Here is a 56,522-nt window from a genome sequence, read left to right as displayed (position 1 = left end):
GTACGTGCGGATCTCGTCGGGTTCGACGGGGACGTCCTCGGGTATCTGGCGTCGGCGGTCCCAGCCGATGACGCGGTACCAGCCGTCGCCGAAGTCGGCGATGAGCGCGATGGTGTCGCCGGTGGCGTTGGCGATCAGCGGGACGTCGGGCCGCTCGTCGAGCCGTACGTCGGCCAGGGCGATGGAGCTGACCACGGACCGGCCGGGGAAGGGCAGGCCGATGGCCTCGCGGACGGCGCTGCGCACCCCGTCCGCGCCGACCAGGTACGCCGCGCGGTACGTCGCGGTGGCCCCGTCCTCCTCCCGTACGCGGGCCCGGACCTCGTGGGTGTCCTGGTCCAGCCCGGTCACCCGGGCCCCGTACCGGAAGGTGACGCCGGCCTTCTGCGCGCGCCGCTCCAGCAGCCGCTCGACCTCGTACTGCGGGGTGATCAGCGTGAACGGGAAGCGGGAGGGCAGCCGGGACGGCTTCAGTACGGCGCCGCCGAAGAGCTGGAGGCGCTGTAGTGCGTGGCCGCCGGCCACGAGTTCGTCGGCGAGTCCGCGGGCGTCGAGCTGTTCGAGGCTGCGGGTGTGCACGGTCAGCGCGCGGGTGAGGTTGCTGAGGCCGGGGGCGCGTCGCTCCAGCAGGGTGACGTTGAGTCCGGCGACCGCGAGGTCTCCGGCGAGCAGCAGTCCGGTGGGGCCGGCGCCGACGACGATGACGTCGGCGGTCGCGCCGGTGCGGTCGGCGGGGGTGGGGTTCTGGTCGCTGATGGTGCCGGGCTTGCGGTGCATGGCCGCCTCCAATGCCAACCCTTGTTGGCCAACGGTTGTTGGTCAACGCTTGTTGGCAACAGTAGGCCTGTCATGGTGGCCGGTCAACGCTTGTTGGCCTACAGTCGTTGGTATGGCCGATACTGCCCCCTCCACCCCAGATGCCGCCCCGGATTCCGCCCCGGATGGCGCCCCGGATTCCGCATCGGACGCCACCCCGGGCCGCCCCCGCCGCTCCGACGCCACCCGTGCCGCGATCCTCGACGCCGCCCGCGACCGCTTCGCCGCCGAAGGCTACGAACGCGCCACCATCCGGGCCGTCGCCCGGGACGCGGGCATCGACCCGTCGATGGTCATGCGCTATTACGGCAACAAGGCGGGCCTGTTCGCGGCGGCCTCGAAGATCGATCTGCGGCTGCCCGACCTGTCGGCCGTACCGCGCGAACAGCTCGGCGCCCTGCTCGTGGGGCACTTCCTCGACCGCTGGGAGCGCGACGAGACGCTGACCGGGATGGTGCGCGTCGCCGTCACCAACGAAGCGGGCGCCGAGCGCCTGCGCGGCGTCTTCGAGGAACAGATCAGACCGGCCCTCGCCGCGATCTGCCCGTTCCCCGCGGAGGAGGTCGCGTCCCGCGCGGCACTGATCGGCTCCCAGGTGGTGGGCATGGGCCTGCTGCGCTACATCCTGTTCCTGCCGCCCGCCGTCGGCCTCACCCGCGAGGAGGTCGTGACCTGGCTGGCGCCCACCGTCCAGCGCTATCTGACCGCCGAGCACCCGTAGCGTCCGGCCCATCGGCGGGCCACCTGGGCGATCTCCCGGACGCGGCACCCGCACCCTGCCTACGGTGAGGGCCGTACCCGCGATGGAACGGGAAGGAGACGCATGCCCCGGCACACTTCCGCGAAGCCCTCTCCCCAGGAACTCGTCGAGCTGTACGGACTGGAACCGCTGCCCAGGGAAGGCGGCCGCTACCGGCAGACCTGGGCGGGGCCCGCGCGCCCCGACGGGCGCCCGGAGGGCACCGCGATCGTCGCGCTCCTCACCTCGGGCCCCGGCGATTTCAGCGCCCTGCACCGCCTGCCCGCCGACGAGGTCTGGCACTTCTACCTCGGCGACCCGCTCTCGCTGCTCCTGCTGGACCCGTCCGGCGGCAGCCGTACGGTCGTCCTCGGCCCGGACGTTCTGGGCGGCCAGCACATCCAGTTCACGGTGCCCGCCGGCACCTGGATGGCCGCCGAGGTCGCCGACGGCGGCGCCTGGTCGCTGTTCGGCTGCACCATGGCGCCGGGATTCACCTTCGACGGATACGAGCACGGGGACGCCGCCGAACTGGCCGCGCGCCACCCCCGGGAGGCGGCGCGGATCACCGCGCTGTCCCGCCCGTGAACGCCGCCGCCGGCAGCGCGGAGCTGCCGTCCCTCGCGGGCCGGGTGGCCCTGGTGACCGGCGCGGGCGGCGGCCTCGGCACCGGCATCGCGCTCCGCTTCGCCGCGGCGGGCGCCGCGGTCGTCGCCCACTACCGTACGAACGCCACCGCCGCCCACGCGCTCGTCGCCCGTATCGAGGAGCAGGGCGGCAGCGCGCTGGCCGTACGGGCCGACCTGACCGCCGAGGAGGAGTGCCACCGTCTGGTGCGCACGGCGGCGGAGTGGCGCGGCGGGCTCACCGCCCTGGTGAACAACGCGGGCGTGCAGCCCCTCCAGGACCTGGCGTCCATGACCGTCGCCGACTGGCGCGCGGTCATGGACACCAACGTCCTGAGCACCTTCGCCTGCACCCGGGCCGCGGCCGCGGTGATGCGGGACGGCGGCGGCGGTTCGATCACGCACATCGCCTCCATCGAGGCGCACCGGCCCGCCGCGGACCACGCCCACTACTGCGCCTCCAAGGCGGCCGTCGTGATGCACGCCCGCTCGGCCGCGCTGGAGTACGGGCCCGACGGCATCCGCGTCAACAGCGTCTCGCCGGGCCTGGTCGACCGCGAGGGCCTGGCAGCGGCCTGGCCGGACGGCGTGACCCGCTACCGGCGGGCGGCCCCGGCCGGGCGGCTCGGCCGTCCCGAGGACATCGGCGACGCGTGCGTCTTCCTCGCCTCGCCGATGGCCGCGTGGGTGACCGGACACGACCTGGTGGTGGACGGCGGCGTGTCGGCCGGGCCCGCCTGGTGACCGCCCGCCGGGGCGGCCCGGCTACTTGCCCTTCGCCGCGCTGCCCCGCTCCGCGCGGTACCGCCGGTCGTAGCGGTCCTGGCGGATGCGGCGCTCCCGGTAGGCGCGGTACTCCGCGTCGTAACTCAGGTAGCCCTGGCGGTAGCGCACGGCGAGGTAGAGCAGGACGGCGGAGGCCAGCCACCACATCGGATTCGCGAATCCGGCGGCGACCGTGGCCAGGAACAAGACGAGCAGAAGCGGGAACACTGCGCACCTCCCACAGAGTGTGCGGTGATCGGAGGCGCCCCGCCCTGACGCTCCCTAGGCCACGGCCCCGGCCTGTGGGCCGGGCGGGCCGACGGCGGTGGTCCCGGTCGCGGTGTCCAGGCCGGGGAAGACCGGCAGCAGCCGGTTCAGCCCGCTGGCCTGCAAGGCCGTGAGGACGGCGGGACTTGGCTGGACCAGGCGCAGGTCACCGCCGTGCGAGCGGGCCCGCCTGGCCGCCGCGACGAGCGGTCCGAGGGCGAGCGCGCAGCAGGCGGTGACCTCGGAGAGGTCGACGATCAGCAGGCTGCCGGAGTCGCGGGGCAGCCGCCGCAGGCGTTCACGCAGGGCCGGCAGGGTCGCCAGATCCACCCTGCCGCGCACGATGAGGACCGCGAAGTCGGTGTCGGTCACGGGAGCTGACGGTGCCTCGTCCGCCGCGGGCTCCGGCCGTCCGGCCGGGGCGGGGGGCCGCGCCGGCGCGTACCGGGCGCGGTGACGGGTCGGGGGCACCCGCGAGCCCACCGCGCCGACGCGTGGTAAGTCGAGGGAGGTTCCGGGGTCTGCCATCAGCACGCGCCTCCTCCGGGCGGACGGTATTCCGCGCTGCCGGGGACTCGGGCTGCACTTCTCAGAATAGTGCGGGGCACGTGGCGCGAACAGCGTGCGTGACCGACCGGTCGGATATGGGGGCGCTATGACGGCGCATCACCCGCGTGGTGTGCGCCGCGAGGGTGCGCTGTTGCGTCACCCTCCGGCCGTCGCGCCTTCGCCCACCAGGAGCCGTACGCCGGTCCGGTCGGCCTCGTCCAGGCCGCCGTCGAGGCAGTGCACGACCACCCATTCGCCGCTCTCCCGGTGCAGTCCGGTGAAGACCGCGGCGTCCCGGGTGCCGCCGTTGTGCCAGGTCACCGGGCCGTTCTGACGCCAGGTCAGCGCCGGGGTCCCCAGTACCCGGTCGACGAGCAGGCCGCGGACCAGGGCGGCGACGGCGGGCGGCGTGGCCCAGTAGCCCCCGGCCGGCAGTACGGCGCCGGTCATGGTCCACGGGCTGCGCGGCCGGCCCCACCGTCCGGTTCCGGCCATCCGCCGGCCGTCGGGCGGCCGGGTGGTCATCTCCTCGATGCCCAGCGGGTCGAGTACGCGGCTCTGTACGACGCGTTCGTACGGCTCCCCGGCGGCAGCGGCCAGTGCGGCCCCCAGGACGGCGTAACCGAAGTTGGAGTACTCCTCGGTCTCCCCGGGAGCCGCGGTGGTGATCCGGTCGAGCCGGCCCACGAGAGAGTGCAGCGCCGCCGCGTCGAAGAGGCGGTACGGGTCCCGGCGGGGCAGGCGCAGCGGAGGCAGCCTGGGCAGGCCGGAGGTGTGTTCCGCCAGGTGGCGCAGGGTGATGCCGGTGCCGCGGGGCGCGTCGAGCCAGCGGTCCACGGGGTCGTCCGGCGTCAGTACGCCCTCGGCCGCCAGCCGGTCCAGTGCGGTGCCGGTGAGCACCTTGGTCACCGAGCCGATCTCGACGTACGCGTCCGTGCGGTGCCCGCCCGTCGTCAGGGGCGGGGCGGACGGGCGCAGGACCACGGTCCGGGTGCGCCGGGGGTGCCACAGTCGTAAAGCCACGGGATCACACGCTACAAGAGCCCCCGCGAGGCGCCGGGGCCGTGGGCCCGCCGGGCGCCTGGCTCCGGCGGGCGTGCGGCTCAGTCGCAGGTCACGGCCACACCAGGCAGTACGCCTGGTGCCCGGCCTCGTGCAGCCGGTGGGAGAAGTCCTGCCACTCGTGGAGCAGTTGGTAGACGGTGAAGGCGTCGCGGGGGCCGCCGCGGTCGGGGACCGTGGACCAGATGAAGGCCGCGGCGCCCACCGACTCCTCGCCGACGCCGCGCAGCGGGTCGACGACCGTCATGGGCAGCTTGACGACGGCGTAGTCGGGGTGGAGGACGACCAGTTCGAGCGGGGGGACCTTGTGCAGCGGTATGCCTTCTATACCGGTGAGGACCATCGCGGCCATCGTCTCCGGTTTGATCTTCGTGAACATGCCGCCCATGCCGAGCTCGTCGCCGCCGAGCTCTTCGGGCCGCATCGAGATCGGCACGCGCGCCGCCGTGGCTCCGTTCGGCGCGCCGAAGTACTTGTACGTCACCCCCATGCGGCCGCCTCTGTTTCCCCCGCCCTTGGTCTCCTCGCGCCGGTGGCGGCCCCGCTGGTCGCGCTCGGGTCCCCGGTCATCGGTGCCCTCGCCCAGTCCACCACCGCGATGCATATCTCCACCCGACCACTCGCAGCCCCAGCCGCGCAACCCGATCATCGTCTCAGAGACCTCCCCCGTCACCGGCGCGCGAAACTCCCGGCCGCGCGCCCCCGTGCGCCTCTGAGACCATTGCTTGCGTGACTTACTCGTACGTTGCCCCAGTTTTGCAGACCCGCGGGGTCTGACACCTGGTCGGTAGCGAGGGGATTTCTGCTCCGCGCTCCGCCCGGGTGTCGCCGCCGGCCGCCGCCCCTTCCTACATATGCGCAGGTCAGGATCACAGTGCCTTTTCCCTATGAAGCCCCAGTTTCGCAGACGCTCTTCGACCGTGCGGCCGTTGTGACGCCGGGCGGGGTGAACTCTCCCGTGCGCGCGTTCGGCGCCGTGGGTGGTTCGCCCCGGTTCATGGTGTCCGGTACCGGTCCGTACCTCACCGACGCCGACGGACGCGAGTACGTCGACCTCGTGTGCTCGTGGGGTCCGATGATCCTCGGTCACTCCCACCCCGAGGTGATCGCCGCCGTCCAGGAGGCCGTCGCCCGCGGCACCTCCTTCGGCACGCCCGGCGAGGGCGAGGTGGAGCTGGCCGAGCAGATCGTGGACCGGATCGACCCCGTCGAGCAGGTGCGCCTGGTCTCCTCCGGCACGGAGGCGACCATGTCCGCCATCCGGCTGGCGCGCGGTTTCACCGGCCGGACCAAGGTCGTGAAGTTCGCCGGCTGCTACCACGGGCACGTGGACGCGCTGCTGGCCGCGGCCGGCTCCGGCGTCGCGACCTTCGGGCTGCCGGACACGCCCGGCGTCACGGGCGCCCAGGCCGGCGACACCATCGTGCTGCCGTACAACGACATCGAGGCCGTACGGGCCGCCTTCGCCGCGCACCCCGGCGAGATCGCCTGCGTGATCACCGAGGCGTCGGCGGGCAACATGGGCGTCGTCCCGCCGCTGCCCGGCTTCAACCAGGGCCTGAAGGACGTCTGCGCCGAGAACGGCGCGCTCTACATCTCCGACGAGGTCATGACCGGCTTCCGGGTCAGCCGCACCGGCTGGTACGGCATCGACGGCGTCCGGCCCGACCTGATGACCTTCGGCAAGGTCATGGGCGGCGGCTTCCCGGCCGCGGCCTTCGGCGGGCGCGCCGACGTGATGGCCCACCTCGCGCCGGTCGGTCCGGTCTACCAGGCGGGCACCCTGTCCGGTAACCCGGTCGCCACGGCCGCCGGTGTCGCGCAGCTCAAGCTGCTGGACGAGGCGGCGTACGAGAAGGTCGACGCGGTCTCGGCGGAGGTGCGCTCGCTGGTCACCGACGCCCTCACGAAGGCGGGCGTCGCGCACCGCCTCCAGGTCGCGGGCAACATGTTCTCGTTCGCCTTCACCGACCAGGACGTGACCGACTACGCCTCGGCGAAGGCGCAGGAGACGTTCCGCTTCACCGCGTTCTTCCACTCGATGCTGTCCCAGGGCGTGTACCTGCCGCCGTCCGCCTTCGAGTCGTGGTTCGTCTCGACCGCGCACGACGAGCGGGCGGTCGAGCGGATCGCCGCGGCCCTGCCGTCGGCCGCGCGGGCCGCCGCGGAGGCTGCCGCGTGAGCCGGACGGGCGGATCGGACCGGAAGATGGGTGACATGAGCAGCGAAGACATCACTGTCGTACACCTGATGCGGCACGGCGAGGTGCACAACCCCGAGGGGGTCCTGTACGGGCGGCGGCCCGGCTACCACCTCTCCGAGCTGGGCCGGAGCATGGCCGACCGGGTCGCCGAGCACCTGGCGGACCGGGACGTCACGCATGTCGTGGCGTCCCCGCTGGAGCGGGCGCAGGAGACCGCGACGCCGATCGCCAAGGCGCACGGCCTCGGTCTGTCGACCGACGAGCGGCTGATAGAGGCGGGCAACGTCTTCGAGGGCAAGTCCTTCGGTGTCGGTGACGGCGCGCTGAAGCACCCCCGCAACTGGAAGTACCTGACCAACCCGTTCCGCCCGTCGTGGGGTGAGCCGTACCTGGAGCAGGTCGTCCGGATGATGGCGGCGCTCGGCACGGCCCGGGACGCGGCCCGCGGGCACGAGGCGGTGGCGGTCAGCCATCAGCTGCCGATCTGGATCGTGCGCAGCTTCGCCGAGCGGCGGCGGCTGTGGCACGACCCGCGCAAGCGGCAGTGCACGCTCGCCTCGCTGACCTCTTTCACTTTCCGCGGCGACAAGATCATTTCAGTGGGTTACAGCGAGCCGGCGCGTGATCTGGTGCCGGTGCACCTGCGGGCGGGCGCCCGGCCCGTGAAGGGAAAATCCAAGGCGTTCGGGGCGTGACGTCCGGCCGGCTTTTCGCGTCTTGTGGTGCGAGAGACGCGAGAGGCCGGTGTGACGTGAGGTCACTAACGAGCAAAATAATAAGTTCGCGGCAATAGCCCGGAACCTCCGTGTTCGACAAACCCTCTCACTCAATGTTCCGTTTATACGGATATTGAGTGTGACGAGTACGGATGGGGACGACGGTATGCGCGCGATCAGTCGGCGGAACGTGCTGGGCATGGGAGCGGGGGCGGCCGCGGCGCTCGGCGTCGCGAGCTGCTCCTCCGGCTCCGGGTCCGGCACCGACCAGGGCAAGAACGACGTGCAGGCCAAGGCCAAGCCGATCGGCGACGGCTCGACGGCCGACGCGGGACCGCAGCCCCACCAGCCGGAGAAGCCGCGCCGGCTGGAGCCCGGTGAGACCCCGCCGCAGTTCGTGATCTTCTCGTGGGACGGCGCGGGCGAGGTCGGCAACGGCCTCTTCCCGCGCTTCCGCAAGCTGGCCAAGGACCACAACGCGGCCATGACCTTCTTCCTCTCCGGGCTCTACTGCCTCCCGGAGTCGAAGAAGCACCTCTACCGCCCGCCGAACAACAAGGTCGGCGCCTCGGACATCGGCTACCTCACCGACGAGCACATCAAGGCGACCCTGAAGAACGTGCGGGAGGCGTGGCTGGAGGGCCACGAGATCGGCACCCACTTCAACGGGCACTTCTGCGGCGAGTCCCGTACCTCGGTCAAGCACTGGACCCCGGCCCAGTGGCAGTCCGAAATCGACCAGGCCATGGATTTCGTCACGAAGTGGCGTACGCATACCGGTTTCACCGACCTGGAGCCGCTGCCCTTCGACTACAAGAAGGAACTGATCGGCGGCCGTACGCCGTGCCTGCTCGGCCAGGACAACCTGCTGCCGACCGCCAGGAAGCTGGGCTGGCGCTACGACGCCAGCTCGCCGGGCGGCCTGCAGATGTGGCCCAAGAAGAAGATGGGTCTGTGGGACTTCCCGCTCCAGCAGATACCTTTCCCCGGACACCGGTTCGAGGTCCTCTCCATGGACTACAACATCCTCGCCAACCAGTCGAAGAACTCCACCAAGGGCCCGCCCGCCAACTACCCGCACTGGCGCAAGGAAGCCACCGGCGCCTACATCAAGGGCTTCGAGCGCGCCTACGAGACCAACCGCGCCCCCCTGTTCGTCGGCAACCACTTCGAGCAGTGGAACGGCGGCCTCTACATGGACGCCGTCGAGGAAGCGCTCAAGCACATCGCCGACGAGAAGCGCAAGGACGTGCGCCTGGTCTCGTTCCGGCAGTTCACCGACTGGCTCGACGCGCAGGACCCGAAGGTCGTGGCCAAGCTCCAGGGCCTGCCGGTCGGCCGGAAGCCCACCGGCGGCTGGAAGACGTTCCTCGCGGGCGCCTGAGACGCGGGGGCCGGGGCCGCGCGCCCCGGCCCGCAGGCCGCCTGACCTGCCCCGGGATGACCGGTACGACACCGGCGAGGGGGGTGCGGAAGATCCGTGACAGCCCCATGCGAAACTTTTCACATGAGTGCCTGCCGCGTCCCCCGACGACTCGCCAGTCATCGCCGCACCGCGCTGTTCGCCGCGGGAGCCGCGCTCGCCGCGCTGACGCTGAGCGCCTGCGGCGAGGGCACCTCCGGCGGTTCCGAACAGACCCAGTTCGTCGAGGGCAAGGACGGAGTCGAGCGGGTCGCCAAGAAGGACCGCAGGCCCGCCCCCGAACTCTCCGGCAAGACCACCCGCGGTGAGCAGCTGAACGTCGCGGACTACAAGGGCAAGGTCGTGGTCCTCAACGTCTGGGGATCGTGGTGCGCCCCCTGCATCGCCGAGGCCCCCAACTTCGCCAAGGTCGCGAACGAGACCAAGGCCAAGGGCGTCCAGTTCATCGGCATCAACACCCGCGACTCGCGGGAGTCGCAGGCCGTCAGCTTCGAGGAGCAGCACAAGGCGCCGTATCCGAGCCTGTTCGACCCGACCGGCAAGCTGATGCTGCGCTTCCCCAAGGGCAGCCTCAACCCGCAGGCCATCCCCTCCACCATCGCCGTCGACCGGGACGGCAAGATCGCGGCGCGGTCCATCGGCCCGCTCGGCGAGGACGAGCTGCGCAAGATGGTGCAGCCGCTGATCGACGAGAAGTGATCACGTGATCACGCTCGCCGCCGCCACCGGACCCGCCTCCACCATCACCTCGGGCGCGCTGCTGCTCGCCGTGCCCGTCGCCCTCCTCGGCGGCCTGGTCTCCTTCTTCTCGCCCTGCGTGCTGCCGCTGGTACCCGGCTACATGTCCTACGTCACCGGCGTGACCGGTACGGACCTCGCCGACGCCAAGCGCGGCCGGATGCTCGCGGGCGCCTCCCTCTTCGTCCTCGGCTTCACCGCCGTCTTCGTCTCCACCGGCGCGCTCTTCGGCTACTTCGGCAGCAAGCTCCAGGAACAGCAGGACCTGATCAACAAGGTCCTCGGCGTCCTGCTGATCCTGCTCGGCCTGGCCTTCGCCGGCATCCTGAAGAACTTCGGCCAGCGCGAGCTGCGCTTCCACAAGAAGCCCGCCATGGGCCTGGCCGGCGCCCCGGTGCTCGGCGTGCTCTTCGGCGTCGGCTGGACGCCGTGCCTGGGCCCGACGCTCACCGCGGTCAGCTCGCTCGCCATCGACCAGGCCAGTGCCGGACGCGGCGCCCTGCTCACCGTGGCCTACTGTCTGGGACTGGGCCTGCCCTTCATCGCCGTCGCGCTGGCCTTCCGCAAGGTGCTGGGCGCCTTCGGCTGGGTCAAGCGCCACTACGTGTGGGTGATGCGGCTCGGCGGCGGCATGATGGTCGTGCTCGGCGTCCTGCTCCTCACCGGAGCGTGGGCCGACCTGATGTCCGGCCTGCAGCGCTGGTCCAGCAGCTTCACCCCAGGGATCTGATTGATGTCCACCAAGACCGACGCCTCCCGCGACGCCGACGACGCCGATGTCGGCGCCGCGGGCTCGCAGCTGTCCACCGCGCCCGTGGAGGAGGTCTCCCTCCCGTCCCTCGGGCCGATCGGCTGGGCCCGGTGGTTCTGGCGGCAGCTGACCTCGATGCGGGTCGCGCTGATCCTGCTGTTCCTGCTGTCGCTGGGGGCCATCCCCGGCTCGCTGGTCCCGCAGACCAGCATCGACCCGACCAAGGTCGAGCAGTTCCGGGCCGACCACACGACGCTGGCGCCGGTCTACGACAAGCTGGGCCTGTTCCACGTCTACAGCTCGGTGTGGTTCTCCGCGATCTACCTGCTGCTGTTCATCTCCCTGATCGGCTGCATCGTGCCGCGCACGTGGCAGTTCGTCGGCCAGCTGCGCAGCCGCCCGCCGGGCGCCCCGCGGCGGCTGACCCGGCTGCCCGCGTACACGACGTGGCGTACGGAGCGCTCGCCCGACGAGGTGCTCGGCGCCGCGCAGCGCCTGCTGAAGAAGCGGCGCTTTCGCGCCCACACGGTCGGTGACGCGGTCGCCGCCGAGAAGGGCTACCTGCGCGAGGCCGGCAACCTGGTCTTCCACATCTCGCTGATCGTGATCCTGGTGGCGGTCGCCGTCGGCAGCCTGTGGAAGGCCGAGGGCGGCAAGCTGGTCGTCGAGGGCGACGGCTTCGCCAACAGCCTCACCCAGTACGACAACTTCAAGTCCGGTGCCTTCTACGACAAGGACGACCTGGCGCCGTTCGGCTTCTCGCTCAAGAGTTTCGACGCGTCCTACGAGCGCACCGGGCCCCAGAAGGGCACCCCGCGCGAGTTCCGCGCCAACATCTCGCACTTCCAGGGCGCGGACGGCACGGAACACCAGGGCAAGATCGAGGTCAACCACCCGCTGGAGATCGCGGACTCCAAGGTCTTCCTGCTCTCCCACGGGTACGCGCCGGTCGTCGAGGTCACCGACGGCCGCGGCCGGCCGGTCTACAGCGGCGCGGTGCCGTTCCTGCCGCAGGACATGCAGAACTACACCTCCACCGGTGTGGTCAAGGTGCCGAACGCGCAGAACGCGGACGGCAAGCGCAACCAGCTCGGCTTCTCCGGCTTCTTCGTGCCGACGTACGGCGGCAAGGGCTCGGGCTCGATGTTCTCCACGTTCCCCGCGCTGGACAACCCGCGGCTGACGCTGACCGCCTACCACGGCGACCTCGGCGTGGACTCCGGGCTGCCGCAGAGCGTGTACCAGCTGGAGAAGAAGAACCTCAAGCAGTACAAGCAGGACGGCCGCGCCGTCGCCCAGATGATGCAGCCCGGCGAGACGATGAAGCTGCCCGGCGGCGACGGCAGCATCAGGTTCGTCGGCGTCAAGCAGTGGGCCACCTTCCAGGTCTCCCACCAGCCCGGCAACGGCCTCGCGCTGATCGGCGCCGTCGCCGTGCTGCTGGGCCTGGCCGGCTCGCTGTTCATCCAGCGCCGCCGGGTGTGGGTACGGGCCGTCGAGGGCGCCGACGGGGTGACCGTCGTCGAGCTCGCGGGCCTGGGCCGCAGCGAGTCCGCCCGGCTGCCGGAGGAACTGGCGGGCCTCGCGGAGGCCCTGGGGCCCGACGCGCCGCAGGCCGCCGCCCCGCCCCCCACCCCCGACCCCACCGAGCACGAAGACGCGGCGAAGCCCTCCGACTCCGCCGATCCTGCTGATCCCTCCGAAGGAGCGCGCGCGTGAACGTCGCTGCCGCAGCCACCAACGAGAACCTGGCCAGTATCAGCAACGTGCTGATCTACTCGGCCATGGCCGTCTACACCCTCGCCTTCCTCGCGCACCTCGCCGAGTGGGCCTTCGGCAGCCGCAGCAAGGTCGGCCGTACGGCCGCGGCCCTGACCGCCACGGTGCCCGCCCCCGCCAAGGCGGCGGACCGGAAGGCGGAGCAGGGCGGCGGTACGGCCGTACTGGAGCGCCCCAAGGTCGTCACGCGCGCGGCCAACGGCAGCCGGGACGTCCCGGACGGGCCGGGCGCCGCGGGCGGCACCGAGAAGGGCGACCTCTACGGCCGGATCGCCATCTCGCTGACCACCCTCGCCTTCCTGATCCACATCGGCGGCGTCCTGACCCGCGGCCTGTCCGTGCAGCGCGCCCCCTGGGGCAACATGTACGAGTTCTCGACGACCTTCGGCATGGTCGCCGTGGCCGCGTACCTCGTGCTGCTGGCCCTGAAGAAGAACGTCCGCTGGATCGGCCTGCTGCTGACCGCCACCGTCCTGCTGGACCTGGGCGTGGCCGTCACCTGGCTCTACACCGACAGCTCCCAGCTGGTCCCGGCCCTGCACTCGTACTGGCTGTGGATCCACGTCAGCTGCGCGATCATCTCCGGCGCCTTCCTCTACCTCGGCGCCGTCTCGACGCTGCTCTACCTCTTCCGCGACCGCTACGAGACCAAGCTGGCCGACCCGTCCGGAAAGCAGCCCGGCGCCTTCGCCACCTCCGTCATGGAGCGCCTGCCCGCCGCGGCCAGCCTGGACAAGTTCTCCTACCGGGTGAACGCCACGATCTTCCCGCTGTGGACCTTCACGATCATCGCGGGCGCGGTCTGGGCGGGCGAGGCCTGGGGCCGCTACTGGGGCTGGGACTCCAAGGAGATCTGGTCCTTCGTCACCTGGGTCGCCTACGCCGCCTACCTGCACGCCCGCGCCACCGCGGGCTGGAAGGGCCGCAAGGCCGCCTACCTGGGCCTGTTCGCCTTCGTGACGTACATCTTCAACTACTACGTCGTGAACTACTTCTTCTCCGGTCTGCACTCCTACTCCGGAGTCTGACCCGGTCGGCGCAGTACGCGCCTGCGGGAACCGGTGCCGTACGCGACGGTGGCCTCATGGATCGCCTTGAGAGCCCCGTCCCGTACGGCACCGCCGTTTCCGCCGACGCCACCCACACCCTCCGCTACGAGCTGCGCCTGCCCCATGACGGGGAGAAGGTCTGGGACGCGGTGGCCACGCGGGAGGGCCTGCCGGAATGGCTCGCGGTCGCCGACCCGTTCGAACGGCACGAGGGCGGCGCGATCACGCTCCGCTGGCAGAACACCGACGAACACGGCACCGCGACGGTGGCGCCCGGCCAGGTCACCGGCTGGGGCCCGACCCGGCTGGCCGAATACACCGTCGACGTCCACGGCCGCATCCGCTTCGAACTCCAGCCCGATGCCGGTCCCGGCGGGCACGGCACCCGCCTGCGCTTCACCAACGAGTTCACCGGCTCCGCCGCCTCCCTCCTGGACTGCCTCGCCGGCTGGCACCACCACTTCGAATTCCTCACCGAAGCCCTCACCGGGCACCCCGAGGACTGGTCCACCTGGAACCTGGACCGGTGGCGGGAACTGCGCGCGGACTACGCGGCGGCCGGGCAGTAGGGCAGCAGGCCGGGCGGTGCCCTGTGTCAGGCACCGTCCCGCGTCAGGCACCGTCCTGCGTCAGGCGCCGCCCTGGGCGTTGATGGCGGTCAGCTGGCCGCGCAGATACGTGTGGGAGTCCGCCAGCGAGCCGATGCGGGTGCCCGGGTCGCACTCGTAGAAGTAGACGAGGGACATCAGCTCTTCGGAGGGGGCGTCCGGCGGGGGCGGCAGGACGCGGTGGCGGCCGGAGCGCCAGCGGCCGTCGGTCCAGCGGGCCATCAGGTCTCCGGCGTTGACGGTGAGGGAACCCGGCACGTACGGGGCGTCCTGCCAGCCCGCGCCGCCCCGCGCGGGGTCGGACCAGACCTGGAGGCCGCCCTTGCCGTGCTGCCGGTCCAGGACCGTGACCGTGCCGAAGTCGGTGTGCGGCCCGATGCGGAACTGGCCGGGCAGGGCCTCGCCCACCGTCTCCGTGCCCGGATACCAGTTGATGTTGAAACCCCAGGTGGGGTGGGCGGTGTGCCGGGTGAAGCGGTCCGGCGCGGCGCCGAGCGCTCCGGCGAGCAGCTCCAGGAGCAGGTCGGACAGGGCGCGCATGGCGGCCAGCAGGTCCTGTACGTCGGTGCGCAGGGCGGGGACCTGGTGGGGCCAGACGTTGGGCAGGAACCACTCGGCGTCGACGGCCGGGACACCGGTCGGCTCCTCGGAGGCGAAGGACAGGGACTCCTTCATGTCCGGCGGCGTCGCGGTGCCTTCGGCGGCTCCGTTGGCCTCCGCGCCGGGGCCCAGCCAGCCCCGGCCGCCCACCTCGGTGGCGTACGGCTGCTTCTCCGCGGCGGGCAGCGCGAAGAAGGCGCGGGCGGTGGCGCGGACGCGGTCGCGCAGCTCCTGGCCGATGCCGTGGCCGGTGACGACGAGGAACCCGGCGGCGCGCAGCCCGGCGTCGACGGCCTCGGCGATGCCGCGGCGCGTGGCCGCGTCTCCGGTCCGCCAGCGCACGAGGTCGACGGTGGGGACGGGGCAGGCGGGCCCGGCGTCCGGGTGGTCATTCATGGCCGATGTCCTCGTTCCACACCGCGGGCCGGGCCGCGATGAACTCCCGCATCAGGGTCCGGCACTCCGCGTCGTCCAGCAGCACGATCCGTATGCCGCTCTGCGCCAGCCAGTCGTGTCCGCCGTGGAAGGTGCGGGTCTCGCCGATCAGGACGCGCGGGATGCCGAACTGGCGGATCAGGCCGCTGCAGAACCAGCACGGGGAGAGGGTGGTGACCATCGTCGTGCCGCGGTAGCGGCGCTGCCGGCCCGCGGCGCGGAAGGCGGTGGTCTCCGCGTGCGCGGACGGGTCGCCGTCCTGGACACGCCGGTTGCGGCCCCGTCCGAGAACGGTGCCGTCGGGGCCGTACAGCGCGGCGCCGATGGGGATGCCGCCCTCCGCCAGCCCGGCCCGTGCCTCGGCGAGCGCGGTCGCCAGCATCTCCCGCTCCCGGTCCCTCACGACGGCCACTCTCCTCGTTCCCGGGCGGCCGGGCAACGCGCGGGACGTGATCGGACCGGCGTGTCAGGGGTGTGGGGGAGCGCGGGGCGGCGGTGAGCGCCGTCCGGCGGAGCGTCAGCCCTTCTTCGGCGGCGGGGTGTCGCCCTCGCCGCCGTCCGGCGAACCGTTCTCCTTGCGCCGCAGCTCTTCCTCGCGGCGCCGCAGGTCGTCCTCCCAGTCCTTCAGGTGCGCCTCGTCCTTCTTGCCCTCGTCCTTCCCGCCCTCGTCCTTGAGCGAGCGCAGGAAGTCGGGGTTGTCGTCCGGCGCGACCCACTTCGGGGCCGGGCCGCGCCCGGCCCGGGGCCACGGCGACGGCGCGCCGCCGCCCGCGTGCTCCCGCCGGGGGCGGCCGGCGACGAGCCAGGCGACCGGCCCGATCAGCACCTCGCCGAACAGCAGGATGATGAAGACCCAGGCGATCTTCGGCAGGCCGCGTACCTGGTTCTCCGGCGTGTTCAGGCAGTCGATGAACGCGTAGATCCACAGCGCCAGGATCAAGAGGAACGGCAGATACCTGAGCATTGCGGAAGCAGCCCCCCAGAGCTGACGGGCGGGCCTCGGCGGGGCCCGGTGACCCGTCCAGGGTAGTCCGTACCGGATACTGGAACGCATGGCTTATGACGATCTTCGCTCGTTCCTGCGCGCGCTCGACCGGGAGGGCGACCTCAAGCGCATCAAGGCCGAGGTCGACCCCCACCTGGAAGTCGGCGAGATCGTCGACCGGGTGCAGAAGTCCGGCGGCCCGGCGCTGCTCTTCGAGAACGTCAAGGGCTCGTCGATGCCGCTGGCGATGAACGTGTACGGCACGGACCGCCGGCTGCTCAAGGCGCTCGGCCTGACGTCGTACGACGACATCAGCGACAAGATCGGCGGCCTGCTCAAGCCCGAGCTGCCGCACGGCTTCGTCGGTGTGCGCGAGGCGTTCGGCAAGCTGGCGGACATGGCGCACGTACCGCCGAAGAAGGTCAAGGGCGACAGCGCCCAGGTCCAGGAGGTCGTGCTCCAGGGCGACGAGGTGGACCTGGAGCGGCTGCCCGCGCTGTTCACCTGGCCGCAGGACGGCGGGTCGTTCTTCAACCTGGGCCTGACCCACACCAAGCACCCGGAGACCGGCGTGCGGAACCTGGGCCTGTACCGCCTCCAGCGCCACGACAAGCGCACCATCGGCATGCACTGGCAGATCCACAAGGACAGCCGCAACCACTACCAGGTGGCCGCCCGGCGCGGCGAGAAGCTGCCGGTCGCCATCGCCTTCGGCTGCCCGCCGGCCGTCACCTACGCCTCCACCGCGCCGCTGCCCGGCGACATCGACGAGTACCTGTTCGCGGGGCTCGTCCAGGGCAAGCGCATCGAGATGGTGGACTGCAAGACCGTCCCGCTCCAGGTCCCGGCCAACGCCGAGGTCGTGCTGGAGGGCTGGCTGGAGCCGGGCGAGATGCTGCCGGAGGGGCCCTTCGGCGACCACACCGGCTTCTACACGCCGCAGGAGCCGTTCCCCGCGCTGACCATCGACTGTGTGACGATGCGCAAGCGGCCGCTGCTCCAGTCGATCGTGGTCGGACGGCCGCCGACGGAGGATGGGCCGCTGGGCCGGGCCACCGAGCGGTTCTTCCTGCCGCTGCTGAAGATCATCGTGCCGGACATCGTCGACTACCACCTGCCCGAGTCCGGCGGCTTCCACAACTGCGCGATCGTCTCGATCGACAAGAAGTACCCCAAGCACGCGCAGAAGGTCATGCACGCCATCTGGGGCGCGCACATGATGTCGCTGACCAAGCTGATCATCGTGGTCGACGCCGACTGTGACGTGCACAACCTGCACGAGGTGTCCTGGCGGGCCCTCGGCAACACGGACTACGCGCGCGACCTGACCGTCGTCGAGGGGCCGGTCGACCACCTCGACCACGCCTCGTACCAGCAGTTCTGGGGCGGCAAGGCGGGCATCGACGCGACGAAGAAGCTGCCCGAGGAGGGGTACACGAGGGACGGCGGCTGGCCGGAGATGGTCGAGTCGGACAGCGTGACGGCGGCGAAGGTCGACCGCCGCTGGAAGGAGTACGGGTTCTAGACATGAGCGCCGATTCAGCGACACCGGATCTCTTCGCCCCGGAACCCGCACCGCCCGGCCGGGTGAAGGCCTTCCTGCGGCTGGTGATGATCGAGCACTCGGTCTTCGCGCTGCCCTTCGCCTACATCGCCTCGCTGACCGCGATGCACCAGTGGGACAGGACCATCCACTGGACCAAGCTGCTGCTGGTCACGGTCGCGATGGTGGGCCTGCGGACGTTCGCGATGGCCGCCAACCGCATCATCGACCGGGAGATCGACGCCCGTAACCCGCGCACCGCGGGCCGTGAGCTGGTCACCGGCGCGGTGAGCGTACGGTCCGCGTGGACCGGCGCGCTGATCGCCGTGGTGTTCTTCCTCGGCGCCGCGGCGCTGCTCAACCCGCTGTGCCTGGCGCTGGCGCCGATCGCGGTGATCCCGATGGTCGTCTACCCGTACGGGAAGCGGTTCACGAACTTCCCGCACGCGATCCTGGGCCTGGCCCAGGCGATGGGCCCGGTCGGCGCCTGGGTGGCGATCAGCGGGACCTGGTCCTGGGACGCGGTGATCCTGGGGCTGGCGGTCGGCGTCTGGATCGGCGGCTTCGACCTGATCTTCGCCTGTCAGGACGTGCAGGCCGACCGGGCACACGGCGTGAAGTCCGTACCGGCCCGCTTCGGCATCCCGGCGGCCCTGCACGGCGCCCGCGCCAGCCACGCCGTCACCACGGCGCTGCTGGTCTGGTACGCGCTCGCCACCCACGCCGGGGCGTTCTTCTGGCTCGGTCTGGTGATCGTCGTCGGCGCCTTCCTCTACGAGCACACCATCGTGCGCCCGCACGACCTGTCCCGGCTCAACCGGGCCTTCTTCCAGGTCAACGGGTTCATCGGGATAGCGCTGTTCGTCTGCGCGCTGCTCGACCTGTTCGTACGCGGCCTGACGCTCTGAGCCAGGGCGCTCTGAGCCGCGGCGCTCCGGGGGCGGCCGCCTTCGGAGCGCCGTACGCCGGAGGGCCGTACGCCGGAGCGCCCCCGCGCGGGCCGGGCCCCCGGCCCGCCTACGGGATCGGCCGGGCGTCCGCGCCGGGTATCCGCCCGGCCGGGCGCTGCCGGAAGACGAACGCCGCCAGCACGCCGCCCACCAGGCCGAACAGATGGCCCTGCCAGCTGACGCCGCCGGCGGTCGGCAGCGCGCCCCACAGGATCGAGCCGTACACCGCGGCGACCAGCACGCCGAGGCCGATGTCCAGCGGCTTGCGGTCGATGAAGCCGCGTATCAGGAGATAGCCGAAGAGGCCGAAGACGACGCCCGAGGCGCCGGCCGTGTTGCTCCCGGCGGGGGCGGTCAGCCAGACGCCCAGGCCGCTGGTGAGCGCGATGAGCAGGGCCACCCCGGCGAAGCGGCGCAGGCCGCTGCGGAGCGCGGCGAGGAAGCCGAGGAGCAGCAGCGGCAGGGTGTTGGCCGTCAGGTGGTCGAAGCCGAAGTGCACGAAGGCGGCGGGCAGCACGTCGGCCAGCTCGCCCATCTCGCGCGGGCGCACGCCGAAGGTGTCCAGCGCGTTGCCGGAAGCGGCGTCGGCGATCTCCAGGACCCACAGCAGCGCGACCCAGCCCAGCATCACCGCGGCGGCGGGCCCGGCGCGCTCCCTCGCTCGTGTCGTCATCGGCGGCACCTTCCTTTCCCCGTTCACTGGGACAAACGGCTGTGACGGGTCCGCTGGTTCCGCCGGATAGGCTCGATCCCGTGGAACCGCAGGACAACAACCCCAGTCAGACCGGTGTCACAAGGCCCGGCGGGCACTCCGCCCGGCCGGCCGCCGGGTCCGCCGACGTGCCCCGCCGCCCTTGGGTGGTGGGTGTCTCCGGCGCGTCCGGCACGCCGTACGCGGCGTCCGTGGTGCGCGGCCTGCTCGCGGCCGGGGAGGCGGTGGACCTGATCGTCAGCCGGGCCTCGCGGCTGACGCTGCTGGACGAGACCGGAATCTCCTTCCGGGACGCGCACTGGCGCGCGGACCTGCGGGAGTGGCTGGCGCGCGGCGCGGACGGCAAGCCGGGGACGTTCGATGTCACGGAGGCGGACCTGGACCGGGTGCGGTACTGGCCGGCCGGTGATCTCGCCGCGGGGCCGTCGTCGGGCTCGTACCCGGTCAAGGGCATGCTGATCGTGCCGGCGAGCACGGCGTGTGTGGCGGGGGTGGCGCTCGGGCTGTCGAAGGACCTGCTCCAGCGGGTGGCGAGCGTGACGCTCAAGGAGCGCAGGAGACTGGTGGCCGCGGTGCGGGAGACCCCGCTGAACGGGCAGACCCTCAGGCATCTGGTGACGCTGGACGAGGCGGGCGCTGTCGTGCTGCCCGCCTCGCCGGCGTTCTATGCGGGAGCGACGCACATCCAGGATCTGGTGGACTTCGTCGCGGGCCGGGTGCTGGATGCGGCGGGCGTGCCGCACCGGCTCTACCGGCGGTGGGTCGGGGAGCTCGGATCGGGCTCCAAGGAGGAGAACTAGCGCTTCTTGGCGGTGGAGCCGTTGCGGCCGAAGAGGCGCTTGCCCTGAGCCGGGGCGGCAGGACGGTGGGCACGTGAACGATTGGCCAGGTCCTGCAGCTCGCGCATACGGGCGTAGGCCATCTCGATCGAGTACACGGTGACATCTCCTGTGAAAGATCGTCTTTGATCAACTGAAATTGACGGTTCTACAGGGTCGAAGCCCCTGTATGCCTTAGATTCTACACGTACAAGCCGGGTTTGCAGAGTGAATGGAAGGTCAAGGGCGTATGGATGCCGTAGATAGGCAGCTCATCCAGGCACTGCGGGAGAACGGCAGGGCCTCGTACGCGGAGCTGGGCCGGCTCGTGGGCCTGTCCGGGCCCAGCGTCACCGACCGGATCAACCGCCTGGAGGCGGCCGGCGTGATCACCGGCTACCGCGCGACCGTCGACGCGGCCTCCCTGGGCCTGGGCGTCACCGCCCTCGTCGGCATCTCCCTGTCGGACGCGGCCGACCACGAGGACGTGGCCATGCGGCTGCGCGACCTCGCGGAGATCGAGGACGCCTGGTTCATCGCGGGCGACGACTCGTACATGCTCAAGGTCCGGGTCGGCGACGTGGACGGGCTGGAGCGCACCATCCGCAGGCTCTCCGGCACCAAGGGCGTCTCCCGTACGCGCACCACCATCGTGCTCTCCACCAAGTGGGAGAACCGCGTCGGCGAGCTCCCCGAGGACGCGTAGGGCGGCGCCCCGGGGGCCGCGGCGCCCGGAGAACGACACGCAGGACCCCGCTTCCGCGCCTGTACGGCGGGCTCCCGGCCGTACAGGCATGGGGGCCCGGCCGGGCCGGAATACGGGGGAGTACGCTCGGTGAAGCCCGATTTTGGCAGAGATATGGGAGGCGGCCGGATGACTGCATCCATGGATGTGGGTCTCAAGCGCGAGCTGGAGGACAAGGTCCGGTCCGGGGAGCGGCTGACCCGCGAGGACGGCATCGCCCTCTACGAGAGCGACGACCTGGCGTGGCTGGGCGGACTCGCCCACGAGGTGCGCACGCGCAAGAACGGCGACGTCGTGCACTTCAACGTCAACCGTCACCTCAACATGACCAACGTGTGCACCGCCTCGTGCGCGTACTGCTCCTTCCAGCGCAAGCCCGGCGAGAAGGACGCGTACACGATGCGCATCGAGGAGGCCGTCCGCCTCGCCAAGGCGATGGAGGGCGACAACCTCACCGAGCTGCACATCGTCAACGGCCTGCACCCGACCCTGCCGTGGCGCTACTACCCGCGCTCGCTCAGCGCCCTCAAGGAGGCGCTGCCCGACACGGTCTCCCTCAAGGCGTTCACCGCCACCGAGATCCACCACTTCGAGAAGATCTCCGGGCTGCCCGCCTCCGAGATCCTCGACGAGCTGATCGACTCCGGTCTGGAGTCGCTGACCGGCGGCGGCGCGGAGATCTTCGACTGGGAGGTGCGCCAGCACATCGTCGACCACGACACCCACTGGGAGGACTGGTCGCGCATCCACCGCCTGGCGCACGAGAAGGGTCTGAAGACCCCGGCGACGATGCTGTACGGGCACATCGAGGAGCCCCGGCACCGCGTCGACCACGTGCTGCGCCTGCGCGAGCTGCAGGACGAGACGGGCGGCTTCCAGGTCTTCATCCCGCTGCGCTACCAGCACGACTTCGTGGACATGAAGGACGGCAAGGTCCGCAACAAGCTCCAGGCGCGCACCACGATGGCGACCGGGGCCGAGGCGCTGAAGACCTTCGCCGTCTCCCGGCTGCTGTTCGACAACGTGCCGCACGTGAAGGTCTTCTGGGTCATGCACGGCGTGCAGACCGCGCAGCTCGCGCTCCAGCACGGCGCCGACGACATGGACGGCTCGGTCGTCGAGTACAAGATCACGCACGACGCGGACAACTACGGCACGCCGAACAAGCTCACCCGCGACGACCTGCTGGACCTGATCCGCGACGCGGGCTTCCGGCCGGTCGAGCGCAACACCCGCTACGAGACCATCCGGGAGTACCCGGGCCCGGACGCGGAGCGCCGCGAGGCACCGCAGCCGATGCGGGTGTGACACCCGAGGCGGGTGTTACCCGGGGCGCATAGGGTCCGCACCATGGATCTGCGCTTCGACCTGGACCCCGCCGTCACCCCCGAACTCACCGACGGCATCCGGACGCTGTGGGCCGAAGTGTCCAACGCGGGGGGTGCCGTCGGTTGTGTGCCGCCGGTGACGGCCGAGGACGTACGCCCCGACCTGCTCGCCCACCTGGTGGCGATGTCGGAGGGGCGCGCCCGGCTGATCGTGGGCCGCGACGGACGCGACCGGGTGCTGGCGACCGCGTTCCTCCACCTCAACCAGCACCGCCTGATGAAGCACTGGCTGTGGGTCTACACCGTGATGGTGCACCCCTGCCTCCAGGGGCAGGGCGCGGGCCGCGCGCTGATGGCGGCCGTCGACGAGGCCGCCCGCGCGACCGACGGCATCGAGAGCATCCGGCTCACCTGCCGCGGCGGCATCGGCGTCGAGCACTTCTACGGCTCCTGCGGCTACCGGGAGGTCGGCCGGGTGCCGTCGGCGATCAAGCTGGCCGACGACGACCACCGGGACGACATCACGATGTGGCGGGTGCTGTAGCGGGACGGGCGGGAGCTGTGGCCGCCGGATGTGGCGGGAGCCGTGGCCGGGCGAGGCGGGAGCCGTGGCCGGACGCGTGCCGGTGGCCGGACGGGGGCCGGTGCCCGGACGGGGGGTTCCGGCGCGGTGTGTTCCGTTCATGGCAGGGGCCCGAAAAGATCACGAATCGGGCTGTGCTTGACTGGACGCAGACCCTTTCGGTAGTCGTCGTGAAGAAGGTCCGCCCGTGAGTAGCCAGAAGTTCGCCACGCTCCGCTACACCGCCCTGCGCCTGGGGATCTTCGTCGTGTGCTTCGCGCTGGTCTGGGTGCTGGCGTACTTCCACATCATTCCCCTCGGCGTGGGCAGCGCCAACGCCGTATGGCTGCTGCTGCTCTCCGTCGTGATCTCCGCGCCGCTGAGCTTCGTGCTGCTGCGCAAGCAGCGGGACGCGATGTCCGAGCAGATCGTGGCGAAGGTGGACCGGCAGAAGGCCCGTATCTCGGCCAGCGCCCGCCAGGAGGACGGCCTCCTGTAGCCCGGTCACGGCGGCCGCCACCCGACGGCCCCGCGCCCGCGCCCCGCGGCCCTGCGCCCCGCGGCGCTGTAAGCCGCCTCACAGCCGACGGATGCCCCGTAGCGGAGAACCCCTCCGCGACGGGGCATCACGCGTTCCACCAGGCATCACAGCCGCCTCCCGCCCCTCCTGCCCAAAGAATTTCTTTGGGTTCCCCAAAGTTCAAGTGTTAACGTGTTCGACATGAAGACAGCAGCAGCGCACCACATGTCCACGGGCGTCCCGCTCGTGGCGCGCCTGCACGTCGATCTTTGCCGCTGCATGTCCGCGGCCTGTTGCCGCCGCTGACCTTCCTGTCACCGCAGCGGCCGGAGATCCCGTACGGATCGATACGGACCTCCTTTCTCCTGGCGCTGTCCGCCGTTTCCTTCCCGACGCCTGTCTGTCCACGGAGTGTGTCCGTTGTCCACCACGTCTTCCGAGACCTCGCGGTCCACCGAGACCGCCAGATCCTCCCGCCGCATACCCAAGGTCCCGTTCTGGGCCCAGATCCTGCTCGGCCTCGTCCTCGGTGTGCTGCTCGGCTGGATCGCCAAGAGCGGTGACGTCTCCTGGCTGAAGACCACCCTCGACACCATCGGCGACCTCTTCGTCCAGCTCCTCAAGCTGGCCGTGGCACCGCTGGTCTTCTTCGCCATCCTGGTCTCGATCACCAACCTGCGGCAGGTCAACAACGCCGCCCGGCTGGCCACCCGCACCCTGCTGTGGTTCATGGTCACCTCGCTGATCGCGGTCGCCATCGGCATGGCGATCGGCCTGATCAGCAACCCCGGCGCGGGCACCGGGCTGACGCCCAAGGACGGCAAGCTCCCCGAGCACGCCGGCTCCTGGATCGACTTCCTGACCGGCATCGTCCCCAAGGACGTCATCACGCCGTTCACCGAGCTGAAGGTCATGCAGATCGTCTTCATGGCGACGGTGGCCGGCATCGCCGCCCTGAAGCTGGGCGACCGCGCCGAGCCGGTGCTGCGCCTGAGCCGCTCCGCGCTGGAGCTGCTCCAGAAGGCCCTGTGGTGGGTCATCCGCCTCGCCCCGATCGGCTCGCTCGGCCTGATCGGCTACGCCATCGCGGACTACGGCTGGGACCTGATCAGCAAGTACGCGACCTTCACCGTCGACATCTACGTCGGCTGCGCGATCGTCCTGTTCGGCGTCTACCCGCTGCTGCTGTCGGTCTTCGCCAAGGTCAACCCGCTGCAGTTCTTCAAGGGCGCCTGGCCCGCCATCCAGCTGGCGTTCGTCTCCCGCTCCTCGGTCGGCACCATGCCGCTGACCCAGAAGGTCACCGAGCGCCTGGGCGTCCCGAAGGAGTACGCGTCCTTCGCGGTGCCCTTCGGGTCGACGACCAAGATGGACGGCTGCGCCTCGATCTACCCGGCGCTCGCCGCGATCTTCATCGCGCAGATCTTCGACGTCGACCTGGGCATCGGCGACTACGTCCTGATCGCCTTCGTCTCGGTCATCGGCTCGGCGGCCACCGCGGGCCTGACGGGCGCCACCGTCATGCTGACCCTGACCCTGTCCACGCTCGGCCTCCCGCTGGAGGGCGTCGGCCTGCTGATGGCCATCGACCCGATCCTGGACATGATGCGGACGGCCACGAACGTCGCCGGCCAGGTCGTCGTGCCGATCCTGGTCTCGGCCAAGGAGAAGATCCTGGACCGCGACGCGTACGCCCGTGCCGCCGGTGTGGAGCTGGAGGACGGTGCGGCGGGCGAGCCCGAGCAGCCCGAGCAGAAGGTGTCGGTCCCGGCGCCCGCCGGGGCGTAGCACCGGCTCCGGCCCGCGCCGCCCGACCGCGGTGACCTGAACGCCGGACGGACTGGGATGTCCCAGCCCGTCCGGCGTTTCGCGTGCGCCTGCGTCTGTACGCGCCCTCCGCTCAGCCCGCCTCCCCCGTATGCGCGAGAATCGCCGCCGCCAGCGGCCCCTGCACTTCGGGCGGCAGGGCGTGGCCCATGCCCGGGATCTCCACCAGGCGGGCGCCCCCGATGACCTGGGCGAGGTGGTGCGGATGCGGTGGCGGGAAGACCGGTTCGGCGGGGGCGCTGATGACGAGGACGGGGACCCGGACGGCGGCCAGGGCTTCGGTGCGCAGCATGCCCGAGTCGTCGGCGCGGCCGTGCGCGGTGGAGACGTCGTACCGGCCGGTGTGCTCGATGATCCGGCGTTCCAGGCGGCGGAAGTGACCGGCGTCGAAGGGGAGCCGGGTGCCGCTCAGTGCCCGCCAGTGCTCCACGCGGCGGTCGAGTTCGGCCTCCAGGCCGTGGTCCTCGACGGGGCGGGCCCACAGCTCCAGCAGCTCCGGCGCGATGCCGGGCAGCCCGGTGGCGGGGACCCGCGTGCCGTCCGGGCGGGTGTACGGGGTGGCGCTCAGCGCCGAGGTGCCCAGCAGGCTGGCGCTCAGTACCCGGCCGGGGTGGTCGGCGAGGGCGAGCTGCGTCAGCATCCCGCCGAGCGACATCCCCACCAGGTGCGCCCGCTCGACCCCGAGGCCGTCGAGGACGCGGACGGCATCCTGCGCCAGGTCCGTGACGCGGTACGGCCGCTGGTCGAAGGACCAGGTGGAGCGGCCGGTGTCGCGGTGGTCGTAACGGATGACCCGGTGGTGGACGGCGAGCGCGTTCACGAACGGCTCCGGCCAGCCCAGGCCGGACGCCTGCGCACCCATGAGGAGCAGCAGCGGGGGCGCGTCGGCCGCGCCGCGCTGCTCGGTCCACAGGCGCACGCCGGTGCCCGCTTCGACGAACTGCTGATGCGTCAGCTGCATGGGGGAGGGCCTTCCGCCGGACCGAGTCGAGACGAGTCGTATCGTCTCGTTATGAGGGCGATCACGTCAAGGGGCGTCGGACAAGGCGGGAAAACGTAAACTTACTTGGCGGTAAAGGGGTGGGACGGAAGGGCAATTGGCGTGGGAGCTGTGAAGAGCAAGCGAATGCCGCGGGCCGTACGGGAGCAGCAGATGCTGGACGCGGCCGTGCTGACCTTCGCGCGGCGCGGTTACCGGGCGGCCTCGATGGACGAGATCGCCGAGGTGGCCGGCGTGTCGAAGCCGCTGGTCTATCTGTACCTGAACTCCAAGGAGGAGCTGTTCAGCGCCGTGATCCGGCGGGAGTCGGCGGCGCTCGCCGAGGCGGTACGGGCCGCGGTGGAGCCGGACGCGTCCGCCGACCGGCAGCTGTGGAGCGGGCTGAAAGGATTCTTCGCTCATACGGCCGAACACCCGGACGGCTGGGCGGTGCTGCACCAGCAGGCCCGTACCCAGGGAGAACCGTTCGCGGTCGAAGTCGCCGCGATGCGGGCGGAGATCGTCGAGTTCGTCACGGCGATGATCGGCGCGGCGGCCCAGGAGGCGGGCTGCGACCGGGAACCCGCCGCCCGCGAGGTGTCCGGCCTGGCGCACGCCCTGGTGGGCGCCGCCGAATCGCTGGCCGACTGGGCCAACGCGCGCGACGGCGGGATGCCCTCCGGGGAGCGCCCGTCGGCCAAGGACACGGCGGCGACGCTGATGAACTTCGCATGGGCGGGGCTGGGGCGGCTGATGGGCGGAGAGCGGTGGTCGCCGGGCGGGTGAGGGGCACAACCGCCGGGCGGCGGGCGGGGACGGGGGTGCACCGCCGGGCGGCGGGCGGGTGCAGGGGTGTGCCGCCGGGAGGCGGGTGAGGGCCCCCGCCGGGCGGCAGGTGAGGGGTGCACCGTCGGCCCGGAGGCGGCCGCGTCGCCCCGGGCCGAACCGTGTGCGTCACACGTCCGTCTCCACCCTCCCCTCCAGGTGGATACGGGACCGGCCCTCGGGGCCGCCGCGCAGCTGGAACGCGCCGCCGTTGCGCGTGGTCTCGTACGCGTACGAGACGGTGGCGGGCAGCAGCACCGGGGCGCGGAACTCCGCCGATATCCGCAGCGTCGGCGTACCCGGCAGCACCGCCTCGGCCGCGCAGCGCGCGAAGGTCCACATGCCGTGCGCGATGGCGCGCGGGAAGCCGAGCGGGCGGGCCGTGAGGGCGTGGAGGTGGATCGGGTTGTAGTCGCCGGACACGGCGGCGTGGCGGCGGCCGAGGTCGGCGGGCAGGCGCCACCGGGCGCGTACGGGCAGCTCGCGGGGGCCGGGTGATAGGGCGTCGGAGCGCCGGGGCTCCCCGCTGCCCGCCGTCCGGTGCCGGGCCAGGTAGGTGCTCCGGTCGTGCCACACCAGCGCGTCCGCGCGGCGCGCCTCGGTGGTCATGACGACCTCGGTGCCGCGCCGGTGCGGGCGCAACGCACCGGCGAACACGGTCAGTTCGAGCAGGTCGGTGGGGTGCAGCGGCGTGTACTGGGTGATCTCGATGCCGGTGTGCACCAGGCCGAGCATCGGCAGCGGGAACTCCCGCGCGCTCATCAGCCGTGCGGCCAGCGGGAATCCGAGGATGTGCGGATAGGTGACGGGCAGCGGGGCGGCGGCCTCGTACCCGCAGACCCGGGCGTAGGCGGCGGCCCGGCCCAGTCCGATCCGGGCGGCGGGCAGGACGAGGCGGGTGGGCGGCAGTTCGGCATCCGGCCGCGGGTGCTTGCCGAACCCGGTCAGGACGCCCTTGGCCAGTACGGGCATGAGCCGTGGCGGGCGGGACAGGCCGGTGCTCGCGCCGCCCGGCGCGTCGCCCGGCATCAGGCGCCCCGCCGGTGCGGTGCGCGCGGCGGATGGTCCGTGCGGGAGACCAGGAGGGGGGCCGGAGCCGAATCGGTGGGAGGAAGACGGTGTTCGGGCATTGGCCAACTCCTGGTCCTCGCGTAAATTTACTTGGAAGTAAGGTTACTGTCGGGTCAGGTGCTGGTCGAGGGCGCGAACCTGCGGGCCGCGCGCCCTCCACGGCCGCCGAACGGGCCTGCTCCACCGGCTCGTTGAGGCAGCTCGTCGAGGCAGCTCGTCGAGGCAGACAGGCCGCTGCGCCGTCGGCCGGCCGCCACGCCCACCGTGAGACGAGGAGCCGCTCGTGTCCAGTCAGCAACTGCAAGGCGGGCCACCGGCGCCCGCTCTCGTGGAGCCGCGCACGCGGGTGCGGGGCGGGGTCGTGCGGGAGGTGTCCGTACCGCCGCTGGTGCCGCCGGTGCGGACCGGTGCGCTGGGAGACATTCCCTTCGACAACGCCGCGCAAGCGCCCGGTGAGGTGGTGCTTGCGCGCAAGACGGCGGGCAGGGAGGCCGGGGGCGCGTGGCGGGACGTGAGCGCCGCCGAGTTCGCCGCCGAAGTGCTCGCCGTGGCCAAGGGGCTGATCGCCCACGGACTGCGGGCGGGCGACCGGCTGGCGATCATGGCCCGGACGACGTACGAGTGGACGCTGGTCGACTTCGCCGCATGGGCGGCCGGGCTGGTCACCGTGCCCGTGTATCCGACCTCCTCGGCCCACCAGGCGCACTGGATCCTGCGGGACTCGGGTGCGGTGGCCTGTTTCGTGGAGAGTGTCGAACAGGCCCGGCTGGTGAGCGGCGTACGGTCCGGGCTCCCCGGGCTGCGCCACCTGTGGCAGTTCGACACCGGCGCCGTGCAGCAGATCGTGTCGGCCGGGCGGCAGGTGCCGGACGCGCTGGTGACCGAGCGGCGGGCGGTCACCGGCCCCGGCAGCATCGCCACCCTCGTCTACACCTCCGGTACCACCGGCCGTCCGAAAGGCTGCGTCCTGACCCACGGCAACTTCTTCGCCGAGGTGGACAACGCCGTCGAACTGCTGCACCCGGTCTTCAGGTCGGTCAGCAGCGAGCCCGCCTCGACGCTGCTCTTCCTGCCCCTGTCGCACGTCTTCGGCCGGATGGTCGCGGTCGGCTGTCTGCGCGCCCGGGTACGGCTCGGCCACGCGCCCAGCATCCGCACCGAGGACCTCCTCGCCGACCTGGCCGCCTTCCGTCCGACGTTCCTGCTCGCGGTCCCCTACGTCCTGGAGAAGGTCTACAACACCGGCCGGGCCACCGCCGAGAAGATGGGCCGGGCCGCCTCCTTCGACCGCGCCGCCACGATCGCCCGGCGCTACGGGGAAGCCGTCGAGGCGAAGGAGCACGGCAAGGGCAGCGGTCCCGGCGTGGCGCTGAAGGCCGCCCGCCGGCTGTACGACCCGCTGGTCTACCGCCGTATCCGCGCCGCACTCGGCGGCCGGGTCCGCTACGCGATCTGCGGCGGCTCCCCGCTCGGGCACCGCCTCGCGGCCTTCTACGCGGGCGCGGGCGTCGAGATCTTCGAGGGGTACGGGCTCACCGAGACCACCGCGGCGGCCACCCTCACCCCGCCGCTCAGGCCCCGGATCGGCACGGTGGGCTGGCCGCTGCCCGGCACCGCCGTACGGATCGCGGAGGACGGGGAGGTGCTGCTGCGCGGCGGGCAGGTCTTCACCGGCTACTGGGACGCCGCGTCCGAGGGGCCGCTGCCGTCCGGGGAGATGCGTGAGGTGGGAGAGTTGAGGGAGGCGGGGGAGTTCCACGAGGCCGGAGACACGTACGAGGCCGGAGATGCTTACGCGGCGGGGGAGTTGGACGAGACGGGAGGTGGGGCCGGGGCCGGTCGCGGTGGGTGGCTGGCGACCGGTGACATCGGTGCTCTGGACGGGGACGGCTACCTGACCATCACCGGCCGCAAGAAGGAGCTGATCGTCACCTCCGGCGGCAAGAACGTCGCCCCGGCCCCACTGGAGGACCGGCTGCGGGCACATCCGCTCGTCGGCCAGTGCATGGTCGTCGGCGATGACCGCCCGTACATCACCGCGCTGGTCACGCTGGAGCCGGACGGGCTGGCGCACTGGCGGCAGATGCGGAAGAAGCAGCAGGTGCCGCTGGCCGAACTGGTCCACGACGAGGCGCTGCTGGCCGATCTCCAGGGCGCCGTGGACGACGCCAACCAGCTGGTCTCGCGCGCCGAGTCGATACGCCGGTTCACCGTGCTGCCGGTCGACTTCACGGAGGAGTCCGGTCATCTCACCCCGTCCCTGAAGCTGAAGCGGGCCGCCATCGCCCGCGACTTCGCCAAGGAGACGGAGGAGTTGTACGGAACGGGTGCGTCGTCCTGATGTCCCGTTGCGCGCTGTACTGATGTTCCGTTAACTGACCCCCGGGTAACATCGGGTGCGCCCGGCCCGGCAGACCGGAACCCCGTGTCACCTCTGTGGGGGAAGTGGCACGGGGTTCCTTGCCGTGAGCCCCGGTCTTGGCCTTGGCCGCAACCTCAGCCGCAGTTGCCGTTCGCCGGTTTCCCGGCGAAGCGGTCCGCCAGCCAGTTGGCGGCCGGTACGGCGCCCGCGACCGCGCCGATGACGTGCTCGGCCAGCGGGAGCGGGGCCCACCGCACGTCGGTGCCCCTGGCGCACCAGTCGGCGCGCAGCCGCTTGCCGACGCCGTACGGGATCAGCTCGTCGAGCGTGCCGTGGTACAGGAAGACCGGTGCGTCCGGCTTGCGCGTACCGAGGTCCGACTCCCGCAGCCGCCGCTGCCAGTCGGCCTCGTCCAGGGGGTTCTTGACCGTGACGTCGGAGATCCTCTTGAAGGCGCCCGCCACGGCGTCGATCGCCACGCAGTTCTTCTTCATGAAGCCGACGTAGTGCCGTCCTTTGCCGTTGAGGTACTTCGCCAGGTCCAGTTCGGGGAAGGCGGCGTCCTGGCCGACGGCCGCCATCAGGATCAGGCCCGCGCCCACGTTGCCGTTGTTGAAGTCGGCGACGCCGAGCAGGTCCGCCGGGACGCCGCCGGCCGCGGTGCCCCTGACCTTCAGCTCGGGCGCGTACGTGCCGTGCAGCTCGGCCGCCCAGCCCGACGCCTGGCCGCCCTGCGAATAGCCCATGATCCCGACCGGGGAGTCCTCGGTGACGCCCGCCTGCACGGCACCGGGCAGGCGCTGGGCGGCGCGCGCCGCGTCCAGGACGGCCTGCCCCTCGGCGCGGCCGACGGTGTAGGTGTGCTCGCCGGGCGTGCCCAGGCCCTCGTAGTCGGTCACGGCGACCGCCCAGCCGCGGGCCGTGAGCTGCTGGATGAGGTTGGCCTCGACGGTGGTGCCTTTGGGGAAGCCGGCCGAGGGCGCGCACATGTCGGCGAGGCCGACCGTACCGACGGCGTACGTGACCAGCGGGCGCGGCCCGGTGCGGCCGTCGTCCGGGACGATGACGGTGCCGGACACCACGTTCGGGGTGCCCTTGGCGGTCGTCGAGCGGTATTCCATGTGCCAGGCGCGGGTGCGGGTCGGCTGGCCCGGCAGCGGGTGGAAGGACGTGGGCGAGGACTTCACGATGTCGCCCGGCCGCGCGGGGGCCGCCTGGTGTGCCTGGGCCGCCTGGTCTGCCTGGTGTGCCTGGTGTGCCTGGGTCGGCTGCGGGGACGGCGCGGGTTGTGCGGTGGTGGCCGCGGCGTTCGTCAGGCCGAGCGAGAGGGCGAGTGCCGTGGCGGCGGTGAGGGCGGTGGTGCGCAGCGCGCGGGGCGCGCGCCGGGCATGGGGGGTGGTGTGCACCATGCGGCTCTCCCAACGGTCCGGAGGACGGGTCAGTTGGGGTGACCGTAGTGACCGACGGGTAAGTACGGCGCTGACCGGGACGCTCAGCTTTGCTGACCCGGGGGAGCGCCCGGCAGCGCGCCCCGGGCGGGCGGGTGCAGCCGGTACGCGCCCGGCGTGGTCCCCGTCCACCTCCGGAACGCACGGTGGAAGGCGGTGTCCTCGGAGAAGCCGAGCCGCGCCGCCAGCTCGGCGATCGGCTCCCGGCCCGCCACCAGCGAGCTGATCGCCGCGTCCCGCCGCACCGTGTCCTTCAGGCGCTGGTACGAGGTCCCCTCCTCCTGAAGCCGACGGCGCAGCGTGGCGGGGCTGACCGCAAGCCGCGCCGCGACCTCGGTCACTTCCGGCAGCCGGGCCGGACCCGTGGCGCGCAGGGCCGCCGCGAGCGTGCGCCGCACCCGTTCGGCGACGGTCGTGCCGTACTCCCGGCGGCTCAGCAGGTCGGCGGGGGCCCGCCGCAGCATCGCGGTCAGCGCCGCCTCGTCCCGGACGACCGGTGCCCCCAGCCAGCGGGCGTCGAAGGCCGCCGAGGTGTGCGGCGCCCCGAAGCGCACCTCGCAGCCGAACAGCAGCGCGTACTCGCGGGCGTGCGCGGGGGCCGGGTGGGCGAAGCGGGCCTGCCGCAGCGGGATGTGGCGGCCGACGAACCAGCTGGAGAGCCGGTGCCAGATGATCATCACGGACTCGGCGAGGAAGGCGCCCTCGGGGGAGCGGCGCAGGTCGCTGCGGAGGGAGAACTCGGCGGAGGCGAGGGTGGAGGCGGAGGCGGAGGCGGGGGTGGGAGTGGGAGTGGAGGCGCGGGCGGCCGTGTGGCCGGGGCCGCAGGTGGGACCGGTCGCGGGGCCGGTCGTGGGACCCGTCGCAGGGCCGGTGGCCGTCCCGCCCTCCACCGTCACCGCCATGTCGGGCCCGCCGGGGAACAGCCCGTAGAAGCGCACGGCCCGCTCCAGAGCCGTACCGAGGTCGGGGCAGCCCAGGCAGGCGAGGCTCATCATCGCGAACGTGCCCCGGCGGCTGGGCAGCGGCCCGAGCCCCAGGAATTCGTCGTCCGTCGCCCGCTGCACCTCCTTGACCAGCCGCGCGAACCGGTCCGCGCCGACCCGCGCCCGCTCGTCCCCGAGCAGCAACGGCGAGATCCGCGCGGCCTGCAACAAGGGCACGGTGTCCACACCCGCCCGCCGCGCACCGCTGAGCACGGCCCGCACATGGTGCACCGCGATGGTCGGCCCGGTCATGACCCTTCACGGTAGCCGTGGGGGGCGGGAAGGTCAGGAGGGGCGACCGGGCCGAAAAAAGAAGCGCCCCGCGGCTTTCACCGGCGGCGCGCGCAAAGGCAGCGCGCAATGGCGGGGCGCAAAGTCGGCGGGCAAAGGCGGGAGGCAAAGGCGGGACGCCAAAGGCAGGAGCCCCGTCCCCTTCCCCGGAGGGAAGGAGCGGGGCTCCTTGGGTACTGCTAAGTCGACCGCGATCGGTCGGACCGGGCAACTCAGACCGGCGTGACGTTCTCCGCCTGCGGACCCTTCGGGCCCTGCGTGACGTCGAAGTTCACCTGCTGGTTCTCTTCCAGGGAGCGGAAGCCAGAGGCGTTGATCGCAGAGTAGTGAACGAAGACATCCGGGCCGCCGCCGTCCTGGGCGATGAAGCCGAAGCCCTTTTCAGCGTTGAACCACTTCACGGTTCCGGTAGCCATAAGCCCTCCTTGGGCCAAAGGGTTGCCCTGCTCCAGAACCTGCAAGAAGTCTGAAAACTACAAAAGCCTGCGGCGTCACATGCTCCGCAGGCTCTGTACTGCAAGGGAAACCAAACTGCAACTTGCGCTGAGCCTAGCACGGGGCGCTTGCGGGGCGGAAGAGCCAAAGATCACGTTTACCCGCGGTGCGGCGGGGCCACGGGCGGCCCCGCCGCATCGCTCGGCACACACCAGGTCTAGCCTCCGCATGTGGACAATTCAACCGTTGGAGACGCATCCGCAGGAGCCGCAGCCGACCATCGTCGGAGCCGGCCGCGGGTGGGCCACATCCAGTTCCTGAACTGCATGCCCCTGTACTGGGGCCTCGCGCGTACGGGCACGCTGCTCGACCTGGAGCTCACGAAGGACACCCCGGAAAAGCTCAGCGAACAGCTGGTGCGCGGCGATCTCGACATCGCGCCGGTCACCCTCGTGGAGTTCCTGCGGGCCGCCGACGACCTGGTCGCCTTCCCCGACCTGGCGGTCGGCTGCGACGGCCCGGTCATGTCGTGCGTGATCGTGTCGCAGAAGCCCCTGGAGGAGCTGGACGGAGCCCGGGTCGCACTCGGCTCGACCTCCCGTACGTCCGTACGACTGGCCCAACTGCTGCTGGCCGAGAAGATCGGCGTCACTCCCGACTACTACACGTGCCCGCCCGACCTCGGCCTGATGATGCAGGAGGCGGACGCCGCGGTGCTGATCGGGGACGCCGCACTGCGCGCGAACCTGCACGACGCGCCGCTGCTCGGTCTCCAGGTGCACGATCTGGGACAGATGTGGAAGGACTGGACGGGGCTGCCGTTCGTCTTCGCGGTCTGGGCGACCCGGCGGGACTACCTGGAGCGCGAGCCGTCCGTCGTACGCCAGGTGCACGAGGCGTTCCTGGCCTCCCGTGACCTGTCGCTGGAGGAGGTCGGCAAGGTGGCCGAGCAGGCCGCGCGCTGGGAGACCTTCGACGAGAAGGTACTGGAACGCTACTTCACGACTCTGGACTTCCGATTCGGCCCGGATCAGTTGCGCGGTGTGACGGAATTCGCCCGCCGGACGGGAGATTCGACCGGCTATCCGGCGGATGTGCGGGTGGATCTCCTGGAGAACCCGCGCTCCTAGTCCCCGATTCCGGCGGCGAATTCCGCAGGGGTGGAACACGGGCGGAACATGGGCGAAAGGTATGCGAAAAGCATACGAAAGGCGCGTGCGGCCCAGGCGGAGATGTGCGGAAGTCGTACGGGAGCGTCAGGAAGTCGTTCGGAAGTCATCGGGAAATGCCGGGAAGGCGTACGGAAGGTGTACGCGCGACGCACGGAAGACGTACCTGAAGCGTGCGTGAGGCGTACGTGAGGCGTACGCGGAAGACGCACGCCCGCGCGCGGAAGATGTACGGACGGTGTGCGGAATGCCCGGCCGGGGCGCGCGTCAGGGTGCGGGTGTCGGGCCCGGCATCACCTTGCTGATCCATTCCATGGATCCGTCATTCATGCCGCGGATGTACCCCCGGGCGTTGTGCCCACCGCCTTCGATCACTTGAAGGCGGGTCTTGATCGGCCCCTTGCCGTATTTCTTCATGAAAGATTCCAGCTTGGCCCGCCCGCCCTCCTTGGTGCCGATCTGGAAGGCGATGTGCACGTCCGGGGCCCCGGGCCGGGCGAGCAGGTCCTTGGCCAGCTGCTCCGGATCGTTGGCCCGCTGCTCCTTCGTGTGGCCGCGCCACAGCGGTGAGTCCGGCCGGGTGTCGGGGCCGCTCGCGATCACGGCCTTGAACCGGTCGGGGTGCTGGAGCACCTGCTTGAGGCCCACGTAGGCGCCCGAGGAGGAGCCCATGAAGGCCCAGCCGTCCCGCGACGCGAAGGTCCGGAAATTGGCCTTGACCAGGTCGGGGACGTCGTCGGACATCCAGGTGCCCATCTTCGGCTGCCCCGGGATGTCGCTGCCGTCGTAGTAGTGCTTGTCGTCCGCGTTCAGGACCGGCATGACGACGATGAAGGGCTTGCTCTTGCCCGACTGCGACCACTCGCTGATGCTGCTCTGCAGCTTCAGGTCGGTACCCATCCAGTAGTTGACCGGGTAGCCGGGGCCGCCGGGCAGGGCGATGAGCACCGGGAACGCGCTTTTGGCGTACTTGTCCTCGTAGTACTCCTTGGGCGCCCAGACCCAGACCTTGCCCGTGAAGCCGGACTTCTTCCCGTGCAGCGTGGTCACGCCGATCTTGGTGCCGTCGTCCAGCGTGTTCGCCGTCGTGAACTGCGCCTGCGGGCCGGTGGGCATCCGGACCTTCGGATCGGCGGTGCCGGACGCCCCGCCCGCACCGCCGGACCCGCCCGTGCCGCCGCCGTCCGGACCGGGCCGGCCGAAGGTCATCGGCTCGCCGTTGTCGGAGAAGACGTCGAAGGCGTTCAGTACGGGTACGGCGGCCAGCCCGAGTACGGCGACGGCCGCGCCGAGCAGCCAGAGCCGCTTACGCCGCCCCGCACGGCGGCGCGGGGCGCGGTGCTCACGGGCAGGGCCGTACGCGGGTCCGCCGTCGGGTCCGTACGCGGGTCCGTATGCGGGTCCGCCGTCGGGCCCGTAGGAAGACCGGCCCCCGGGGCCGTGCGGGGGCTGCTCCCCGGAATGGTGCTGCACGAAGGCCTCCGGATGGTGCGCTGCCCCGCAGGACAAGTCGGACGGTTGCTTGCGTTCCATCTCTTTGATGGCGAAAGCCGCTGTACGGGTTCACCGGACCGGGCATGACCTGGGTCATAGGCTGGGCAGTGATCGGGCCGGCAGGGGGAGGCGAAGCCATGGAGCCGCTGGGGGCGGGCGGCCCCGCGCCTCCATGAAGAAGGCCGGCGGCTGACCGGCCGGGCCGCTCACCAGGAGGCCGGGGCAGGCCCGGCGGCGCCCGCCATCCCGGCCGCCACCCCGGCCGCCGCCAGGGCTGTCGTACCGCTGGCGTACGCTGGTTCGGTCGATATGCCCGCCTCCGAAGGGACGCCCGGTGACCGAGAACGCCGACCTCCAGTCCGTACTCGACCGCGCCGCGGCGGGCGGGCGGATCACGCCCGAAGAAGCGCTCGACCTGTACCGTTCCGCGCCGCTGCACGCGCTGGGTGCCGCCGCCGACGCCGTGCGCCGCCGCCGTTACGCGGGTACGGAGCACATCGCCACGTACATCATCGAGCGCAACATCAACTACACCAACGTGTGCGTGACGGCCTGCAAGTTCTGCGCCTTCTACGCCGCGCCCAAGGACACCGCCAAGGGCTGGTCCCGCGACCTCGACGACATCCTGCGCCGCTGCGCCGAGACCGTCGAGCTGGGCGGCACCCAGATCATGTTCCAGGGCGGCCACCACCCGGACTACGGCGTCGAGTACTACGAAGAGCACTTCTCCGCCATCAAGAAGGCGTTCCCGCAGCTGGTCATCCACTCCCTCGGCGCCTCCGAGGTCGAGCACATGGCCCGGATCTCCAAGACCTCCGTCGAGGACGCCATCCGCCGTATCCACGCCGCGGGCCTGGACTCCTTCGCCGGTGCCGGTGCCGAGCTGCTGCCGGAGCGCCCGCGCAAGGCCATCGCCCCGCTGAAGGAGTCCGGCGAGCGCTGGCTGGAGATCATGGAGACCGCCCACGGCCTGGGCGTCGAGTCCACCTCCACGATGCTCATGGGCACCGGCGAGACCAACGCCGAGCGCATCGAGCACCTGAGCATGATCCGTGACGTCCAGGACCGTACGGGCGGCTTCCGCGCCTTCATCCCGTACACCTACCAGCCCGAGAACAACCACCTCAAGGGCCGTACCCAGGCGACGATCTTCGAGTACCTGCGCATGATCGCCATCGCCCGGATCTTCCTCGACAACGTCGCCCACATCCAGGGCTCCTGGCTGACCACCGGCAAGGAGATCGGCCAGCTCTCCCTGCACTACGGCGCCGACGACCTCGGTTCGATCATGCTGGAGGAGAACGTGGTCTCCTCCGCCGGTGCCAAGCACCGCTCCAACCGCCAGGAGATCATCGACCTGATCCGCAAGTCGGGCCGCGTCCCGGCGCAGCGCGCGACGACGTACGAGCACCTGGTCGTGCACGACGACCCGGCCAACGACCCGGTCGACGAGCGCGTCGCCTCGCACATCTCCTCCACCGCCATCGAGGGCGGCACGGCGCACCCCGAGCTGAAGCTCGTCGACGCCAACTGAGTGCCGGCCGGGACCCGCGGGTGACCCCCTCGTGCTGACGATCCACCGGGTGCACGGTGTCCGCCGTGCCCCGGACGCCGCCCCGGACGCCACCCCGATCGCCGCGTCGGACGACGCCTCGGACACCGCCCCGGAGGCCGGGCACGCGGTCGTCGTCTCAGGCGACCGCATCGAGGCCATCGGCCCGTACGAGGAGCTGTACGGGCGGTACGGCGAGCGCGCCCGCGTACGGGAGTGGGACGGCGTCCTGACCCCCGGCCGCCACGAACCCGACGGCGCGGCGCTGCTCGAATCCGCCTACCACCCCGACCCGCGCGAGGCCGACGACCTGGGCACCGACCCGCTCACCGGCGACGCGCTCACCGCCCTCGGCATGACCGACACCCGCTGGGGCGCGAGCGCCCGCCGCGGCATCCAGCGCCTGCTGGCCACCGGCACGACGTCGCTCTCCGGCCCCTTCACCCGCCCCGCCGTCCGCACCGCCGTCGCCCGCTCCGGCCTGCCCGACCGCCCCGCCCCGCACCCCCTGGCCCCCGGCGCCCCCGCCGACTTCGCGGTCTTCGCGGAGGACGGCGGGTGCCTGGTGACGGTGCTGGGCGGGCGGCTGGTGTACCGGGGACGCTGAGGCGTCAACGCCGAGAAGCGCCCCCGTCACTTCGTGTGACGGTACTGTCGTATTCAGGACCGCGATCCGCACTCGCGTCCACACTCGCGTCCATGGGAGCAGTGATGAGCGCTGACCGGCCGGCGGCGAAAGCCACTCCTGAGACCTGGATGTTCCCGCCCGCCGACGGCTGGACGCATGAACAGGTCAAGGACCTGGACCTTCCCTTCGACTGGGAACTTGTGGACGGATTGATCGTGGCGCGGGGACAGACCGTTCCGTCGCACAACCGGGTGCGGGATCGTCTCCTGCGGTCCCTCGAAGACGCGCAGCGCGATCCATACGAGGTCTTGTCCGAACAGAGCGTCCGGATCGACGGACGCAACACCCCCAAGTCAGACGTCATCGTCTTCGACGGCCAGGGGCAGGACCTCTGGGATCTGGAGAGCGTGCCCGTCCAGTGGGTCGTCCTCGTCGTCGAAGTGGTGTCCGCCGGGTCGCAGCAGGACGACCGGGTGCGCAAACCGGCGATGTTCGCGGCCGCGGGGGTCCCGTACTTCTGGCGGGTCGAGCACGGTCCGGACAACGTCCCCGAGGTGCACGAGTTCTGGCTCCACCGGGAGATGGGCGTCTACATCCCGGCACCGGAGCACCCCCTGCATCGCGAGAAGCTGGAGACGGAGCACCCGTTCCCGGTGAGCTTCGATCTGACGGGGTTCGTCCGGCGCTGAGCGCGTACGAGACCCGTCAAGAGGCCATGCCCCCTCGTCAGGACCCCGTCAACGCAACCGGAATCCATCCCACCGCCCGGCAAGATCTTTCTCGCGGGGACGGCCGATTCGGCCGCTCACGATGCTTCGCACGAGACGCAGCACCGCGGGACCGCCCGGATGTTCTGAGGGGGGCATCGGGCCGTCCCCGTCCAACACCTTCCGGAGCCGTAAGGGACAATGGCCCGGTGACCCGAGCCTCTCTGGACAAGCAGCCGCGGGACGTCGCCGCGATGTTCGACGACGTGGCGGCGCGCTACGACCTGACCAACGACGTGCTGTCCCTCGGACAGGCGCGGCTGTGGCGCAAGGAGGTGGAGCGGGCCGTCGCGGCGCGCCCCGCCGAGCGCGTGCTCGACCTCGCCGCCGGTACGGGCACCTCGTCGCTGCCCTTCACCCGCACCGGCGCGTACGTCGTCCCCTGCGACTTCTCCGTCGGCATGCTGGGCGAGGGCAAGAAGCGCCGCCCGTGGATGCCGTTCGTGGCCGGTGACGGGATGCGACTCCCCTTCGCCGACGACGTGTTCGACGCCGTCACCATCTCCTTCGGGCTGCGCAACGTACAGGACACGGATGCCGCCCTGAGTGAGCTGTACCGGGTCACCAAGCCCGGCGGCCGGGTCGTCATCTGCGAGTTCAGCGAGCCGACGTGGGGCCCGTTCCGTACGGTCTACACCGAGTACCTGATGCGGGCGCTGCCGCCCGTGGCGCGCGCGGTGAGCAGCAACCCGGACGCGTACGTGTACCTCGCCGAGTCCATCCGCTCCTGGCCCAACCAGCCGGAACTGGCGGCCCGCCTCCAGGGCGCAGGCTGGTCGAAGGTGGCCTGGCGCAACCTCACCGGCGGCGTGGTCGCCCTGCACCGGGGCACGAAGCCGGGTGCGTGACGGCATGAGGCCGGGCGCGTGAGACGAAGCCGGGTGCGTGACGGGAGCATGCCGGGTGCGTGACGGGGAGGGGGCCGCGGCGGTTCCGTGCCGTGCCCGGCCCCTCGCCTGCTGCCGCCCCCTGCCCCTGCCCCGCCCCCTATCCCTCCCTCACAGCTCCAGCCGGAAGCAGTACCCCTCCCGCCCGGACACCGGGCCGCGGAACGTCTCCGCGTGCCGCATGCCGAGCCGCCGCGTCACCGCGATGGACCGCTCGTTCCCGGCCGCCACCATCGCGACCACGCTCCGTACCCCCGCGGCCCGCACCGCTTCCAGCGCGGCCTGTGCGGCCTGCGTCGCGTACCCCTTGCCCCAGTGGGCCCGGCCGAGGCGCCAGCCGATCTCGATCTCGCCCACCGGCCCCCAGTCGTCGTGCGGCCAGGGCTGTGCGCCCGTGAATCCCAGGACGGCACCGGCCTCCTCCGCTTCCGTGCCGACCATCGAGTACATGCAGAACCCGTGCTCGGCGTGGTGTCTGCGCTGCCGGGCGGTCAGTTCCTGGTAGACGGACAGTTCGGAGGAAGCGCCACCGTGGAACTCCATCACCTCCGGGTGGTCGAACACCCGGTGCCAGTGCCAGGCGTCCTCCTCGACCGGAACCCGGAGCGTGAAACCCGGCGCGGACGGCGGCTGCGAGGGCCGTTCCGGCGACGGTGGGGAGAACCGTTCCGGCGACGACGAGGAGAACCGTTCCTGCGACGGCTGTGAGAGCCGTCCGGGCGACGACTGCGGCGGCTGCAGTGGCTCGTGCATGGACCAACCAACCCTTCAGATCCTGATCACCTACGCCCCCATAGACTGCAGGGGCCCAGTGCCGGTCGGCACCCAGATATCGACTTCCGGGAGATCCCGCCGTGACCGAGTCCGCGACCGAGTCCGTGAGCGAGTCCGCGACCACCCCCCGCTCCGAGCACTGTGCGGACGTCATCGTCGTCGGGGCCGGTCCCGCCGGCTCGGCGACCGCGTACCACCTCGCCAAGTCCGGCCTGGAGGTCCTCCTCCTGGAGAAGACCGCCTTCCCGCGCGAGAAGGTTTGCGGCGACGGGCTCACGCCCCGCGCCACCAAGCAGCTGATCTCCATGGGGATCGACATCTCCGAAGAGGCGGGCTGGCTGCGCAACAAGGGTCTGCGCATCATCGGCGGCGGCAACCGCCTCCAGCTCGACTGGCCGGACCTCGCCTCGTACCCGGACTACGGCCTGGTCCGCAAGCGCGACGACTTCGACGAGCAACTGGCGCGCCAGGCGCAGAAGGCCGGCGCGCGCCTGTACGAGCGCTGCAATGTCGGCGCCCCGGTGATAAACGAGCTGACCGGCCGTATCGAGGGCGTCCAGGCCAAGCTGGGCGAGGAGAAGACGCCGGTCACCTTCTCCGCCCCGATCGTGGTCGCCGCGGACGGCAACTCCACCCGGCTCTCCCTGGCGATGGGCCTGCACCGCCGCGAAGACCGCCCGATGGGCGTCGCGGTCCGTACGTACTTCACCTCGCCGCGCCACGACGACGACTACCTCGAATCCTGGCTGGAGCTGTGGGACCGCCGCGGCGCCCAGGACCGCCTGCTGCCCGGCTACGGCTGGATCTTCGGCATGGGCGACGGGACGAGCAACGTCGGCCTCGGCGTCCTCAACACCTCCGCCTCCTTCAAGGAACTGGACTGGCGCGAGATCCTCAAGGCGTGGTGCGCGTCCATGCCCGCCGACTGGGGCTACACCCCGGAGAACATGACCGGCCCGATCCGCGGCGCCGCGCTCCCCATGGCCTTCAACCGCCAGCCGCACTACACGAAGGGCCTGCTGCTCGTCGGTGACGCGGGCGGCCTGGTCAACCCCTTCAACGGCGAGGGCATCGCGTACGCCATGGAGTCCGGCTCCATCGCCGCCGAGGTCATCCTCCAGGCCCAGGCCCGTGCCACGTACGCCCAGCGCGAGCTGGCCCTCCAGCGCTACCCGAAGATCCTCAAGGACACCTACGGCGGCTACTACTCGCTCGGCCGCGCCTTCGTGAAGCTCATCGGCAACCCGAAGGTCATGCAGATCGCCGCCCAGCGCGGCCTCACCCACCCCCTGCTGATGCGCTTCACCCTCAAGATGCTCGCCAACCTCACCGACCCCACGGGCGGCGACGCGATGGACCGCATCATCAACGGACTGAGCAAGGTGGCGCCGAAGGCGTAGGGCCCACCGCGCCCGGCTTCCGGCTTCCGGCTTCCGCTGCATCGAACGATGTAGTGGCTTCTCGTCGCCGCGGACGAAGAATCGGAAGCCGGCCGCCCCGACGATGGTGGGAAAGCGAGCATCGGGGGGCGGCGGAGTGGGCGAGACGGTGGGGACCGCGGCGGGTTCGGCAGGTTCGGCGGGTTCGGCGGGGGTGGCTGGAGCGGCGAGCCCGGCGCGTCCGGCGAGTTCTACGCATGCGGCGGGTGCGGCGAGTTCAACGCATCCGGCGGGTGCGGCGAGTTCGGCGCGTCCGGTCGGTGTGGCGGGTGCGGGGCGGCTGCCGTTGCTGGATGTGCTGCGCGGGGTGGCGATCCTGGGCACGCTGACGACCAACGTCTGGATCTTCGCGGCGCCGGGCGCGGAGTGGGGCGTGCTGAGCGGGGGCGCCGCCGCGTCGTCGTTCGGCTCGTCGTGGGCCGGGTCCGCGGAGGCGGTCTTCCGGTTCCTCGCGGACGGCAAGTTCCTCTCGATGCTGACGATTCTCTTCGGTGTCGGACTGGCCATCCAGTTCCGGTCCGCCGCGAAGCACGGCCGCCGGTGGCCCGGCCGGTACAAGTGGCGCGCCTTGTTCCTCTTCGCCGAGGGCACCCTGCACTTTGTCCTCGTCTTCGCGTGGGACGTGCTGATGGGGTACGCGGTCGTCGCCCTCCTGGTGGCCTGGCAGCTGACGCGTTCCGTGCGCACGCAGCGGGTGCTGATGTGGGTGGCGGCCGGGGTACACGTGGTGGTGCTGGGGCTGCTGACGGCGGTCGCGACCGGGGTCGGCTCCGGTTCCGGCACCGGGGCCGGCGGCGGGGAGGGAAACGGCGGGGCTGCGAGGCGAGTTGTCGTTCTGTACGCCGACGGGAGCTACCTGGACCAGATCTCCTTCCGCCTGCAGAACGCGATTGCGCTGCGTCTGGAACCCGTCATCTCCTTCGCGTTGCTCGTCTTCCTCTTCCATCTCGGCGTACGGCTCTTCCGTGCGGGCGCCTTCCGCCCCGACGCGAACGGGCAGCGCCTGCGCCGACGCATGTGCGGCTGGGGCCTGGGCGTCGGCGTGCCGCTCAACATCGCTGCCGTGGCGCTGAGTTCGGACCTGGCCCTGGTGGCCCGGTACGGAGCGGCCCCGGTGGTCGCCGTCGGCTACATCGGCCTCATCGGCCTGATCGTCGACCGCGTACGCCGTCCCGGCCCGCTGACCGCCGGTCTCACCGCCATCGGCCGTACGGCACTGTCCTGCTACGTCCTCCAGAACGCGCTGTGCGTACTGGCCTGTTACGGCATCGGCCTCGGCCTGGCCGCTCGGTGGGCGGACCAGGGCCCGTGGTGGGTGATGGGCCTGTGGGCGGTGGTGTGCGCGGTGCTGTTCACCGGGGCACAGCTGTGGCTGCGGCGCTTCGAGCACGGGCCGCTGGAGTCCGTCCAGAAGCGGCTGCTCCGGTCCTGAGGTGGGTGGGAGCGTGGAGGTTGCGCAGCGAGGCCGGCCGGGGCGCCGCCTCGGTCCACGCCTCGGCCGTACGGCATCGGGGGCAACGGGCCGGGGCCGGGGGTGAGGGCGTCGCCGAGGACGGTGACGAGGTCGGCGGCGACGAGGTCGGCGGCGGGGCCTGGGATTCGAAGGGGTCGCCGCAGAACCGGCACTCCTGGGTGGTGTCGCGCACGCGCCTCGGCTCCTCGGCGGGCCGGAGGGGCAGCGGCGGCGGCAGCCACTCGGTGAGGCGGTACTCCAGGATCGCGGCCGGGCGGAAGATCGTGCCGGCGGGGAGCATCGAGGTGAGCGTACGGACGATGTGCGCCGGGGGCACGCCCCGGTCGAGCCAGACCGATACGGCCGGGGTCAGGCGGATCACATCGCGTACGGAGAGCGTCAGGCGCGCGTCGGTGAGCCGCAGCCCGGAGAGGAGGTCGGTGACCGGGGTGGGGATGAAGGTGGAGGGCGGGGGAGGAGCCGATGCTGCCGCTGGGGCTGCCGTTGCCGCTGCCGTTGCCGCTGTCGCTGTCGCTGTCGCTGTCGTTGCCGTTGTCGCTGCCGCCGGGATCGGGGCCGCCGCCGGGGCAGAGGGCGGCGGCGGGGGCTCGTCGGGCTCGGGGGGATCCGAGGGAGCGACCGGCAGGACGTATACGGCAGCTACGGCAGGTGCGACAGATACGGCAGGTGCGGCAGACACCGCAGGTGCATCGGGCGCATCGGGCGCACCAGGTGCATCGGGTGCATCGGGCGGTGCGGGTGCATCGGGCGCGTCGGGCGCTGCGGGCGCCTGCTCCCGTTCCGCCGTCTGTGGGGGCTCGGGGGTGTCCGCAGGCGGCGGTGGGGAGGCGGGCGGCGGCGACGGCGGTTCGGGAGGCGTCGGGAGCAGCCGGTCGTCCGGGTGCTCGTAGTACGTGGTGCGGGTGACGATCCGCTGCTCCGGAGTGCGTTCCCGCTGCCGTACCAGGTAGCCCGCCGCCTCCAGCTCGTTCAGCGCCTGCGCGATCCGGTACTCCGTCTCCACGAACCGGTCGGCGAGCGTCCGGATGCTGACGGAGGCGCCGTCGGGCATGGCCTGGATCCGTACGGCGTAGCCGAGGGCGGCGGCGGAGATCCCCGGGTGGAGGGCGAGGTGATTGCCGACGACCGTGAACTCGGTGTCGTGGCGGTGCCGTACGTGGAACACACCGGAGGGTGATGCGGCAGCGGCGGCACAGGCCCGCGCGTTAGACTCGCGACGGTTCATGGGGAAGCACGCTTCTTCCTCTTGATCAGGCCCTCGGCATATGGGATGGCAGTCCCGTCGGGGGCCGTTCATTTTTGGTTTGTGGCGTGAACGTACAGCCTCCCGGCCCCGAATTGCGAGCCCGTCACCTGATCAGGTGACGGACGAAATCGGGGGGCAGGGGGGGAGGTTGGTTAGTTCTTTCCCCAGTTCTTTAAGGGGTCTCGGGGCACACCGTGACGTCGCTCGCCGGGTCGTGGAAACCCGCGATCCGGCGAACGACGTCCCCCGGTCCGGCCACCGTCCTTTACGTCCCCGATGAACCCCGCCCAGGCATCATCGGCAAACACCGAGGCCGGCCCTGCGGGGTTCTCCTTTCCGCCAGAGTTTCAGCTCACGTCGGCCGTTCTACGGAGCGGCGGCGTGGGCCGTTAAGGAGCTGGGAGCCCGCGGGGCAGGGGACGGTGTTGTAGATCCGGTTCATCTGGCCCTGTAGCTGGGCCCGGCGCGCGGAGCCCGTACGGGGGCTGTGGGCCTCCTCGTACAGCTTCCGGCTGCGGTTCTGGGCGGCCCGGCTCTTAGGAGTGTGGAACTGGAGCTCGTAGGGGTGACCGGAATTGTTGGCCCGCCAGGCGGTGTTGATGCCCTTGTAGCCGCGAGCGCGTGCCCAGGTGTTGGACCAGCGCAGGTTCGCGTTCTTCCACTGGCCCAGCAGCTTGGTCGTGTCGTTGACGCCCTTGACGTATGACGCGTCCGGCCATTGGAGGATGTAGCGGACGGAGTCGTTGATCTTTTCCAGCGCTTCGTCCGCCGTCTCGGTGGGGTTGTCCTGCATATCGCGGGCGATCGAACGTTTGACCGCCTCCGGGGTCCTCAGCCGGTCGTTGAAACCGACCACCGTGGCGTTGGTCCGGCGGGCGATGCTGCGCACCTGGGGGCTGATGGTGCGCTCCGCCTTTCTGGCACGGGCGAGGAAGACATTGACCTTCCGCAAGTCCGCGGCGTCGATGTAAAGCCCTTCCCAGCTCCAGCCGTGGTCCTTCTTCAATTGCCTCTTCTTGGCCGGAGGCTTCTTCGTCGGCGGCCGCTTCGCCGGGGGCCGCTGGCCCGTCGGCTTCTTGGCGGCGGGCTTCTTGGCAGCAGGCTGCTTCGCCGCGGGCTTTTTGGCAGCGGGATGCTTCGCAGCGGGTTTTTTGGGCGCGGACTGGCAGGTGGCCGCCGGCTTGGGCCTGGGCGGGCGGCAGGCCGCGGACGGTGCCTGCGGCGACTGCTTCCTGGCGGCCTGCTTCTTCGCGGCCTGCTTCCTGGCAGCCAGCTTTTTCGCCGCCTGCTTCCTGGCCGCCTGCTTCCTGGCAGCTTGTTTCCTGGCGGCCTGCTTTCGCGCCGCCTGCTTCTTCGCGGCCTGCTGCTGCGTCGCCTGCTGCTTCGGAGTCTTCTTCTTGGCAGCGGTCTTCTTGGCCGGGGTCTTCTTCGCGGCCTGCTTCTTGGCGGCCTGTTTCTTGGCCGGGGTCTTCTTCGCAGCCTGCTTCTTGGCGGACGGCGCGGGACAGGTATGGGCAGGCTTCTGCTTGGGTTCGGCCGGCGGGCAGGCGGGCTCAACGGCTTGGACCGGACCCAGGCTGAGAGTGGAGGCAAGTGCGGTCGCTGTCACCGTCCAGGCGACAGCCCGAAATGTATGGGCACGATGGTGTCTCATGTAAGAAAGTGCTTCCTCTCGTCGGCCGCCGTCCGATGCCACGGGAAAGGGTGCGGGCAATCCGGCACGGAAGGGATGAGTACGGCGAGAGGTACAACTGGGACAGAGTCGTTACGGTAGTTGTGCCGAACGGGCGTTGCTTGATCGAATGCGCGCTGCGGTCTTATCCGATGATTAGTCACAAGATAGGACACACCGGCACTTTGCCCGTGCAACGCACGAGGGCCGCCGTTCCCGAGCGGTGGGAACGGCGGCCCTCGGCCGTGCGTGGGGGGGCGTCCTACAGGACGCGGACCGCGCCGGTCGGCTGGCTGTAGCTCAGCGGCTTCTCCACGATGCCGGTGCTGGAGTTCTGCGCACCGATGAAGTTGCCGTTACCGACGTAGACCCCGACGTGGTACGCGCTGCCCGCGCTGCCCCAGTACAGGATGTCGCCGACCTGGAGGTTGTCCAGGCCCACCTGGGAACCGGCGGTCGACTGCGGCTGCGAGGTGCGCGGCAGGTCGATGCCGATGGTGCGGTAGGCCGCCTGGACCAGGCTGGAGCAGTCGTACGCGGACGGGCCGGAGGCGCCGAGCACGTAGGACTTGCCGAGCTGGGCGCGGAGGAAGCCGATCAGGGAGGAGGAGCTGCCGGTCGCGCCGCTGCTGACGGGGGAGTCGGCGGACGTGGCGGACAAGGAGCGCAGCGAGGTGCGCTCGGAGGAGCGGGAGGCGCGCTGCTGGTCGGCCTTCTCCTTCTCCTGCTCCTTGGCCTTGCGGGCCTCTTCGGCCTTCTTCTCGGCGGCGGCCTTCTTGTCGGCCTCGTCCTTCGCCTTGGTGGCGGCCTCGGCGGCCTCGGCGGTGGCGGAGTCCTGCGCGGCCTGGCGCTCGTAGTCCAGGGCCATCTGCTGCGCGGTGTCCGCGCTCTTGGCCAGGCTGGTGGCCAGTGCCGAGGTGATGGTCGGCATTTCCTGGGTCTCGGAGACGGGCTTCTCCGCGGCGCCGGCCGGCATGCTCGCGCCGGTCACCGCCAGGGTGATGATGCCACCGGTGACCCCTGCGCGCAGTGCCCGCGAGGACGCGGAACGGCGGGGCTTCCGGTGGCTGGGTATGACTGCGTTCGGGGACATGGCACCACGGCTATCAGGAGCCACAGGTTGCTGCCAACAAAGGTGGCGTGCACCACACTTGACGCGTACGCGATGAATAAAAGGGACTTTTCGCCGGTCATCGGCCGCGCGGTGGACGGTCCGCATTTCGTGATCATGTTCTTACGCATGGCGTTTACGGGCCGAAGCGCGACCCGGGGGCGCTTATCACCTACTGATCCGCCACGCCAAGGCTTCCCGAAGGTCAAGCATTCAAGACAGCAAGCCGCGTGGGATAGGTCACTCGTGAGTGCCCGTTATGTTCCCGTGATGTCGCCGTGACGGATGGGCTCGTGAACGCGAGCACGTACCGATGATCACGGGACGGTCACGACGGTCTCGGGATGGTCACGACGACCTCGGGACGGTCGCGGCAAGGTGACCCCGGCCGGCCCTTGCCAGAGGCCCGCCGTGCGCTAGCAGTTGGATCGGCTCAGCACCAATTTGCTTGCATCCTCCATCTCTTGATAGTGGCAACCCCACGCTGACCAGGCGTAACGCCGTCCGATGTCACCTCCAGTGATCATCCGCGCGCTTGCCGTACGAAGATCGACGCTCATCGGACCAGATGACCGGCCGTCAGGTGGTGGAGATCACAAAGGCGTTGTCGTACCCCGTGTCGCAGATCACAGACCGGCGGGCATAAGATGCAGGCGGCTCGGGCTTGTGAACTGCCTCACATAGGCGCGATCTTCGTGGGGCCGGTGAGCGGGACCGGGCGGACCGCCAACCAGTCATCGTCGACTGAAGGGAGCGAGGACGGTGAACGCTTACGCGCCCATCCTCGTACTGGGAGCCCTCGGGGCAGGCTTTGCGATCTTCTCTGTCGTGATGGCCACGCTCGTCGGACCCAAGCGCTACAACCGGGCGAAGCTAGAGGCGTACGAATGCGGAATCGAGCCCACGCCGCAGCCGGCCGGCGGCGGTCGATTTCCGATCAAGTACTACCTCACGGCGATGCTCTTCATCATTTTCGATATCGAGATCGTCTTCCTCTACCCCTGGGCCGTCACCTTCGACGCGCTCGGGCTTTTCGGGCTCGTGGAGATGCTCCTCTTCGCGCTCACCGTCTTCGTCGCCTACGCCTATGTATGGCGTCGTGGCGGCCTGGAATGGGACTAGGGGCCATCAATGGGACTTGAAGAGAAACTGCCGAGCGGCTTTCTGCTTTCCACCGTCGAACAGGCCGCGGGCTGGGTGCGCAAGTCATCGGTCTTCCCCGCCACCTTCGGCCTCGCCTGCTGCGCCATCGAGATGATGACGACCGGCGCCGGGCGCTACGACCTCGCCCGCTTCGGCATGGAGGTCTTCCGCGGGTCGCCGCGCCAGGCGGACCTGATGATCGTGGCCGGCCGGGTGAGCCAGAAGATGGCGCCCGTGCTGCGGCAGGTATACGACCAGATGCCGAATCCGAAATGGGTCATCTCGATGGGCGTGTGCGCCTCGTCGGGCGGGATGTTCAACAACTACGCGATCGTCCAGGGCGTCGACCACATCGTCCCCGTGGACATCTATCTGCCCGGCTGTCCGCCGCGCCCCGAAATGCTGATGGACGCCATCCTCAAGCTGCACCAGAAGATCCAGGACACCAAGCTGGGGGTCAACCAGCAGCAGGCGGCCCGCGAGGCGGAGGAAGCGGCGCTCAAGGCGCTCCCGACGATCGAGATGAAGGGGCTGCTGCGGTGAGCGACGGCACCAGGGGAACCGGCGGGAACGGTGACACCAACGGCACTGGCGGTGTCAACGGCTCCCGGGGGCCCGGAGCGGCCGAGGGACCCAACGGGGTCAACCCCGACCAGGACCTGAACGCGCAGAACCTCCCCGGCCAGCGCGGCGACCACGGCGAGGTCATCGGCACCCGCCGCGGCATGTTCGGCGCGAGCGGCGGCGGTGACACCTCCGGGTACGGCGGGCTCGTACGGTCCGTACGGATGCCGGGCGCCGGTTCACGCCCGTACGGCGGCTGGTTCGACGAGGTCGCGGACGAGCTGGAAGGCGCCCTGGAAGAACAGGGCCTGGTCCCCGAGAACGTGATCGAGAAGACCGTCGTCGACCGCGGTGAGCTGACCTTCCACATCGAGCGGGAGTACCTGCCGACCGTCGCGAAGACCCTCCGCGACGACCCGGCGCTCCGCTTCGAGCTGTGCACCGGCGTCAGCGGGGTGCACTTCCCCGACGACAAGGGCCGCGAGCTGCACGCCGTCTACCACCTGCGTTCGATCACCCACAACCGGCTGATCCGCCTGGAGGTGTCCGCACCGGACGCCGACCCGCACATGCCGTCCCTCGTGAGCGTCTACCCGACCAACGACTGGCACGAGCGCGAGGCGTACGACTTCTTCGGACTGATCTTCGACGGCCACCCGGCGCTCACCCGGATCATGATGCCGGACGACTGGCAGGGCTTCCCGCAGCGCAAGGACTACCCGCTCGGCGGCATTCCCGTCGAGTACAAGGGCGCCCAGATCCCGGCTCCCGACCAGCGGAGGTCGTACACCTGATGTCCACCAGCCATGCGACCCCTCGGGAGACCACCGAGGGCACCGTCTACACGGTCACCGGCGGCGACTGGGACGAGATCGCGGCCGCCGCGGCCCGTACCGACGACGAGCGCATCGTCGTCAACATGGGCCCCCAGCACCCCTCCACCCACGGCGTGCTGCGGCTGATCCTGGAGATCGACGGCGAGACCGTCACCGAGGCCCGCTGCGGCATCGGCTACCTGCACACGGGGATCGAGAAGAACCTCGAATTCCGTACGTGGACGCAGGGCACCACCTTCGTGACCCGGATGGACTACCTGACGCCGTTCTTCAACGAGACGGCGTACTGCCTGGCCGTGGAGAAACTGCTCGGCATCACCGACGACGTGCCGGAACGGGCGTCCGCCATCCGCGTGATGCTGATGGAGCTCAACCGGCTCTCCTCCCACCTGGTGGCCATCGCCACCGGCGGCATGGAGCTGGGCGCCACCACGATCATGATCTACGGGTTCCGGGACCGGGAACTGATCCTGGACATCTACGAGCTGATCACCGGCCTGCGGATGAACCACGCGTACATCCGGCCCGGCGGCCTCGCCCAGGACCTGCCGCCCGGCGCGGTCGACCAGGTGCGCGAGTTCGTGAAGAAGATGCGCAAGAACCTGACCGAATACGACAAGCTCGCCACCGGCAACCCGGTCTTCAAGGCCCGGATGCAGGACATCGGCTACCTCGACCTCGCCGGCTGCCTGGCCACCGGCGCCACCGGGCCGGTGCTGCGCTCCGCCGGACTCCCGCACGACCTGCGCAAGACGCAGCCGTACTGCGGATATGAGCACTACGACTTCGACGTGCCGACCGCCGAGACCTGCGACTCCTACGGGCGCTTCCTGATCCGCCTGGAGGAGATGCGCCAGTCGCTGCGCATCGTCGAACAGTGCCTGGACCGGCTGGCGCCCGGCCCGGTGATGGTCGCCGACAAGAAGATCGCCTGGCCCGCGCAGCTGGCCATGGGCCCGGACGGGCTCGGCAACTCGCTCGACCACATCAAGAAGATCATGGGGACCTCGATGGAGGCCCTGATCCACCACTTCAAGCTGGTGACGGAAGGCTTCCGGGTGCCGCCCGGCCAGGCGTACGCGGCCGTCGAGTCCCCCAAGGGCGAGCTGGGTGTGCACGCCGTCAGCGACGGCGGGACCCGCCCCTACCGGGTGCACTTCCGCGACCCGTCCTTCACCAACCTCCAGGCCATGGCGGCGATGTGCGAGGGCGGCCAGGTGGCCGACGTCATCGTCGCCGTCGCGTCCATCGACCCCGTGATGGGAGGCGTCGACCGGTGACAGACGTCAGTTTGGGGATGCCGCAGCTCCCCGCCCCCGACTATCCGGCCGAGGTCAGGGCCCGGCTCGAAGCGGACGCCAAGGAGGTGATCGCCCGCTACCCCGGCCCGCGCTCCGCGCTGCTGCCGCTGCTGCACCTCGTCCAGGCGGAGGAAGGGCACGTCACCCGCACCGGCGTCCGCTTCTGCGCCGAGATGCTCGACCTGACGTCGGCGGAGGTCACGGCGGTCTCCACCTTCTACTCCATGTACCGGCGCGGGCCCGGCGGCGACTACCAGGTGGGGGTCTGCACCAACACCCTGTGCGCGGTGATGGGCGGCGACGCGATCTTCGAGGCGCTGCAGAAGCACCTGGGCGTCCGCAACGGCGGGACGACCGAGGACGGCAAGGTCACGCTGGAGCACATCGAGTGCAACGCGGCCTGCGACTTCGCGCCCGTCGTGATGGTGAACTGGGAGTTCTTCGACAACCAGACACCGGACAGCGCCAAGCGGCTCGTGGACGACCTGCGGGAGGGGCGGACCGTCGAGCCGACCCGGGGCGCGCCGATGTGCACGTACAAGGAGACGGCCCGCATCCTCGCCGGGTTCCCGGACGGGCGGCCGGGCGCGGTCGAGGCCACCGGCGGAGCCGGACCCGCCTCGCTGGTGGGGCTGCGGCTGGCCAAGGGCGAGGCCGTACCGGGCGCGGGCGCCGCCGACCACGTCGTACCGCAGCGGGGCGCGGACCCCGCCGAAGCCGAGGGCGAACCGGCCGGACGGGCCACCGGCGAGGCACCGGCCACGCACCCCAGCTCGCACGACGCACCACGCGAGACCTCGGCCTCCGACCCTGCCCACCCGTCTCCCGCCACCACCTCGGATGGAGGGGCTTCGCCCCGCGGTGACATCGCCGGACCGACCGCCGAGGAGGGGGAGTGATGACCGTGGCCGCCGAAGTCAGCAAGGCCAACCCGGAGAAGCTGCTCGCACCCGTGCTGTCCGCCTTCTGGGACCAGCCCGGATCCTGGACGCTGGAGACCTACCTGCGGCACGAGGGCTACGCGGGCCTGCGCAAGGCCCTCGCGATGCCGCCGGACGACGTGATCGCGTACGTCAAGGACGCGGGGCTGCGCGGCCGCGGCGGCGCCGGCTTCCCCACCGGGATGAAGTGGCAGTTCATCCCGCAGGGCGACGGCAAGCCGCACTACCTCGTCGTCAACGCCGACGAGTCCGAGCCGGGCACCTGCAAGGACATCCCGCTGCTCTTCGCCAATCCGCACTCCTTGATCGAGGGCATTGTCATCGCGTGTCACGCGATCCGGTCGCACCACGCCTTCATCTACCTGCGCGGTGAAGTCGTGCCCGTCCTGCGGCGGTTGCACGAGGCCGTACGGGAGGCGTACGACGCGGGATACCTCGGCCGCGACATCCTCGGCTCGGGCCTGGACCTGGACGTCGTCGTGCACGCGGGCGCGGGCGCGTACATCTGCGGCGAGGAGACCGCGCTGCTGGACTCCCTGGAGGGCCGTCGCGGACAGCCCCGGCTGCGTCCTCCCTTCCCGGCGGTGGCGGGCCTGTACGCCTGCCCCACTGTCGTGAACAACGTCGAGTCCATCGCGTCGGTTCCCGCCATCATGAACAAGGGCAAGGACTGGTTCAGGACGATGGGCAGCGAGAAGTCCCCGGGCTTCACGCTGTACTCGCTCAGCGGCCACGTCGCCAACCCCGGCCAGTTCGAGGCCCCGCTGGGCATCACGCTGCGCCAGCTGCTCGACATGAGCGGCGGGATGCGCCCCGGCCACCGGCTGAAGTTCTGGACGCCCGGCGGCTCCTCCACACCGATGTTCACCGACGAGCACCTCGACGTCCCGCTGGACTACGAGGGCGTCGGCGCGGCCGGCTCGATGCTCGGCACCAAGGCCCTCCAGTGCTTCGACGAGACCACCTGCGTCGTACGGGCCGTCACCCGCTGGACGGAGTTCTACGCGCACGAGTCCTGCGGCAAGTGCACACCCTGCCGCGAAGGCACCTACTGGCTCGTGCAGCTGCTGCGGGACATCGAGGCGGGCAAGGGCCGGATGAGCGACCTCGACAAGCTCAACGACATCGCCGACACCATCAACGGCAAGTCCTTCTGCGCACTGGGCGACGGCGCCGCGTCCCCGATCTTCTCCTCGCTGAAGTACTTCCGCGCGGAGTACGAGCGGCACATCACCGGCAAGGGCTGCCCCTTCGACCCCGCCAGGTCGACCGCCTGGGCCGACACCAACGCTCACCTGGGGGTGAACGCATGACCGTCACGAGCGACGCCCCCACCGGGGCCGGCGGGGCGGCCGTACCGCCCGAAGACCTCGTCACGCTGACGATCGACGGCATCGAGATCTCCGTCCCCAAGGGGACGCTGGTCATCCGGGCCGCCGAACTCCTCGGCATCGAGATCCCGCGGTTCTGCGACCACCCGCTGCTGGACCCGGCCGGCGCCTGCCGCCAGTGCATCGTCGAGGTGGAGGGCCAGCGCAAGCCGATGGCCTCCTGCACCATCACCTGCACCGACGGCATGGTGGTCAAGTCGCAGCTCACCTCGCCCGTCGCGGAGAAGGCGCAGCGCGGCGTGATGGAACTGCTGCTGATCAACCACCCGCTGGACTGCCCGGTCTGCGACAAGGGCGGCGAGTGCCCCCTGCAGAACCAGGCGATGTCCGCCGGGCAGTCGGACAGCCGGTTCGAGGGCAGGAAACGCACCTTCGAGAAGCCGGTGCCGATCTCCACACAGGTACTGCTGGACCGCGAGCGGTGCGTGCTGTGCGCACGCTGCACCCGCTTCTCCAACCAGGTCGCGGGCGACCCGATGATCGAACTGATCGAGCGGGGCGCGCTCCAGCAGGTCGGTACGGGCGAGGGCGACCCGTTCCAGTCGTACTTCTCCGGCAACACCATCCAGATCTGCCCGGTCGGCGCGCTGACCTCGGCCGCCTACCGCTTCCGGTCGCGCCCCTTCGACCTGGTGTCCTCGCCGGGCGTCTGCGAACACTGCGCGGGCGGCTGCGCGGTCCGCACGGACCACCGGCGCGGCAAGGTCATGCGGCGGCTCGCCGCCGAGGACCCCGAGGTCAACGAGGAGTGGATCTGCGACAAGGGCCGCTTCGGCTTCCGGTACGCGCAGCAGCGCGACCGGCTGGAGCGCCCGATGGTGCGCGACACCGCGACCGGTGAACTGGTGACGGCGAGCTGGCCGGAGGCCCTGGAGGCGGCGGCGCGCGGACTGGGCGCCGCCAAGGGCCGTACCGGCGTGCTCACCGGCGGCCGGCTGACCGTCGAGGACGCGTACGCCTACGCCAAGTTCGCGCGGGTCGCGCTGGACACCAACGACATCGACTTCCGGGCCAGGGCGCACAGCGCCGAAGAGGCCGACTTCCTGGCGGCGCGGGTCGCCGGGCGGGGCCGCGACCTCGGGGGACCGCACCTCACGTACGCCGAGCTGGAGAAGGCGCCGGTCGTCCTCCTCGCCGGAATCGAGGCGGAGGAGGAGGCGCCCGGCGTCTTCCTGCGGCTGCGCAAGGCCCACCGCAAGCACGGGCAGCGCACCTTCGGGCTCGCGCCGTACGCGACACGCGGCCTGGCCAAGGCGGGCGGCACGCTGCTGCCCGCCGCGCCCGGCACGGAGACGGAGTGGCTGGACGCGCTGGCCGGCGGCGTGGGACTGGAGGGCGCGGGACGCGGCGCGGCCGAGGCGCTGCGCGGCGCGGGCTCGGTGATCGTCGTCGGCGAGCGGCTGGCCGCGGTGCCGGGCGCGCTGACGGCGGCCATGCGGGCCGCCACCGCGACCGGCGCCCGGCTGGTGTGGATCCCCCGGCGGGCCGGCGAGCGCGGCGCCGTCGAGGCAGGCGCGCTGCCGGGACTGCTGCCGGGCGGGCGCCCGGCGACCGACCCGCGCGCCCGCGAGGAGGTCGCCGCCGCCTGGGGCGTCGCCGGCCTGCCGCAGCGGCACGGCCGGGACACCGGCCAGATCCTGGCCGCCGCGGCCGGTGGCGAACTGAACGCCCTGCTGGTGGCGGGCGTCGATCCGGCGGACCTGCCGGACCCGGCGCGGGCCCTGGAGGCGCTGGACGCGGTGGACTTCCTGGTGAGTCTGGAGCAGCGCCCGTCGGCCGTGACGGAACGGGCGGACGTCGTCCTGCCGGTCGCGGCGGTCGTCGAGAAGTCCGGCACCTTCCTCAACTGGGAAGGGCGCGCCCGGCCGTTCGAGGCCGCGCTCAAACCGGACCAGATGACGCGGCGGCATCTGCTGCCGGACACCCGGGTGCTGCACATGCTCGCCGACGCGATGGACGTCCACCTGGCGCTCCCCGACGTACGGGCGGTGCGGCGGGAGCTGACCGCGCTGGGGCCGTGGGGCGGCACGTACGCCGCCGACCCCCTGGAGGCCGGGCGCGCGCTGCCGCGTCCCGAGCCCGGCGAGGCCGTACTCGCGGGCCACCGGCTGCTGCTCGACCAGGGGCGGATGCAGGAGGGCGACGAGGCGCTGGCCGGCACGCGGCACGCGGCCGTCGCCCGAATGTCGGCGGCCACCGCCGAGGAGACCGGGGTCAAGGACGGCGACCTGCTGGCGGTCACCGGCCCCGGCGGGTCCGTACGGCTGCCGCTTCAGGTCACCCCGATGCCCGACCGGGTGGTGTGGCTGCCGCTGAACTCGGTGGGCGGCGGGACGGCCGCCGACCTGGGGGCGCGGCCCGGGGAGCCGGTGAAGGTCGCGGCGGTGGCCGGGGCCGGTGAGCCGGAGCCGGGTGCTTCCGGTCTGGCTTCCGGTACGTCCGGTCCGGTGTCCGGTACGGCTTCCGGTTCCGGTTCCGTAGAGGAGGTGGACGCGTGATGCAGCACCTGGCCCTGTCCGGCAGCGCGCTGGCCCAGGAAGACCTGTCGATGTTCGGCCGCGACCCGTGGTGGCTGATCGCCGTCAAGGCGGTCTTCTGCTTCGCGTTCCTCATGCTGACCGTG

At 71.2% G+C, this 56,522-nt stretch carries 56 protein-coding genes (1 of these 56 cut by a window edge); 36 read left to right on the top strand and 20 right to left on the bottom strand.

Going from position 1 to position 56,522, the window contains the following annotated elements; translation table 11 throughout:
* Positions 1–777, bottom strand: the 5' portion of a protein-coding gene (locus A6A06_RS40395; protein ID WP_079194680.1) for an FAD-dependent monooxygenase. 990 nt of this gene lie to the left of the window's left edge; only the first 777 of its 1,767 coding nucleotides appear in the window; its start codon is at positions 775–777; its stop codon lies off the left edge, out of view.
* Positions 778–889: 112 nt separating this feature from the next.
* Here A6A06_RS40395 and A6A06_RS40390 point away from each other — a divergent pair, with 112 nt between their 5' ends.
* The 3 genes from A6A06_RS40390 (at position 890) to A6A06_RS40380 (ending at position 2,925) form a co-directional block, all read left to right on the top strand.
* A complete protein-coding gene (locus tag A6A06_RS40390) occupies positions 890–1,537 on the top strand; it encodes a TetR/AcrR family transcriptional regulator (RefSeq protein WP_079194679.1) in 648 nt (215 codons plus the stop codon).
* 102 nt (positions 1,538–1,639) lie between these two features.
* Positions 1,640–2,143 (top strand): cupin domain-containing protein, encoded by a 504-nt coding sequence (locus A6A06_RS40385; RefSeq protein WP_073769165.1) that lies wholly within the window; start codon positions 1,640–1,642, stop codon positions 2,141–2,143.
* On the top strand, positions 2,140–2,925 hold the full coding sequence (locus tag A6A06_RS40380) for an SDR family NAD(P)-dependent oxidoreductase (protein ID WP_073769163.1): 786 nt from the start codon (positions 2,140–2,142) through the stop codon (positions 2,923–2,925). The genes A6A06_RS40385 and A6A06_RS40380 overlap by 4 nt, the downstream gene beginning before the upstream one ends.
* A 21-nt stretch (positions 2,926–2,946) precedes the next feature.
* Here A6A06_RS40380 and A6A06_RS40375 read toward each other — a convergent pair whose 3' ends face one another.
* The 4 genes from A6A06_RS40375 to A6A06_RS40360 form a co-directional block, all read right to left on the bottom strand.
* Positions 2,947–3,174 carry a hypothetical protein gene (locus A6A06_RS40375; RefSeq protein WP_073769161.1) on the bottom strand — a complete coding sequence of 76 codons (228 nt, stop codon included), beginning with the start codon at positions 3,172–3,174 and terminating at the stop codon, positions 2,947–2,949.
* 54 nt (positions 3,175–3,228) lie between these two features.
* Entirely contained in the window at positions 3,229–3,585 is a 357-nt protein-coding gene (locus tag A6A06_RS40370) for an STAS domain-containing protein (RefSeq protein WP_073769271.1), read from the bottom strand.
* Positions 3,586–3,918: 333 nt separating this feature from the next.
* Positions 3,919–4,785, bottom strand: coding sequence for a serine hydrolase domain-containing protein (locus A6A06_RS40365; RefSeq protein ID WP_079194677.1), 867 nt, complete (start codon positions 4,783–4,785; stop codon positions 3,919–3,921).
* Between the two features lie 91 nt (positions 4,786–4,876).
* The gene (locus A6A06_RS40360) at positions 4,877–5,428 is read right to left on the bottom strand and encodes a hypothetical protein (RefSeq protein ID WP_073769157.1); all 552 of its coding nucleotides are present in this window, start codon (positions 5,426–5,428) and stop codon (positions 4,877–4,879) included.
* 270 nt (positions 5,429–5,698) lie between these two features.
* On the opposite strand from A6A06_RS40360, the gene hemL reads away from it, so the two are divergent.
* The 8 genes from hemL (at position 5,699) to A6A06_RS40320 (ending at position 14,052) form a co-directional block, all read left to right on the top strand.
* Positions 5,699–7,006, top strand: coding sequence for a glutamate-1-semialdehyde 2,1-aminomutase (gene hemL / locus A6A06_RS40355; protein WP_073769155.1), 1,308 nt, complete (start codon positions 5,699–5,701; stop codon positions 7,004–7,006).
* A gap of 35 nt (positions 7,007–7,041) precedes the next feature.
* Positions 7,042–7,722 carry a histidine phosphatase family protein gene (locus tag A6A06_RS40350; RefSeq protein ID WP_073769269.1) on the top strand — a complete coding sequence of 227 codons (681 nt, stop codon included), beginning with the start codon at positions 7,042–7,044 and terminating at the stop codon, positions 7,720–7,722.
* A 187-nt stretch (positions 7,723–7,909) separates the two neighbouring features.
* The gene (locus A6A06_RS40345) at positions 7,910–9,127 is read left to right on the top strand and encodes a hypothetical protein (RefSeq protein ID WP_073769153.1); all 1,218 of its coding nucleotides are present in this window, start codon (positions 7,910–7,912) and stop codon (positions 9,125–9,127) included.
* Between the two features lie 123 nt (positions 9,128–9,250).
* On the top strand, positions 9,251–9,865 hold the full coding sequence (locus tag A6A06_RS40340) for a TlpA family protein disulfide reductase (RefSeq protein ID WP_073769151.1): 615 nt from the start codon (positions 9,251–9,253) through the stop codon (positions 9,863–9,865).
* A 7-nt stretch (positions 9,866–9,872) separates the two neighbouring features.
* Positions 9,873–10,634, top strand: coding sequence for a cytochrome c biogenesis CcdA family protein (locus A6A06_RS40335; protein ID WP_073769267.1), 762 nt, complete (start codon positions 9,873–9,875; stop codon positions 10,632–10,634).
* Positions 10,635–10,637: 3 nt separating this feature from the next.
* Entirely contained in the window at positions 10,638–12,374 is a 1,737-nt protein-coding gene (gene resB, locus A6A06_RS40330) for a cytochrome c biogenesis protein ResB (RefSeq protein ID WP_073769149.1), read from the top strand.
* Complete coding sequence (gene ccsB / locus A6A06_RS40325; RefSeq protein ID WP_073769147.1) at positions 12,371–13,462, top strand: c-type cytochrome biogenesis protein CcsB; 1,092 nt, start codon at positions 12,371–12,373, stop codon at positions 13,460–13,462. Before resB ends, ccsB begins: the two co-directional genes overlap by 4 nt.
* 56 nt (positions 13,463–13,518) lie before the next feature.
* Positions 13,519–14,052 (top strand): SRPBCC domain-containing protein, encoded by a 534-nt coding sequence (locus tag A6A06_RS40320; RefSeq protein WP_073769145.1) that lies wholly within the window; start codon positions 13,519–13,521, stop codon positions 14,050–14,052.
* Positions 14,053–14,112: 60 nt separating this feature from the next.
* Here the strand turns inward: A6A06_RS40320 and A6A06_RS40315 are convergent, their stop codons facing one another.
* The 3 genes from A6A06_RS40315 to A6A06_RS40305 all read right to left on the bottom strand — a co-directional run bounded on the left by A6A06_RS40315 (position 14,113) and on the right by A6A06_RS40305 (position 16,090).
* Positions 14,113–15,087: an isopenicillin N synthase family dioxygenase gene (locus A6A06_RS40315; protein WP_073769143.1), complete on the bottom strand. Its 975-nt coding sequence runs from the start codon at positions 15,085–15,087 to the stop codon at positions 14,113–14,115.
* Complete coding sequence (locus A6A06_RS40310; protein ID WP_073769265.1) at positions 15,080–15,508, bottom strand: nucleoside deaminase; 429 nt, start codon at positions 15,506–15,508, stop codon at positions 15,080–15,082. Before A6A06_RS40310 ends, A6A06_RS40315 begins: the two co-directional genes overlap by 8 nt.
* A 135-nt stretch (positions 15,509–15,643) precedes the next feature.
* Positions 15,644–16,090, bottom strand: coding sequence for a PLD nuclease N-terminal domain-containing protein (locus tag A6A06_RS40305; RefSeq protein WP_073769141.1), 447 nt, complete (start codon positions 16,088–16,090; stop codon positions 15,644–15,646).
* An 88-nt stretch (positions 16,091–16,178) separates the two neighbouring features.
* Between A6A06_RS40305 and A6A06_RS40300 the strand changes: the two genes are divergently transcribed.
* Complete coding sequence (locus A6A06_RS40300) at positions 16,179–17,636, top strand: menaquinone biosynthesis decarboxylase (protein ID WP_073769139.1); 1,458 nt, start codon at positions 16,179–16,181, stop codon at positions 17,634–17,636.
* A gap of 2 nt (positions 17,637–17,638) precedes the next feature.
* On the top strand, positions 17,639–18,562 hold the full coding sequence (gene mqnP / locus A6A06_RS40295; RefSeq protein ID WP_073769137.1) for a menaquinone biosynthesis prenyltransferase MqnP: 924 nt from the start codon (positions 17,639–17,641) through the stop codon (positions 18,560–18,562).
* Between the two features lie 109 nt (positions 18,563–18,671).
* Here mqnP and A6A06_RS40290 read toward each other — a convergent pair whose 3' ends face one another.
* The gene (locus A6A06_RS40290) at positions 18,672–19,277 is read right to left on the bottom strand and encodes a rhomboid family intramembrane serine protease (RefSeq protein ID WP_073769135.1); all 606 of its coding nucleotides are present in this window, start codon (positions 19,275–19,277) and stop codon (positions 18,672–18,674) included.
* A 167-nt stretch (positions 19,278–19,444) separates the two neighbouring features.
* On the opposite strand from A6A06_RS40290, the gene A6A06_RS40285 reads away from it, so the two are divergent.
* On the top strand, positions 19,445–20,116 hold the full coding sequence (locus A6A06_RS40285; protein ID WP_073769263.1) for a UbiX family flavin prenyltransferase: 672 nt from the start codon (positions 19,445–19,447) through the stop codon (positions 20,114–20,116).
* On the opposite strand, the gene A6A06_RS42460 is transcribed toward A6A06_RS40285, so the two are convergent.
* The gene (locus A6A06_RS42460) at positions 20,113–20,253 is read right to left on the bottom strand and encodes a hypothetical protein (RefSeq protein ID WP_199931449.1); all 141 of its coding nucleotides are present in this window, start codon (positions 20,251–20,253) and stop codon (positions 20,113–20,115) included. The two genes, A6A06_RS40285 and A6A06_RS42460, sit on opposite strands and share 4 nt — an antisense overlap.
* 131 nt (positions 20,254–20,384) lie before the next feature.
* Here A6A06_RS42460 and A6A06_RS40280 point away from each other — a divergent pair, with 131 nt between their 5' ends.
* The 5 genes from A6A06_RS40280 to A6A06_RS40260 all read left to right on the top strand — a co-directional run bounded on the left by A6A06_RS40280 (position 20,385) and on the right by A6A06_RS40260 (position 25,077).
* Positions 20,385–20,840 (top strand): Lrp/AsnC family transcriptional regulator, encoded by a 456-nt coding sequence (locus tag A6A06_RS40280; RefSeq protein ID WP_030017842.1) that lies wholly within the window; start codon positions 20,385–20,387, stop codon positions 20,838–20,840.
* 180 nt (positions 20,841–21,020) lie between these two features.
* Positions 21,021–22,187, top strand: a complete 1,167-nt coding sequence (gene mqnE, locus A6A06_RS40275; protein WP_073769133.1) for an aminofutalosine synthase MqnE — start codon at positions 21,021–21,023, stop codon at positions 22,185–22,187.
* 42 nt (positions 22,188–22,229) lie between these two features.
* Positions 22,230–22,751, top strand: a complete 522-nt coding sequence (locus A6A06_RS40270; protein WP_073769131.1) for a GNAT family N-acetyltransferase — start codon at positions 22,230–22,232, stop codon at positions 22,749–22,751.
* Between the two features lie 226 nt (positions 22,752–22,977).
* The gene (locus tag A6A06_RS40265; RefSeq protein ID WP_073769129.1) at positions 22,978–23,268 is read left to right on the top strand and encodes a DUF4229 domain-containing protein; all 291 of its coding nucleotides are present in this window, start codon (positions 22,978–22,980) and stop codon (positions 23,266–23,268) included.
* A gap of 441 nt (positions 23,269–23,709) precedes the next feature.
* Positions 23,710–25,077: a dicarboxylate/amino acid:cation symporter gene (locus A6A06_RS40260; RefSeq protein ID WP_073769127.1), complete on the top strand. Its 1,368-nt coding sequence runs from the start codon at positions 23,710–23,712 to the stop codon at positions 25,075–25,077.
* Positions 25,078–25,189: 112 nt separating this feature from the next.
* Here A6A06_RS40260 and A6A06_RS40255 read toward each other — a convergent pair whose 3' ends face one another.
* A complete protein-coding gene (locus A6A06_RS40255) occupies positions 25,190–26,077 on the bottom strand; it encodes an alpha/beta fold hydrolase (protein WP_073769125.1) in 888 nt (295 codons plus the stop codon).
* Positions 26,078–26,218: 141 nt separating this feature from the next.
* On the opposite strand from A6A06_RS40255, the gene A6A06_RS40250 reads away from it, so the two are divergent.
* Positions 26,219–26,881: a TetR/AcrR family transcriptional regulator gene (locus tag A6A06_RS40250; protein WP_073769123.1), complete on the top strand. Its 663-nt coding sequence runs from the start codon at positions 26,219–26,221 to the stop codon at positions 26,879–26,881.
* A gap of 168 nt (positions 26,882–27,049) precedes the next feature.
* Here A6A06_RS40250 and A6A06_RS40245 read toward each other — a convergent pair whose 3' ends face one another.
* Positions 27,050–27,949: a MaoC family dehydratase gene (locus A6A06_RS40245; protein ID WP_073769121.1), complete on the bottom strand. Its 900-nt coding sequence runs from the start codon at positions 27,947–27,949 to the stop codon at positions 27,050–27,052.
* 325 nt (positions 27,950–28,274) lie between these two features.
* Between A6A06_RS40245 and A6A06_RS40240 the strand changes: the two genes are divergently transcribed.
* A complete protein-coding gene (locus A6A06_RS40240) occupies positions 28,275–30,332 on the top strand; it encodes an AMP-dependent synthetase/ligase (protein ID WP_073769119.1) in 2,058 nt (685 codons plus the stop codon).
* A gap of 155 nt (positions 30,333–30,487) precedes the next feature.
* Here A6A06_RS40240 and A6A06_RS40235 read toward each other — a convergent pair whose 3' ends face one another.
* The 3 genes from A6A06_RS40235 to A6A06_RS40225 form a co-directional block, all read right to left on the bottom strand.
* Positions 30,488–31,762, bottom strand: coding sequence for a lipase family protein (locus tag A6A06_RS40235; RefSeq protein ID WP_073769117.1), 1,275 nt, complete (start codon positions 31,760–31,762; stop codon positions 30,488–30,490).
* A gap of 83 nt (positions 31,763–31,845) precedes the next feature.
* Positions 31,846–33,036, bottom strand: a complete 1,191-nt coding sequence (locus A6A06_RS40230; protein WP_073769115.1) for an AraC family transcriptional regulator — start codon at positions 33,034–33,036, stop codon at positions 31,846–31,848.
* A gap of 251 nt (positions 33,037–33,287) precedes the next feature.
* Positions 33,288–33,491 carry a cold-shock protein gene (locus tag A6A06_RS40225; RefSeq protein WP_003984261.1) on the bottom strand — a complete coding sequence of 68 codons (204 nt, stop codon included), beginning with the start codon at positions 33,489–33,491 and terminating at the stop codon, positions 33,288–33,290.
* Positions 33,492–33,740: 249 nt separating this feature from the next.
* On the opposite strand from A6A06_RS40225, the gene A6A06_RS40220 reads away from it, so the two are divergent.
* Complete coding sequence (locus A6A06_RS40220) at positions 33,741–34,640, top strand: menaquinone biosynthetic enzyme MqnA/MqnD family protein (protein WP_073769113.1); 900 nt, start codon at positions 33,741–33,743, stop codon at positions 34,638–34,640.
* Positions 34,641–34,946: 306 nt separating this feature from the next.
* Here A6A06_RS40220 and A6A06_RS40215 read toward each other — a convergent pair whose 3' ends face one another.
* Entirely contained in the window at positions 34,947–36,152 is a 1,206-nt protein-coding gene (locus A6A06_RS40215) for an alpha/beta hydrolase (RefSeq protein ID WP_079194687.1), read from the bottom strand.
* Between the two features lie 355 nt (positions 36,153–36,507).
* On the opposite strand from A6A06_RS40215, the gene mqnC reads away from it, so the two are divergent.
* The 4 genes from mqnC (at position 36,508) to A6A06_RS40195 (ending at position 39,968) form a co-directional block, all read left to right on the top strand.
* A complete protein-coding gene (gene mqnC, locus A6A06_RS40210) occupies positions 36,508–37,707 on the top strand; it encodes a cyclic dehypoxanthinyl futalosine synthase (protein ID WP_073769111.1) in 1,200 nt (399 codons plus the stop codon).
* A 31-nt stretch (positions 37,708–37,738) separates the two neighbouring features.
* Entirely contained in the window at positions 37,739–38,332 is a 594-nt protein-coding gene (locus A6A06_RS40205; RefSeq protein WP_199931443.1) for a hypothetical protein, read from the top strand.
* Positions 38,333–38,436: 104 nt separating this feature from the next.
* On the top strand, positions 38,437–39,042 hold the full coding sequence (locus A6A06_RS40200; RefSeq protein ID WP_073769109.1) for a Uma2 family endonuclease: 606 nt from the start codon (positions 38,437–38,439) through the stop codon (positions 39,040–39,042).
* A gap of 227 nt (positions 39,043–39,269) precedes the next feature.
* Positions 39,270–39,968 carry a demethylmenaquinone methyltransferase gene (locus A6A06_RS40195; protein WP_073769108.1) on the top strand — a complete coding sequence of 233 codons (699 nt, stop codon included), beginning with the start codon at positions 39,270–39,272 and terminating at the stop codon, positions 39,966–39,968.
* A gap of 150 nt (positions 39,969–40,118) precedes the next feature.
* Here the strand turns inward: A6A06_RS40195 and A6A06_RS40190 are convergent, their stop codons facing one another.
* A complete protein-coding gene (locus A6A06_RS40190) occupies positions 40,119–40,760 on the bottom strand; it encodes a GNAT family N-acetyltransferase (protein ID WP_079194675.1) in 642 nt (213 codons plus the stop codon).
* Positions 40,761–40,861: 101 nt separating this feature from the next.
* Here A6A06_RS40190 and A6A06_RS40185 point away from each other — a divergent pair, with 101 nt between their 5' ends.
* Together A6A06_RS40185 and A6A06_RS40175 are read left to right on the top strand one after the other, a co-directional pair.
* Entirely contained in the window at positions 40,862–42,181 is a 1,320-nt protein-coding gene (locus tag A6A06_RS40185; protein WP_073769106.1) for a geranylgeranyl reductase family protein, read from the top strand.
* A gap of 301 nt (positions 42,182–42,482) precedes the next feature.
* On the top strand, positions 42,483–43,652 hold the full coding sequence (locus tag A6A06_RS40175) for a DUF418 domain-containing protein (RefSeq protein WP_073769102.1): 1,170 nt from the start codon (positions 42,483–42,485) through the stop codon (positions 43,650–43,652).
* Here A6A06_RS40175 and A6A06_RS42455 read toward each other — a convergent pair.
* The 3 genes from A6A06_RS42455 to A6A06_RS40160 form a co-directional block, all read right to left on the bottom strand.
* Complete coding sequence (locus tag A6A06_RS42455) at positions 43,573–44,919, bottom strand: hypothetical protein (RefSeq protein WP_199931442.1); 1,347 nt, start codon at positions 44,917–44,919, stop codon at positions 43,573–43,575. The two genes, A6A06_RS40175 and A6A06_RS42455, sit on opposite strands and share 80 nt — an antisense overlap.
* Before the next feature lie 373 nt (positions 44,920–45,292).
* The gene (locus A6A06_RS42450; RefSeq protein WP_073769098.1) at positions 45,293–46,549 is read right to left on the bottom strand and encodes a histone H1-like repetitive region-containing protein; all 1,257 of its coding nucleotides are present in this window, start codon (positions 46,547–46,549) and stop codon (positions 45,293–45,295) included.
* Positions 46,550–46,874: 325 nt separating this feature from the next.
* Positions 46,875–47,705, bottom strand: a complete 831-nt coding sequence (locus tag A6A06_RS40160) for a C40 family peptidase (protein WP_073769096.1) — start codon at positions 47,703–47,705, stop codon at positions 46,875–46,877.
* Positions 47,706–48,485: 780 nt separating this feature from the next.
* Here A6A06_RS40160 and A6A06_RS40155 point away from each other — a divergent pair.
* The 8 genes from A6A06_RS40155 to A6A06_RS43425 all read left to right on the top strand — a co-directional run.
* Complete coding sequence (locus A6A06_RS40155; protein ID WP_030022241.1) at positions 48,486–48,845, top strand: NADH-quinone oxidoreductase subunit A; 360 nt, start codon at positions 48,486–48,488, stop codon at positions 48,843–48,845.
* 9 nt (positions 48,846–48,854) lie between these two features.
* Positions 48,855–49,409 (top strand): NuoB/complex I 20 kDa subunit family protein, encoded by a 555-nt coding sequence (locus A6A06_RS40150; RefSeq protein ID WP_073769094.1) that lies wholly within the window; start codon positions 48,855–48,857, stop codon positions 49,407–49,409.
* Positions 49,410–49,525: 116 nt separating this feature from the next.
* A complete protein-coding gene (locus A6A06_RS40145) occupies positions 49,526–50,224 on the top strand; it encodes an NADH-quinone oxidoreductase subunit C (protein WP_079194686.1) in 699 nt (232 codons plus the stop codon).
* Positions 50,224–51,546, top strand: coding sequence for an NADH-quinone oxidoreductase subunit D (locus A6A06_RS40140; RefSeq protein ID WP_073769090.1), 1,323 nt, complete (start codon positions 50,224–50,226; stop codon positions 51,544–51,546). Before A6A06_RS40145 ends, A6A06_RS40140 begins: the two co-directional genes overlap by 1 nt.
* Complete coding sequence (gene nuoE / locus A6A06_RS40135; protein ID WP_073769088.1) at positions 51,543–52,466, top strand: NADH-quinone oxidoreductase subunit NuoE; 924 nt, start codon at positions 51,543–51,545, stop codon at positions 52,464–52,466. The genes A6A06_RS40140 and nuoE overlap by 4 nt, the downstream gene beginning before the upstream one ends.
* The gene (gene nuoF, locus A6A06_RS40130) at positions 52,463–53,821 is read left to right on the top strand and encodes an NADH-quinone oxidoreductase subunit NuoF (RefSeq protein WP_199931440.1); all 1,359 of its coding nucleotides are present in this window, start codon (positions 52,463–52,465) and stop codon (positions 53,819–53,821) included. The genes nuoE and nuoF overlap by 4 nt, the downstream gene beginning before the upstream one ends.
* Entirely contained in the window at positions 53,818–56,397 is a 2,580-nt protein-coding gene (locus A6A06_RS40125) for an NADH-quinone oxidoreductase subunit G (RefSeq protein ID WP_079194673.1), read from the top strand. The genes nuoF and A6A06_RS40125 overlap by 4 nt, the downstream gene beginning before the upstream one ends.
* The coding region (locus tag A6A06_RS43425) for a hypothetical protein (RefSeq protein ID WP_242441196.1) at positions 56,397–56,522 on the top strand (126 nt) is incomplete at its 3' end. The genes A6A06_RS40125 and A6A06_RS43425, both read left to right, overlap by 1 nt.

This window comes from Streptomyces sp. CB02923, from assembly GCF_001905005.1.
Taxonomy (GTDB): Bacteria; Actinomycetota; Actinomycetes; order Streptomycetales; family Streptomycetaceae; genus Streptomyces.
Note: the sequence above shows the minus strand (reverse complement) of the source record. Positions and strands in the feature narration are given on the sequence as shown.

What these genes read in the sequence shown, in the direction of transcription:
- A6A06_RS40390 (WP_079194679.1), top strand. Translation starts at nt 890, where the DNA reads ATGGCCGATACTGCCCCCTCCACCCCAGATGCCGCCCCGGATTCCGCC.
- A6A06_RS40385 (WP_073769165.1), top strand. Translation starts at nt 1,640, where the DNA reads ATGCCCCGGCACACTTCCGCGAAGCCCTCTCCCCAGGAACTCGTCGAG.
- A6A06_RS40360 (WP_073769157.1), bottom strand. Translation starts at nt 5,428, where the DNA reads ATGCATCGCGGTGGTGGACTGGGCGAGGGCACCGATGACCGGGGACCC.
- A6A06_RS40350 (WP_073769269.1), top strand. Translation starts at nt 7,042, where the DNA reads ATGAGCAGCGAAGACATCACTGTCGTACACCTGATGCGGCACGGCGAG.
- A6A06_RS40345 (WP_073769153.1), top strand. Translation starts at nt 7,910, where the DNA reads ATGCGCGCGATCAGTCGGCGGAACGTGCTGGGCATGGGAGCGGGGGCG.
- A6A06_RS40340 (WP_073769151.1), top strand. Translation starts at nt 9,251, where the DNA reads ATGAGTGCCTGCCGCGTCCCCCGACGACTCGCCAGTCATCGCCGCACC.
- resB (WP_073769149.1), top strand. Translation starts at nt 10,638, where the DNA reads ATGTCCACCAAGACCGACGCCTCCCGCGACGCCGACGACGCCGATGTC.
- A6A06_RS40320 (WP_073769145.1), top strand. Translation starts at nt 13,519, where the DNA reads ATGGATCGCCTTGAGAGCCCCGTCCCGTACGGCACCGCCGTTTCCGCC.
- A6A06_RS40315 (WP_073769143.1), bottom strand. Translation starts at nt 15,087, where the DNA reads ATGAATGACCACCCGGACGCCGGGCCCGCCTGCCCCGTCCCCACCGTC.
- A6A06_RS40310 (WP_073769265.1), bottom strand. Translation starts at nt 15,508, where the DNA reads ATGCTGGCGACCGCGCTCGCCGAGGCACGGGCCGGGCTGGCGGAGGGC.
- A6A06_RS40305 (WP_073769141.1), bottom strand. Translation starts at nt 16,090, where the DNA reads ATGCTCAGGTATCTGCCGTTCCTCTTGATCCTGGCGCTGTGGATCTAC.
- A6A06_RS40300 (WP_073769139.1), top strand. Translation starts at nt 16,179, where the DNA reads ATGGCTTATGACGATCTTCGCTCGTTCCTGCGCGCGCTCGACCGGGAG.
- mqnP (WP_073769137.1), top strand. Translation starts at nt 17,639, where the DNA reads ATGAGCGCCGATTCAGCGACACCGGATCTCTTCGCCCCGGAACCCGCA.
- A6A06_RS40290 (WP_073769135.1), bottom strand. Translation starts at nt 19,277, where the DNA reads ATGACGACACGAGCGAGGGAGCGCGCCGGGCCCGCCGCCGCGGTGATG.
- A6A06_RS40280 (WP_030017842.1), top strand. Translation starts at nt 20,385, where the DNA reads ATGGATGCCGTAGATAGGCAGCTCATCCAGGCACTGCGGGAGAACGGC.
- mqnE (WP_073769133.1), top strand. Translation starts at nt 21,021, where the DNA reads ATGGATGTGGGTCTCAAGCGCGAGCTGGAGGACAAGGTCCGGTCCGGG.
- A6A06_RS40270 (WP_073769131.1), top strand. Translation starts at nt 22,230, where the DNA reads ATGGATCTGCGCTTCGACCTGGACCCCGCCGTCACCCCCGAACTCACC.
- A6A06_RS40255 (WP_073769125.1), bottom strand. Translation starts at nt 26,077, where the DNA reads ATGCAGCTGACGCATCAGCAGTTCGTCGAAGCGGGCACCGGCGTGCGC.
- A6A06_RS40245 (WP_073769121.1), bottom strand. Translation starts at nt 27,949, where the DNA reads ATGCCGGGCGACGCGCCGGGCGGCGCGAGCACCGGCCTGTCCCGCCCG.
- A6A06_RS40235 (WP_073769117.1), bottom strand. Translation starts at nt 31,762, where the DNA reads ATGGTGCACACCACCCCCCATGCCCGGCGCGCGCCCCGCGCGCTGCGC.
- A6A06_RS40230 (WP_073769115.1), bottom strand. Translation starts at nt 33,036, where the DNA reads ATGACCGGGCCGACCATCGCGGTGCACCATGTGCGGGCCGTGCTCAGC.
- A6A06_RS40225 (WP_003984261.1), bottom strand. Translation starts at nt 33,491, where the DNA reads ATGGCTACCGGAACCGTGAAGTGGTTCAACGCTGAAAAGGGCTTCGGC.
- A6A06_RS40200 (WP_073769109.1), top strand. Translation starts at nt 38,437, where the DNA reads ATGAGCGCTGACCGGCCGGCGGCGAAAGCCACTCCTGAGACCTGGATG.
- A6A06_RS40190 (WP_079194675.1), bottom strand. Translation starts at nt 40,760, where the DNA reads ATGCACGAGCCACTGCAGCCGCCGCAGTCGTCGCCCGGACGGCTCTCA.
- A6A06_RS42455 (WP_199931442.1), bottom strand. Translation starts at nt 44,919, where the DNA reads ATGAACCGTCGCGAGTCTAACGCGCGGGCCTGTGCCGCCGCTGCCGCA.
- A6A06_RS40160 (WP_073769096.1), bottom strand. Translation starts at nt 47,705, where the DNA reads ATGTCCCCGAACGCAGTCATACCCAGCCACCGGAAGCCCCGCCGTTCC.
- A6A06_RS40150 (WP_073769094.1), top strand. Translation starts at nt 48,855, where the DNA reads ATGGGACTTGAAGAGAAACTGCCGAGCGGCTTTCTGCTTTCCACCGTC.
- A6A06_RS40140 (WP_073769090.1), top strand. Translation starts at nt 50,224, where the DNA reads ATGTCCACCAGCCATGCGACCCCTCGGGAGACCACCGAGGGCACCGTC.
- A6A06_RS40125 (WP_079194673.1), top strand. Translation starts at nt 53,818, where the DNA reads ATGACCGTCACGAGCGACGCCCCCACCGGGGCCGGCGGGGCGGCCGTA.